Raw genomic sequence first — 57671 nt, 5'->3', positions numbered from 1 at the left:
AAGCACTGCCATCTTGTACTGGCGTGATACCCACCTGTTATACGCCGCATGCCCATAAATATCAATAAAAATATTAATGTATACTGAATACAATTAGCCGCAATCCCTACTATTAATATAGTAATTAGCAAAAACAAATTGCTTATCAGTATTTCTAAACCATAGCAATAAATATCACACTCTTCTTCTAAAATGATATGATTTGCTTGTAATGTTAAAACCAACTTATTAATTACTCGGTTTATATTTTTCAACTCCTTTGATACAGTCATTCTATCACACTATCTTTTTATTTTTGTTTTTTCTGTCTAAATGGTAAAGTTTTCTGTCTAAATGGTAAAGTTTTCTGTTTAAATGGTTAAATCTTCTTTTTTTATTACCTAGCTTTCCCTATAATCTATTAAAACATTGATTTCAAATTCATTGTTTTTACAGCTATATTCCATAAATCCAGCATATTTATCAACTACATACTTTACATTAATAAGCCCATAACCATGTTCATGCTTGTTTAGCTTTTTACGTTGCACCAATTTATTATTTTGAATAGGATTACTAGCTACAGTATTGCTCATATTAATAAGCAGTTTATTATGGTGCGGATGAATATTAACCTTAATCTTCCTCTTTTTATCCTCTACTTCTCGTACAGCTTCTATAGCATTGTCTAATAAATTTACTAGCAATGTCCCTAAATCTACTTCTTCTATACACATCTCCTCTGGGAACTTAATTTTCAAATCATAATCTATATTTTCTTCCCTCGTGGAATAAACCTTTTGATTAACAACTGCATCTCCTATCATATTGCCTGTATTATAATACATTGGTACTTTCTCGGCCTGTTCTCTTAACTCCCTAATGTATTTCAGACACTCCTCTTTCTCATTATTAGTAACCATATATTCTAGGATGCCATAATGATTGAGCACATCATGTTTAATTCTTCTAATCTCTTTATGACTCTTATTAAGCTCCATAATATGTTCTTGTATAACATCTTGATTATGTAAAATTAATTTTGTCTTAGCATTTTCCTGTACGCTTACAATAATCTTTCTAAATAAAGCATAAATCATTATATTAAATGTAAAGAATATAACAGCTAATAAAACAATATATCGCTGCATTAATGAGTCTGTATTATAAACACTCAATTTAAACATAACGATGACAGTTACCAACGATGCAACGAATGTCACAAGTGCGAAATCTCTATACCCCTTAGGCATTTCTACTCTTTTTAAATTAAAAATTCGTTTAGCAGCAACTATTAATTTCAGAATAAATAGCTTAACCATTAAAATAACGCCAACACGTGTCATATGTCCATAAGTTAATAATTCACTAATCTCTTTATTTGCTAAATAGGCCATCAAATTTACGCTGACGATTGTACATAATCCTAAACAAACATCAAATACAGTGGCTACAATAATTTTATTTTTAATTGTCCCTTTGTACATGATTATTGTATAACTGCACATTAAACTTAGACTTATCAAGGTTGAACAGCTGTTAAAAGCCTCATACCCCGTTACAAAATAAATCCCCATTGCTAACAACATAAGTCCTGGAATTTTATATTTCTTTCTCTCTTCATATTTATATTCTAATATAAATTGTACAAATTGATCCAAAAACAAAGTATCAATCATACAAAATAAAATCTCCATAAAAATATACATCTCTGTTCTCCTATTTTATGTATGCCACAAATTTACTATAAAATGCTTTTTTCTTATTTCTACTTATTAAGATGGTTTCTTGTTTCCCACTAAAGTCTGTTAAAATTTTTAAGTCTTTTGTAATTGTCCTTACATAACGCATATTAATTAGTGTGGATCTATTAGGCATTGCAAAGTTACTATTATTCTTTATAATTTCTAATATATCTTCAAATCGTGTTACCATAATACGGTAACGTCCCTTCGTCGTCTGCATATAAAACTTACGAAGCTCTATTTCAAAATATATAATCTCATTTTCTCTCAGTTTAAGTACTTCTTGTTCAGTATTAAATAAATATATATTCTTTTTTCCCTCTACATACTTAATGCATTGTCTAATTAAGCTTTTTCGTTCCTCCATCTCTAAGCCTTTACGTATAAATTTATAAATATTGTAACCAAAGGCATCATATACTCTATCTTCCATGGATGTTATGAGTACAATGGTTACTTCTTCATCTATTTGTCTTATAGCTTCAGCAACATCAATGCCATCCATTTCCGGCATATCAATATCTAGAAAGATCAAATCAATACTATCTTCCCGTTTATCATATTCTGAAACTAATTTTTTAGGAGAAGTACACGCCTCTAAATCATACTCGATATTTAACTCCTCTAATTCCTCCTTTATCATTCGTGATAGCTCTTTTACATAAATCTCTTCATCATCACATATCATGATTGATAGCATTTTTATCACCTTCTTATATCACTCTATACATTTTCTTCAATCAATTATATTATTTTTCCCTTATTTTATCAAACTTTGTCTTTTTATCCTTAATTTTCATAAAATAATTAAGGAGACATCTTTTTTAAGTTATCTCCTTAATTATTCTTATTTATGTTTTTCTTCATACTCTTTCCAATCTACAAGCCTGTCACCAATAACAATATAACTTTTTTTCGCCAAACGAGCTAAAGGTGTATCCGATAAGGAATCAGAATAAAACTCTGCCATTTCATAATCGCTCATATATTCATTGAGACGTACTACCTTTTCTTCTCCATAACAATTTTCTCCATCAAACTTTCCTGTTTTAGCGTCTACCTTAGAGGCAATTAACTTCTTTACACCAATCTCTTTACAAATAGATGTCAACAAAAATTCTGGTGATGCAGATATGATAATATCTATCTGATGATCCTTTTGCATATACCATCCTTTTAATTTTGATTTATGTATTTTCCAATAATCATTTACCCATTCCTCTATATTAGGAATGTCCCTGAGAAACATAAAGTATTTTTCTTTCATTTTTACTTTAGGCCACTTCTTTAAACCATAGTGCATAACTGTAGCATAAAGCTGAATAGGTATATATTTTAAAATACTAGGCTTTCTTTTTAAACAATACTTATAGAAATTAATAGAACTATCTCCATCATAAACTGTCTTATCAAAATCATATGCAATTATCTTCATGACTCTCCCCCTAGTCTATTTTGTCTATAATTATAGTATATATATATTTTCAATCTTCTGTAAAGTTTTAATGCATATTAAAAAGGGTGATATGACCCACCACTATCATATCACCCTTTTAAGTTTGAACTTTAGAATTATAAAATTCCTTGATCAGCCACTACTATAATTTCGCCAGCTTTAATTTTAGCATATGCTTCGTTTACTACTTTTGTAGTTTCTTCATTAAGGTTAGGATTCACTTCTGGAATACCTACCCCATCATTTTGTACACCATATGTGAGCGTTTGACCACCTTTATACGCTCCCTCAATTGCATCCGCAATCACATCATATGTTGCTGTACTAATTTTTTTCATAGCTGATGTTAATACAACTGACTGCGTATCATTGTATAACCCGTCATCATATTGATCTACATCAACACCAACGACCCAAACTTTTTCGCCGCCTTGTGCACGTTCTCTAGCTTCTTTAATAACACCTGTACCTACTGCTCCAGCTGCACTAAAGATAACATTTACTCCACGATCATAAAGTTGTGCGCTGATTTGTTGTCCAGCTGCCACATCAGTAAATGTTCCTTGATAAATGAAGTTCTCTGGTAACATTGTCATACTTGTTCCATAGTTTTCATTTGCAAATTGAATACCTTGTTGGAATCCCCAATTGTATCTGTTAACTGCATCTGTTGCCATACCACCAATAAAGCCAACATTTGCTTCTTTGAGCTCTACAGCAGTTGCAAGTCCTGCTAAAAATCCTGCTTCATGCTCATCAAATAAAACTGCTACTGTATTATTGCCTACTGTCTCTGGTACAGCATCAATAATCATGAATTTTTTATCTGGATATTTACTTTGTGCTTGTGTAATTGATTGTGTAAATTTGAAGCCAGGGGCAACTACCATATCGTATCCTGCTTCATCAAAGTTAGCAATTTCCTTAAGAATCTCTGCATCTGATTCTCCACCTGGTTGAAGATATTTAGATTTGATTCCAAATTTTTGAGCTGCTGATTGGATGCCTTCCCAAGAACCTTGATTGAATGATTTATCATCAATTGAACCAATGTTTGTTACAAGACCTACTTGTAAATCACTTTTATTAGTATTTCCTGTACTTGCACCACATCCAGCTAATACTGACATTGCTATAAATCCACATACGATATTTCTTAATAACTTTCTACTCATAGTTTTTAACCCCTGTTCCAAGTCTAATTTATGTATTCATTCTAGTTATTTTTTCTTCATTATGTCGCAAAAACAAATTTTACTTGTCACTTGCTATATTAGTATACATAAAACCCGAACGTTTTGCAAGCTTTTTACAAAAACGTTTTGCCATATTTAATTTTATTGCTTTATTCATTTCATTAATTCTTATTATGTACTTAGCTTATAAAGGTTATTCTACATTTTTAATTAAAACTTCCCTAACATAGGTGTTACTTCTATATTAAAAGACTTAGCTAATGCTTCAGTCTTAGCAATAGCTTCATCGCTTAAAAATCTAGGATCATGAGCATCTGAATTAATTAAATAAGTTAGTTTATATTCCTTAGATAGTTTAAGTGCTTCTGAAACAGGATATCTTCTGCCACCACGTAAACCATTTACATTGATTTCAACTGGAATATTTAAACGTTCACATGTACTAAAGATTTGACGCATAACCTTTTCACTGTGCATATCCCATTTGTCATCATTGTATTTCTCAAGAATTAAATCAGGATGAGCTAAGAAAGTAAATATACCTGTTTCTAATCCTTCACATACTTCATTGGCATAGATATATAAAGGCTTTTCATCTTCTTTCTTTGCAAAGCTGTCAATACGTTTATGATCACACCAGTGTTGACCAAGTATTAAAATCTCATAGCCATATTCCTTGCGGAACATTTTATAAGTCTCTATTTTTTCAGGGTAATATTCGCATTCAAACCCTTTAATGACGCGAATTTCATCTTTATATTTCTCTATTTGTTCATCTAACTCTTTATTGAAAGCAGCAAACTCTTCCCATCTCATTCTAGCCATATCATCATTTTCAATTTGTGGCACATGATCTGTAATTGCAATCTCTTTAAGTCCAGCTTCTATAGCCGCCTTAATATAATCTTCTATTTCTCCTACAGCATGGTTACACCATCTCGTATGTGTGTGATAATTTGCAATCATTTTATTCCTCCTCAAGGCTTGTACGTTCATTGTATTCATTCCACTACATGGTAGCACAAGCCTCTTTACCTGTCCACTTTTGCCACATTTTAAGACTGTTTACTATTTGAAAAATTGCTCAATTTTCTCTTGCATCTGCTGCTTTTCTGCTTCAAATTGCTTCTTACGATTCACATTGGCTCCAGAAGGATGAGGAAAACCTAATAAACATTGAGACTCCTTTAGCTTTCCTTCCTGAATACATTCTAAAACTATGTTTTCTACACATCTGCCTAAAGGTATAATGAAAGCATCCTTTAACATTTCTACTTGAGGATAAAAGAAAGCTTTTACATAATCCATTAATAATTCATTCTTCATTAAATCCGGTGTATGGCCTGTATAATTTTTACCTTTTACAAAAGTCGCAAAAGGTAGCATAGATGTCGTATGCAATAAATCATCTCTATCTCCAAAAAGCTCTGCTGTAGAACAAATGCCTAAAGCTTCTTGTACATTGAGTTCATCTAGCATCTCTATAATATTTTTTCTTAAAGTCCCACTAAACCTAGCTTCCTTCTTGCAAATATAAGGCATTTCTTCCAATGGCACACCTTCTTCAATGCACTTTCTAGCTGCTATAATAGAAGTATTCATTTGGGCAAATCCAGGTGTAATTCCTACAATAAATACCTTACCATTAGGATTCATATATTCATTATGGGTATTATAATAGATTGAAATATTCCCCTCTTCCTCTATACAAAACTCCGGCACAATAAGCTCCTCTTTTGTATAAGTCTTTTTTAAAGGGAGCTTCGCAATCTCATTATAATAATCCTTAATCTTTGGCATTTGTTTCATTCAAGTTATCCTTTCTTTATCTTATCTAGTAGCTGCCCTGAATCTTTAATTTTAATATGTCCTCTTGTTAATGTCACAAGCCCTTCTTTTTCAAATTTCTTAAGTATTCTACTCACCACTTCTCTTGAACTACCTAAATGATTTGCAATCATCTCATGGATTAATTCTAAATCGTTTGTCTCAGATATTAAACTTTGTTCATATAAAAACTGTGCAATTCTATAATCTAATGGAAAGAAAATGGCTTGTTCTAAAGTATACATGACATCTGATAATTTACTTTGCGTAATATAAAGAAGAAACTCTAAAACGGCACTATTTTTCTGCGCTAAAGCTTTAAAAGTAGTACTTTCAATAATAATAGCTTTCGCCTCCTCTATAGCACATAAATTAATATCATAAGTGATGTTACTAAAAACGCAAGCAGCCGATAACATACAAATATCTCTCTCATATAATTTAAATAACGTAATTTCTCTTCCACTAGGGGCAGCAATATAACTTCTAAATGCACCATTTATTACAATTAAAATTCCTGTACACTCTGCATTTTTAACATGTACAATCTCACCTTGATCATATTGGGCAATCGAACTATTTTGAACTAATTCTTCTTTTTCACTTTGTAATAAGCTTTTCCAAAAAGGTAAGATTTCCTCTAAATAATTAACTTTCTCCATGTTATTTTAGCTTCTCCCTAATTATTTATTGTTTAAGATTGAGCTAGGTAATAAATAAGCACCACTCATAAATAGTATACCCATTAATAATAAACCACTCCACCCATAGCACCTACACATGTTCTCGGACATATTCCTGCATAACCTCTTGCTTCTCATTTTTCCTAGATGTTCTATATGCAATAAATGCCCCTACTAGTATAGAAAAAACAAATACCATTGAATAATTAATAGAATTCATAATCTCCTCTCATCCTAAAACCTCCTTACCGCCAACGGACAGTCTAATAAATTCTTTGTTAATATATCAGCATTAAAAATTTTATTCTGTGACTTTGTCACATAAAAATTCACCTGAAAATTTCATACATCTATACAAAAATATAGAACCTTCATAGAGAAGATTCTACCTCTGTAACATTTTTTGTAGTTTTGCCATATCTAATATTAAATTCACTGTCTCAAATTTTCCTTTGTAAAACATAGCCCAGTTATTAAACACACAAGGTAATGCTTTAGCTTTCTCTAAGGTATCTACTTTAATGAATGAAACAGGTACATTATTTGTTTCACAATGTTCTTTAATAAGCTCTATATTTTGATATACATAAGGGCACTGCATATCATAATAAATAGTCAGCTCTTCATTTGCAATTTTTGAAGCCTTAGCCCCCTGTGTAAAATGAGGGGTTGTCCCATCAAAAGAAAGAGCAAGTAACTCATAGCCACTTTCTGTGGTATCCACTACCTCAAAGCCAAATCCTTTAGCAAAAGCCTGATCTGTCAGCCAAGCTTTTTGCTTTTTGGCACCTAACATACAAATGCCAGACTTTCCATTTTCCCTAGCATCTGCAATACAATATTCCATCATAGCCTTCCCATAGCCCTTACCTTTATAACCACTGCCTGAAGCCCATAAGCAATAAATATAATAATAATTGTCCCCCTCAATAGGCACCCAAGCCTTTTCTAATGGCGCATATTCAATAAAAACAGTCGCCTTAACATTTAATTTTCTAAAAACATGTCCCTCATCAAATCTCTCCCAAAGCCACTGCTTCTTAGCCTCTATCCCCGGATGCACCTTCTTACTGCGAATAATACATGATATATGTTCAGTAGGTAAATTCTCCTTCGTTAGATTTATAAAATCAACATTTAATTCTCCCATTTGATCACCCCATAAATTCTTAAACCCTAATTAATACTTATAAAATAATGATTTTCCTAATAGTAATATAACACAATTTAAGAAAATCTAAACTGTTTACAAATTGTGTGTCAATTTATATATGTAATAGTAAGCTTCTAGGCAAAAAAGAAGCCTAAGATTCTAAAATCTATAGGCTTCTCTTCATGCTTACACACGCAGTAGGATTCGAACCCACGACATTCTGATCCGAAGTCAGACGCTCTATCCAGCTGAACTATGCGTGCTTATACATTTTAAGTTTAACACTTTTATGTTGGGAGTTCAATAGAGAGATTGTTTTTGATGTATCTAATTAACATGTGTTCTCATTGGAACATCTGATTTTTTTGTGTTTACGGCATCTGATTTTTGGTCTTTTTATAAGCATAACATCTATGCTGTAACAATTCAAGGAAAGCAAAAAGAGAGAATACAAAATGTCTTCTTAAATCCATTTTTAGGTACTACAAATAGACCGATTTGCATCTGTCTCAAAATTTCTATTCAATTATAAAAATTTATGCTAACATATAAAGGAAGCTATGAAAAATCTTAATAGTTAGGTGTCGTTTCCTATGCCTATCAGGCTTATATGAAGTTTATGAAATAGGAAATCTCACTATTCGAAAACGTAATTCATAGAATTTAGCAGGTTCAGATTTCTTGTTTTTAAGTGTATTATACAATGCATTTATATGCAGAAGATTATATGGTTTTTCTTCCATCTTTTCCAGAATGAAGCTGATTAAATACTAAATCCCAACCCCTATATCTCATTGTCCATTTTTGTGTGATTTTCATTGTTGCCAGATAGAGCATTTTTGCTTTTACATTTTTTATTCTTACATGATAATTTCATATATAAAAGATATCAACAGGTTATTATAAACCTCTGATATCTTTTTTATATATTCTTTATTTATTTTTAAACTTAGGAAAACCAATTGCTATAGCAATAAGGCCACAAATACCCATAAGCACTGGATAATGTAAATATTTTAAAATTGCAATAGGTGAAATTCCTGCAAGACCTGATGCTACAATGAGCTGTGCTCCGTAAGGAATGATCCCTTGAATACATGCCCCAAAGATATCTAAGATACTAGCTGTTCTTCTAGGATCAATATCATATTCATCAGCAATATCTTTTGCAAGTGGTCCTGCCATAACGATGGCAATTGTATTATTGGCTGTACACATATCTACAAGACTTACAAGGGCAGCAATACCAAACTCTGCACCTTTCTTTGTACGTATACAACGTTTTACAAAGTTCACTAAGTAATCAATACCACCATTTTCTTTGATAAGCTCTAATGTTCCACCAATAATCATTGCAAGTAGTACCATTTCTGCCATACCAATCATTCCATTAGAAGCTGCGCCTATTGCATCAAATACTCCAAAGCTACCTGTTACAACGCCCACAATTCCTGCAAGTACTGTTCCCCCTGCAAGTAAGATAAACACATTCACGCCTAAAATTGCACCAAGTAATACTGCAAGATATGGGATTACTTTCACCCATTCATAAGCATATTCACCAGTAAGTTCTTGATGATATTGACCTGCCATTATAGTTAAAATAATGATTGTAATAATTGCAGCTGGTAAAACAATTAAAAAGTTTACTTTAAACTTATCTTTTAATTCACAGCCTTGAGTACGTACTGCTGTAATTGTGGTATCTGAAATCATAGAGAGGTTATCTCCAAACATTCCACCACCAACAATTGCTCCAATTACAAGTGGTATTGGCATACCTGTTGTTTCAGCGATACCAAGTCCGATTGGTGTAAGTGCTGTAATCGTTCCTACAGATGTTCCCATAGCAAGTGAAATAAAACAAGCAATTAGGAATAAGCCGCCTACTAAGAACTTAGATGGAATTAAATGCAGACTTAAGTTAACAGTAGATTCTACGCCGCCCATAGCTTTGGCTACAGAAGCAAAGGCACCAGCTAAAATAAAGATAATGCACATCATCATAATATCTGTATGACCAGCACCCTTACAAAACATCTCAATCTTTTCTTCAAATGATTTCTTTCTATTAAATGTTAATGCCACAGCTGTTGCAATCATAAATGCTATTAATACTGGCATTTTATAAAAGTCATTCGTTCTGATTCCTACTCCTAGGAATAATATTAAAAACACACCTAAAGGTAATAATGCTAATGCACTACCTTCATTTCCTTCTTTTCTCATATGACACCTTCCTAAATAATGTATAGTCGATTTCTATATTAACATAACTTATTTGTATTAATCTACTATTAAATTTTGTCATATAAATTCTAAGAAGGTTTAAATTGCTTTAAATCTCATTAATTTAACCAATTACTTATATAATTACCATCATGATCATTGGTATAATACACATGATTATTACCACTTTCCCAAATCACAACACCATACCCATCTTTCTTAATAAACTTAAATTCAAAACTAGAATTTGCTGGAATTCCAGTCACTATACCTTCCCAAGTTGGATAATTCGTTGGCCCTAATTTCACCGCTTGATCTGTATTCCATTTACCTAGTTCTTTGATATTTCCTACCACATACACATTTTGTCCCCAATAAGTTTCTGCTTGATTAACTCTAAATTTCACGCTAACATTTATCTGATTATTGTCCTCTTTTTCGTATCTTGCAATAAAGTCTCTATAATAATTATAAGATTGACCTTCTACTACGTCACCAACTCTTAAAATAGTAATCCCATTATATCCATGATAATTGATGGCATCAGAAATATTATTCCAATAATATTGATAGTCATCTCCACCAGATAATGCATTTTCTCCTTTAATCTCTATACCTAATCTAGCTGCACTATCACCTACATAACCTACTAATGTTTTAGGTGCAGAAGTATTATTGCCATCATGATCATTCATCTCAAGACATGTAAAATGTAAATTCACCTCATCATTGAAGCTCTCTATCATTTCTAAAATTGGATTATAACCATATCCATTATCTTGGCTAAAATCACTATCGATAACCCCTGCACAAACCTCTGCCGCACGTGGTGTATTAGTTGACTCCATTTGCCAATGAACCCCTGGAATCTTAATACCTAATTTAATATTATCAAAATCCTCATCAAATGCTTCCTGCCCATAAGTTAGCATGCGTCTACCATGCTCTACCAATGAACCATTGTACCATTCCAAAAGATCCTTACCATATTGGCTTTCATAATAATTATGTGCACCATTACTATAAAAGAAATTATCACCATCCATAGGTGGTGTCACTTGGTTAAGACTACTTAAATTGCAGCCCCAAGCATTATTAATGCTTTGTAAACTACCATATTTAGTAAGCATTGCTACTCTAAAATCTGCCTTTGCTAAATTGGAATAACATTGCATAGCACCCTTATTAGGATAACCCGTATTTGTATCATGATTGTTATAAGAAGGATATCTTAATTCTCCAGCAGGGCCACCACTAATATTAAGCTCTTGAATATCATTTTTATACGTAGCACCAAAATGATCTTCAAACGCATTCATAAAATCAATATACTCATTCTTAATAGCTTCATCAGCCCATAAAGAAATATATTCATTACAAAAGTTACCTTGAGAACTTTGATACTTTAAGTTATAGCGATTAAGATACTGACCTTCAATAGATGTATTTTCATATTTAGTCCATATCCACCTAGGCAAGTACGCAGTATAATTATCTCCCACATTCCCACCACACTGATGAAATGACATAATTGGTACAATGTCTAGGTCCGCTGCTTTAATTGCTGCAAAGACTCTATCATAATAGCTAAAATCAAATTGATTATCTGCTACGCCCTCTACATCTCCCCACCAAACATCCACACTAATCGCATCGATTCCTATCTCTTTTGCTTTTCTTAACTGATTGTTAAACTCGTTCCAATTGATTACCTTAAGTGGTGCCATGGCATTAGCTGTAAAATGAGTCGTTTCTGCAAATGTTGTTACTGGCATTAACATACCTACTGCTATTGCCAAACTAATAACTTTGCATCCCATACTCTTAAAAATTTTTAGTACCATTAAATCTCCCCCTCAATTTAAAATACTAATTTCTATTAAACAGCTACTATACTTTATTCAACTTGTTTTATTTATAGTATAATTTTTTCCATACTTTACAATATATATTGTGCCTTTTATATTTTTACGCACTAAAAAGGTGCCCCACCCCTGAAGCACCTTTTTTCACGTTCATATTTAATAGATATTGAGGCATTTATTTTTGTTTTAAAGTCTGATTCCCTGTCAAACTTTTCCTAAACTCTTGCGCTTGAAGTTAATAAGAGGATTTTGTGTTCTTACAGTATTTTTAATGCAGATTTAAATACTCTAAACTTATAATTTAGGGATTATATTTCTCTTATTTAGCAAACCTTACATATTTTCTCTATCTAATTTATTTATCTTTAACAAACTAATTTCTTATAATAAAAATAGCCACTCTATACGAATAGAGTAGCTATGTCAATCAACATCTTGATAGTTATTGCATACAAATACAAACAACCTTTTAAAAGTTGTAACCAATATATATCTACGATACATATATTGAGCAGCTGGCTGACATAGTTTTCACCTTAATCCCTATAGCTTTGCGTCATTAGATTTCTCTAATTTTGCCAAATTATTTAATTAGCTTCCTCGAACTTGTCTTTATTATATACTATAACTTTTCTTATTTAAAACACTTTTACAATTTTTTCATTTTTCAAAATACACGATATTTATTATTTGCATCTTACCTTTTATTTATACCATATTTTTTCAAATATATCCAAATGACTCTTTTCAGAGTTAACTACATCACTAAGGTAACTTCCTGCTAGTGTGCCAATTAAGATACTACTAAGTTCTTTTGAATTATCACTCAATATTATCTCTTCTTTATCTTTTGCTTTTTCACACATATCTTCAAATAACTTACCTAAAGTCAGCTCATTATAATAAGCATACTCATCTTCTGTTATGCTATTAAAGAAATAAACAAACTCGGCATCAATTAGCTTCATTTCATTTGCCTCTTCTCCTACATTAAGTACAAAATTAATATAGTTATTTAAGAACTTCACATATTGTTTATCCTGTTTAAACCATTCATAGATTTTAGCAACTTGTTCATGAAAACTGATTCCCTCAGGCCACTCTTTCATTCTAAGAGCAATACGAATAGTGAAAATTCTTAAATAGTAATGAAAGATATGTTCTTTAGTAGGAAAATAATTGAAAAATGTACCACGTGAGATTTGTGCTTTTTGACAAATTTCATCTACAGTAATATCGGCAAATTCTTCCTGCTTCAATAGGTTAACTGTAGTTTTCAAAATAGTAGTTCTTGTTTTTACATAATTAATCTTTCTGAGTGAAAATTTTTCTAAGGATTGATACATCATTATTTATAAATCTCCTTTCAACTTTTCAACTTATATTCTTCTAAAGTATGGTCTATTTTGATGTTAATATACATTTTTATAAATTTTTTTATTAATATAGAACTATATGTATATAAATTTGTTGACCACTATTATTTGTTCCTTATAGTCTTTAGTGCTATAATTAGGTTCTAAGGATAAGTATTCCTAATTAATTACAGAAAGGAACTTTTGATGTATCGTAAATTTATTTACTTCCTTTTAGGACTTTCATTTATTTGTAATTCTCTATGGGCTACACCACTTCCTGAACTCAGCTCAGATGGTGCAGTTTTAATTGAACCTACAACTAAAACTGTTTTATTTGCTAAAAATGCAAACGAGACTTTTTACCCTGCAAGTACAACTAAAATTTTAACTTCACTACTTCTAGTTGAAGATTTAGATAAAAACTTATTAATTACTAAAACCGCAGATTCACTGGCTAATGTGCCTTCTGATAGTAGTCAAATAGGTTTAAATGTAGGCAGTTCTTATTCTGCTTATGATGGTGTCCATGCCATAATGATGGCTTCTGATAATTTCGTAGCTTATGATATGGCCGTTAAAGATGCTGGTAGCATTTCGGCTTTTGCACAAAAGATGAATGAGAAGGCCTGTGCTTTAGGTGCCACTGCTTCTCACTTTATTAATCCTCATGGTTATCATGATGAAGACCACTATACCACACCTTACGACTTAGGCCTTATTGCACGTGGAGCCTTCGCTAATCAAACTTTAACCAAAATCGCTAGTACACTTAACTATACATTTACAGATCAAAGTAATGGCAATCGTATTCCACTTACCCATACTTCTGCCCTACTTAATCCAAATAGCAACTATTATAATTCTGCTGTAACAAGCTGTAAAACAGGTTATCATACACCAGCCAAACGTACACTCGTTACAAAAGCACACTATGATAATATTGACCTTATTGCAGTAACTATGCGTACAGATGCCCCAAATCAATTTATTGATATGAACAAACTTCTAGATTATGGTGCAAAGAACTTCAGTCTTATCCAAACAGATACAGGCGAACTACAAATTAAAAACACCAGTTATTCTGAATGGGCAGAACCTTATGTAAATGCTGCCTTAGAACGTGGCTGGATTAACAATTCAGTTCAAAACTATATGGCACCGATTTCACAAAGAGAATTTCTCTTAATCTTACAAAAAGCTCTTCCAGAAAAATATCAAGAAACAGTAGCTGGTCAAATTCTTTATTCTGGCCGTTCTATTTATAATGAAAGCCAACATCTTTCAAGAAAAAATGCAGCCAAACTTAACTACGATTTCTTACAATCATTAGGGTTTAGTACAGACTATTTACCAGTCATCCCAAATGTCACTGATTTAACGGAAGTCAAAGCAGCTTATGATGATGCCATTCATTTCATGGTTCAATCAGGTCTCATGATGGTAGATGACGCCCAAAACTTCTATCCAAATAGTCCCCTTACCCTCCAACAAGGGATCTACACAGCCTACAGATTTTCAGAGCTTTTAAACCGTTACGATAGTTACTCTTATACTCCAAAATAAAAAGATTGAATGCATTACTCCCCACAAGTAAACGCATTCAATCTTTTTTTCATCTCATAATATCACAATCATTTCGATTACAGTATCTTTTATCCTCTCAATTATACGCCCCTCAGTAATCGGCTTGTTGTATGTAGTAGACTAGCTTAAAGTTCATACCATTTCTTTGCTTATCGAACTTAGAGTATCACAAATTATAGAAGGTATAGTTAGCCCCCTTGGACCTTACTCGACTGTCAACTACTTCACCAACTAAGCCTTTTACATTTAATCCCTTAATGGGATTCCTCTAGCATCTGTTTGGACGCGGCCGCATAAGATGAGAATACCATCAATAAATGCCCATATATAGCCAGCACCACATAAGAAGTTAGAAAAAAGTTGTCCTAGTCCCATACCTGTATACCCCAAATAAAATCTTCCAGCGCCACAACATCCTAAGAAAATCTGAAGTAATCCTGCTACTAATCTAGATTTTTGCTTTGGCATGTTATAGTTATTATATCCATAATTATTATTTGTAAAATTACCATTTTGATAATCTTGTTTGTAATAATATTGTCCTTCCTGTGTATTATTTGTACCCACATTTTGCTGTGCACCACATTCAGGACAAAAATTACTATCATCACTTATTTGATTGCCACAATTTATACAATACATCGCTTTCCTCCATTCTCTTAAATATAGTTCTATTATATCACTCTACCTATATACATAGTACACGTTTTAAAATTCATCTGTATTTTCTAAATAAATTTTTATTTAAACATTTCTCTTTAATTGACCTACTCTATCAAACAATATAAAATACTATTAAATATTTTTCAAATCGTCTAAAACTAATTATTGTTAATTTATCAATAAAGAAATGAGGTTATTATGAAATCGTCTAACCATTTAAAATCATCTTATTTTATTGCATTTCTTCTTATTATATGTGGCTTCTGTATAATCCTTTTTTACTTGGCACCATCTCTTAAAAACTTTCTTCTTTATAAAAGCCAAGAACAACTTTGTGTAAACCTAAATAATATACCTAACTCATCTTCTTCTAATACTATAGATTTCTCTAATGATATTCCTGATATTTCCAAAGAATACCCAACGCCTACTATTCAAGATAAATTCTTACCCCTATTAGAACTTAATAAAGAAGTAATTGGATGGATTACAATCGATGGCACACCTATTGACTATCCACTAGTTCAACATAGTGACAATCAATATTATCTTACTCACAACAGTAAAGATGATGATTCGATTTATGGCAGCATTTATATTGATCATCGTAATAATAAAGATTTAAGCGATCAAAATACGCTCATCTATGGACATAATATGAATAATGGTTCCATGTTCCATGCCTTAGTTAATTACAAAAAACAAGATTTCTTTGATACACATCCTTATATCTTTGTAAGCACTCTTTCTGAAACATTTACATATGAAGTATTTAGTGTGTATATTGTAAATGCAGACACAGAAACCATAGGTGTTTATTATAAGGATAATGCAGACTTTTTAGATTATATTTCTAATTGTCACTCTCGTTCTCTCTTTAAAAAAGATATTTCTTTTAATGAAGATGATCAGATTATTTCACTTGTTACATGTAGTTATGAATTAGATAATGCACGTACCGTTGTACAAGCAAAAAAATTAAATAATTTTTTTAATGAATGTATATAATTTTTCTTAACTGACCATAATACTAACGTACCAAGTGTGAGGTACATCGCTAAATCCCCCCTCAACCTAGGTTTCTCCCCCTGAAACCTAGGTTCTTTTTATGCAATCTATCAGCTCCTTGATATTTATAGTTTTATTACATATTGAAGAATAATTAGAATTCTTCCCATTCTATAACGTTATGTTTTTAACAATTGCTCAGACTATATATTTTCAATTTTTATCCAAATTTATGTAATTTTCTTTACAATTACCTTCTCTATGTCAAGTAAAAAAAGTTATTTTTTAGTGTGTTAAATTATTGACAAGCATATAGGAGGTGTGTTATCATCATTTTGTAGTCAACTTTAAAGTTTTCAAATAACTAACTACATTTTTTTATGAAATATTTTGTTAAAAAAATAACATTATATTTTAAATAGGCATCACAAAATTTATCATATATATCATTTAATGTCCCATGAGACATTAACAACAGGTTAACACTAGGAGGTTACAAATATGTCAGAAAATAAAAAAGCAAAAGTTGAAACACCAGTTATCGATCCAGTAAAAATGGTTGATGAATTAGCACAAAAAGCATCAGTTGCATTAGACGAAATGCTTAAACTTAATCAAGAACAAGTCGATAAAATTGTAAAAGCTATGGCTCTTGCAGGTCTTTCAAATCAAATGAAACTTGCTAAAATGGCTGTTGAAGAAACAGGCCGCGGAATTTTCGAAGATAAAGTAACAAAAAACATCTTCTCTACTGAGTACATTTACCACAGTATTAAATATGATAAAACAGTTGGAATCATCGAAGACAATGATGAAGAATCATTCATGATGGTAGCTGAACCAGTTGGCGTTGTAGCAGGGGTTACACCAGTAACAAACCCAACATCAACAACAATGTTCAAAGCAATCATTTCTCTTAAAACAAGAAATCCAATCATCTTCGGTTTCCACCCATCAGCTCAACAATGTTCTGCTGAAGCAGCACGTATCGTAAGAGATGCAGCTATTGAAGCTGGTGCTCCAGAAAACTGTGTACAATGGATTGAACATCCATCAATTGAAGCAACTAACGCACTTATGAATCATCCAAAAGTAGCATTAGTACTCGCTACAGGCGGTTCTGCAATGGTTAAAGCTGCTTACTCTACAGGTAAACCTGCTCTTGGTGTTGGACCTGGTAACGTTCCAGCATTCATTGAAAAAACAGCTGTAATTGAAAGAGCTGTAAACGATATTATTTTAAGTAAAGCATTCGATAATGGTATGATTTGTGCATCTGAACAAGCTGCTATCATCGAAGCACCAGTATATGACAAAGTAGTAGCTCTTATGAAAGCTCAAGGATGCTACTTCGCTACTAAAGAAGAAATTAAAAAACTTGAACCAGTTGTAATCAACCTTGAAAAAAATATGGTTAACGCTGCAATCGTTGGTAAATATCCATATGAAATCGCTGCTATGGCTGGTATCACAATTCCTAAAGAAACAAAAATCCTTTGCTGCGAAATTGAAGGTGTAGGTCCTAACTATCCACTTTCTAGAGAAAAACTTTCTCCAGTACTTGCAGTAGTTAAAGCTAAAGATGTAGAAGATGGTATCAAAAAAGCTGAAATCATGGTTGAAATGGGTGGTCTTGGTCATACATCATCTATCCACTCTACTGATGATGAAGTTATTAAAGAATTCAGCCATCGTCTTAAAACTGGACGTATCGTAGTTAACTCTCCATCTACACACGGTGCTATTGGTGACCTTTACAATACAAATATGCCATCATTAACACTTGGTTGTGGTTCTTATGGACATAACTCAACATCTCAAAACGTAACAGCAGTAAACTTAATCAATACAAAAAGGGTGGCAAAACGTAGAGTTAATATGCAATGGTTCAAAATTCCAGAAAAAGTTTATTTCGAAGCAGGTTCAGTTCAATACTTAGCTAAAATGCCTAACATTTCTAGAGTATTAATCGTAACTGACCCAATGATGATTAAATTAGGTTATGTTGATAAATTAACATATCAATTAAGCAAAAACCCTAACAAACCAGTAGTTGATATCTTCAGCGATGTAGAACCAGATCCAGACTTAACAACAGTTCGCCGTGGTACAGAAATGATGAATGCGTTCCAACCAGATGCAATTATCGCTCTTGGTGGTGGATCAGCTCTTGATGCAGCTAAAGGTATGTGGTTATTCTACGAGCAACCAGAAGCAGACTTCATTGCTATGGCTCAAAAATTCGCTGATATTAGAAAACGTGTATACAAATTCCCAAAACTTGGCCAAAAAGCTCAAATGGTATCTATTCCTACAACATCAGGAACAGGTTCTGAAGTAACATCATTCGCAGTTATCTCAGATAAATCTAAAAACATGAAATACCCTCTTGCTGACTACGAATTAACACCAAACGTAGCTATCATTGATCCAGACTTCGTAATGAGCGTTCCTGCTGTACCAACAGCTGATACAGGACTTGACGTATTAACACATGCTATCGAAGCTTACGTATCAATCCTTGCTTCTGACTACACAGATGCCCTTGCTATGAAAGCTATCCAAATGGTATTTGAATACTTACCACGTTCTTACAAAAACGGTGCAAAAGACCCAGTTGCTAGAGAAAAAATGCACAACGCATCTACAATGGCTGGTATGGCATTCACAAATGCATTCCTTGGTATCAACCACTCTCTCGCACACAAATTAGGTGGTGAATTCCACATCGTTCACGGTCGTGCAAATGCTATTCTTTTACCACACGTAATCGAGTACAATGGTGATACTAACCCAAGTAAATTTGTAGTATTCCCTAAATACGAAAAATACATTGCACCACAAAAATTCCAAGAAATCGCTAGAACACTTGGTCTTCCAGCGTCTACTCCACAAGAAGGTGTTAAATCTCTTGCTAATGCTGTAAGAAACTTAATGAAAGAACTTAATATTCCTCTTACAATTAAAGAAATGGGAATCGATGAAAAAGTTTACAATGCAAAAATCGAAGAACTTGCTTATAAAGCATTCGAAGATCAATGTACAACAGCAAACCCAAGATTACCAAAAGTAACAGAGCTTGCTGAACTTTACAGAAAAGCTTACTACGGTAAATAATTTACTAAGTAAATAATTAAGTTTACACTTCAGTTTATACAATTATCAAAATCCATCAATCAATCAAAAAGAGAGTGTCGCAAAACATTTTGCGACACTCTCTTTAACTTACTATTTTCTTTTATTTATATAATCAAAAATAGTTGATTTTATAGTTTGGGTAAAAATTTTTTTAGCTTCTTTAATCTTCTATTATTTCTATCTTTTTGTATTCACATAGTTTTTTTAGTATTTCTCTTATATCTGCTTTAGTCTGTCCAAACATTATTTTTCTTCTAAACTTTAGAATAAATACTATATGCTATTGGCATTTTCATTTATCATTCTATATTTAAAACATATGCCAATAGCTTTAAAAGACGAACTATTTATATCATAACAACATTTTTATAATATTCAACAATAATTTATCTTATATTAAAATTATGAATAGTTTTCTCCAATATTGTTACACTCTCTGAAAGCTTCTCAGCTAAATTTCTTAGTTTATTCATCATAGCCTTTTGTTCAAGGCTTAAATTATTTACAGCTTGTGTAGCTGAAGCGTTTTCTGCTGTGGTAGTGGCAATATTCTCCATTTTTTGACTCATCTCATTTTTTAAGCTAGCCATATGCGATGTTTTTTCATTAACTACTCCTAGTTGCATATCTATTTTCTTTAGAATTTCAATAATTGTAGTAAATGCATGATATGTTTTTTCTACAGCTTGTGCTTGATTCTCAAAGATTGACTTCGCATTTTCTGCAAGTTTTACACAAGATGATGTTTTACTCTCTATATCATTTAACGTTTCTCTTACATGGCTTGTAGATTTCTGAGATTCTTCAGCCAGCTTCTTAACCTCTTTAGCAACTACTGCAAATCCCTTACCTAAATCACCAGCCCGAGCAGCCTCAATACTGGCATTTAACGCAAGTAAATTCGTTTCTTCACTAATGCCATCTACAAGGGCCATAATCTGTTCAATGCTTTTCGTCTTTTTATTAAGTATTTCTATACCTTCACGAATATTTCTTATAACTGCTGTGGAATCCGCCATCGTTTGATTTAATGATTCCATACTATCTGCAGCTTCATTGATAATATTTCTGGCACCTTGAGTATTGTTATAAATCTCTTCTGTATTTTGAATAACCTCTTGAATACTTTTTGAAAGATGCTCCATAGCCATAGTTGTATTTTGCATATTTTCTGCCTGTGCATTGGAGCCATTTGTAATGCCATCTATTGAAAACACTAATTGTCCGAATGTTTCCACAGAATGATCACTGCTTTGTCTTAATACTTCGCCAGCTTCTAATGTCTCTACCACAACCTGCTTTGTCTCTAAAATAAGTTCCCTAATGTTACATATCATATGATTAAAACTGTCACCTAACATACCTAATTCATCCTGCCTTTTTATATTAACTGCAACAGTTAAATCACCTTGTTCTGCTCTTTTCATAAGTTTCATGAGTTCCACTATACTTTTTGTAATACTATTAGCTGCAATTCCTCCTATACCAATTGCAGCTACAATAACTACAGCGATTAAGCACCATACTAATGTTGTTACTCGCTTTAAGTCGCTTGTAAGTGCAGATTTTGGAATTTCAGAAACAACTTTCCACCCATTCTCACCTATAGCATAAGCAATTAAACAATCATCTACCATTTCACTACCATTTTTTGCACCATTTGCGGATTTTATATAGTCTTTTGTTCTGTTTTGTAATATCCTTAAATTACTATCCGAACTAAGTACAATATTTCCCTCTTGATCTACAATACTGATATTAGCACCTTTAAATAGAACAACATCCCCCAGTTGTTCATTTAAACTTTTCATATTTACCTTTATGACGATTTTTCCAAATTTCTCTCCAGTAATGGTGTTTTGTATATTCTTAATATAATAAACACCATCCTTTCCAGCTATGTCTAATAACCATATACCTTTATTATCTTCACACCCTATATCTTTAACTGTAGAAAGCTCTTCATTACTTAAATTATTTAACTTTCCTATTATCTTTCCTTCTTCTGTAACAATAGCTAAGCTATCCATGCTATTTTCTAATGCACTTATACTGACGAGTTGATTTTTAATGTTAACAAAAGCTACAGTCTGTGTAATGACATCTTTTGAATGCATATATGTATTAATAAGGTTATCACTAGAGTTATTAAGATTATTGACTATACATTTATTAATATTCTTTTCAATATCTCCTGAAAAATAATCTAAATTTGCACATGTCTGCTTTACCATCTCTGTAGTAAGCTTACTACTATTTTGTTCCATAACCTTTACAGATTGAACACTGGAAATAATATTTACAATAAGTAATGGTATTATCGCAAATAATGCATTCATTAAAATCAAATGTTTTCTTATTGATCCTTTACGCTTTTGATTAGACCCTAACATTTTCGTCGCCTCCTAGTTTTAATTTTTTCATTCCTTAATATCTAAATTTAGAATGCTGCACATCCCCCCGACTCATAATTAAATCATTTAAACTAAAACAGCTTCAAAAAAATTGATAAGATTTATGTTTTTGGTAAATATTAAATATAAACTTATATCTCATTAGGAGGTTTTTATGAAAAAGCGAACTCTGATTCTTATATTAAGTACGTTTATAGCCCTTTGTCTCATAGGCTGTAGTACTACTAAGGACCCTAATCCTAGTGAAACTACAAGTTCCTTTTTGCAAGCTATGCAGCACCAGGATTATTCTTCTGTAAAAACGTACTATGCTGAAAATGTAGATAACTTTCCTAACTTCAAAAACAAAGTCGAAAGTATCTCACCTCAAGTTGCCAATGAACTCTTCAGTAAAATGTCTGACTTTACTTATACTGTTGAAAAGGCTGCTATTGATCCTAACGATTCTACTAAGGCCACAACTACTGTAAATTTTAGATGTTATGACTTAGGAAAAGCCTTTGAGAGTATTATCTTAGATTATCTAGATACGGACCTTACTATGACTTTCAATGGTGCAAAAGACGATGAAATTGTTCGAGAGGCTGAAGATGTCATCGTAAAACGTATTGATGAAAGTAAACAAGATTTTATCGTATCTATTCCTATTTCTCTTACCCTTAAAGATAATACATGGAAAGTTAATAAACTTGAAAGTAATCTAGATCTCATGAATGCCCTCTCCGGCAATATTCTATATACTATCAGAAAACTTACAAATACCCTTAATACCCCTACTGAAAATTCAAGTCTAACTACAAATTCAACTAATAATTCAGCTACTTCAAGTAACACTTCTCAGTAATTTCTAATTTTCTCCTAAAACGGGGCTAACTATGCCCCTTATTTTTAACTCTTCCCCTTATTTTTATATTATCACAACATTTGTGTTTTTTTAATTTATTTTTTATTTATTTTATTTATTTTATTTATATTTTTCTATAGGTATCTTATAAACTGCCTTTGTCCATAGTAAATATATGCTATAATACTATTATCTAGTCCTATTTTTTTAGGAAATATTTACGATACAAAGGAGATTGTATATGAGACTAATTAACTCTTTTACCAAAAATTGGCTAAATTTTTCTATAACTTTTACAGTACTTACCATTTCTTGCTTTGCAAATCCAAATCAAACACAAATTAAACTAAATAACAAGTTATTAAGTACACCTGTTGCACCTATTCAAGAAAATGGAACAACCCTTGTACCACTTCGCGTAATCAGTGAAAATTTAGGAGCTACTGTTAACTTTAATTCCAGAAATAAAGAAATTACGATTACAAAAAGTAGTCAGAAAATCGTCCTTACACTTGGAAAAACTGCAGCACTTGTAAACAATACAAAACAAATACTTACTAAAGCACCAACTACTTTAAACAATACAACAATGGTACCATTACGTTTTGTAAGTGAGCAATTAAACTGCACTGTTAATTGGGATAATGCAACTAAACTTATTAGCATCACTTCAAAAAATGCAACTGATGCTTCTCAAAAAACAGAACTTCCTGTAGCAACTTTAAAAATCAAAGACTATGGCATTGTTACATTAGAACTCTATCCTGAAATGGCACCAAATACAGTAAACAACTTTATTGCTCTCGCTAACAGTGGTTTTTATGATGGACTTACTTTCCATCGCATCATTTCAGACTTCATGATTCAAGGTGGTGATCCAGAAGGCACTGGTATGGGAGGCCCTGGTTATAGCATTGCCGGCGAATTTGAAATAAATGGTTTTACTCAAAATACACTTTCACATGAAGTAGGTGTCATCTCTATGGCTAGAAATTATATGCCAAATAGTGCTGGCAGCCAATTCTTCATCGTCTCAGGAGAAGCCACTTACCTTGATGGCCAATATGCTGCATTCGGTAAAGTCACTTCAGGGCTCGATATCATTAATAAAGTTCAAAACGTTCCAACAGGACCTTCTGACAAACCAAAAACCCCAGTAGTTATCGAAACTCTTCGCGTAAATACCCAAGGCATCACTTACCCTGCACCAACTAAGGTTGAAAAATAAATAAAAAGAATGCAAAATTATAATTTTGCATTCTTTTTATTTATTCTGCGGTTCTTCGATTAAACTGATCTTGACCACTTGATGTTTGGTCTGTATTTGTTGATGTACCAGCTTTAACTGCTAATGGATCTTGCTCTGGTGAAGTGATATTTTGGGCTGCTTCAATTTTTGCCTTAGCTTCTGCTTCTTTTTGTGTTTTTATAGCTTTATTGAGCTTCATAAGTACTTGAACCATTTCGCCTTTTGTAACTGCTTTAGCAGGTGAAATATTTTCACCATCTAATTCCATAAGTCCAGCTTGTACAGCATATATTAATGCTGGTTCATAACTATTATCTTGTATATCTCCAATATGTACATCATCATGGTTTAAGACTAATTTATTTTCTGTCACTTCATAAATTATCTGTGCCAACTCTTGTCGTGTTAAAGTCTCTCCTAATTGCTTATCTGCTAGATTTTTCAGTGTTTTAATTTGAAGTTTAGATGCTATTGAGCCTACATATGGATGCTCTGCCATATTTACATTTTTGAAATAAAGATTTATTGTAGAACGACCTAATTTCATCGTCTCTATCTGATGAATAAGGAGTAATTTATCCATAATCTTTAAAGCTTCTTCGTACTTAATATTACTATTTGGATAAAAGCTACCATCTTTAGATGCCTCTAATATTCCTAAACCAATAGCCTCGTCAATGGCTGTTTTATATCTTCATTTTCTTCAATGTCACTATATACTACACCGCCAGTAGTTTGTAATCTAACAGTTGTAACAAGTTCATTGATGTTAATCCCTAACTGTGCCATCATTTCTGAAGAAGCTATTAATTCTTTAATCTGATCATCTGTAAACATATTTTGTGTAGCTATCTTCATGTCATCTACTTTTACAGTATAACCTAATGAAGTATATGGTACCTTTTGTATGAATCGTTCTAAAATCTGTTCCTTCTGTTGTTCACTAAGCAATGGTATGATTTCTTGAGTTTTCATACCTGAATTAGCAATCATACTGCCATCCATAGATACTTTCGTCGCCACATGTGTTACTTTACTAAATCTACTTAAATCACGGTCTGTATTATAACGTCCTGATGAACTTACTTTGGCACTTTCTTTTTCCAGCTTATCCTTTTCTTCTTCTAATCTTTTATCTTCTTCAGTTCCACGCATAATATCAATATAATATTGACGCTGCTTAGTATTCTCAGCAGTTACTGTAATCGTAATGTGATTTTTGCCCAATGATAGCGGTGTAACTATTTCTTCGTCTACCTCTGCTTTAGGATCTTCTGCTTTAGGATAAATTGCTAAGTACTTTGTATCTTTATTTACCTGTAATGTATACTGTGTATTCTCTTTTGTGAATTCTGGTTCTAATTTACCTTCACCTAAAGTTATTGACTGTAAATAATTATTTTTGCTGCCACCTATTTCTTCTGCACTAACATTCTTTAAAATATGTATTTCAAAAGCATCTGTATTATCACGCTCTATTTTTAAATTAGTCCAGTTGTCCGTACTATTGTTTATACCCTTTCTATTCAGTTCAACTTCCATTTCTCTAAGTTCTGTGACATTAAACCACTGTCCATCTATACCGCCGTCCCACTGTGCTAATCTATAGCTTATTTTTAACCTTTTTGTAGTTGGTTCTATTGTATAAGCTACAAAAGTAGGAATATACCATTCAAAAGACCTGATTTCTTGAAGTGGTAATCCTGTATCTGCATCCACTACTTTAAAGTAAACCATATGCTGTACGTCGCTTATAGGTATTCCTCCTGGTATATGTATGCCTACTTTTGGTAATTCAAACTCTTCAGTATCCTGAATTGTTACTGATAATTGATTTTGTTCTTCTATATTATTTGCATTTACAAGACTTCCACTTAAAATAACTCCCGCACATAATGTGAGTGCACCTATCTCCCTGAGTCTTTTCATTTTACCCACTCCTTAAATCTTATGTCTATTCTATTATGATACTTGATTTTATGCCTTATCTTCATCTTATCATATCTTAAGTTCTAAAAAACATTTTTGCATAAATTTGTATATTTTTTTGTATTAAATTGAAGTATTTTTAGACAAAATTGAAGCATTACAGAATAAAATTCTGTAATGCTTCCTGCTATCTAATATACTATTTAAGATATTTACTTAATTCACCTGTGTAACAAAGTGATAAACGGTGTAATGCTCTTGTACATGCAATATAAAGTAACTGTTGATCTTCTTTTTCATAATAATTTTCTTCATTTACTTCATATACAATAACAGCATCATACTCTAATCCTTTTGCCATATATACTGGCATGATGAGTACACCTTTTTCAAATCCATCTTCTTCTGGATTGAGTTTGCGAAGCTCGATTTTTTAGCAAGCTTACTATACACATGATTTACTTCTTTTTGTGATTTACAAATGATTGCGATTGTTTCATAACCATTTTTCTCATATTCTTTCACCTTATCTTCAATCCAGTCAAACATTTGTCCCATATTTTCCTGCTGGGCTACAATAGGTACTTCATCATGACGTTCAAAAGCAATACTCATATTTTGTGTATCACGTAATTTCTTTGTAAATTGACTGATTTCATAAGATGAACGGTAGCTTTTATTTAAACTTAATTTAAGTGCCTTTTTAGGTGCTAAAATACGAATCACTTCATCATATAAATCTTCTGTTTCTGACTTTTCAATAGTTTGTCCAATATCTCCAAGTACAGTGTATTGTGCGTTTTTAAAGATTTCACCTAATACTTTGTATTGTAATGGATAGTAATCTTGTGCTTCATCAATGAGAAGCTGTCTGATTTGTGGATAATGATGTTGATCTTCTATTCTAAGTTTTAAGTATAAAAGGGCCATACCATCTTCATAATTGGCTAAGTCTGGACGTAAGCTTTTAGCTGTGAAACTACGGATATTTTCCATGTTTTTAGGCATATTCAATCCTTCTACAAAGCGGTTCCATAATGTCTTATCTTTAAATAACTGTTCATATAACTTAAATACATTTACTTTTGTGAAACTACGCATGGCTTCTAATGTTTCTTGGCGATAATTACTGAGTGTATTATTAAGCTGTTCTTCCTCTTTGTAATCATAGCCCCCTTTTTTACGTAGCTCATTCATCATCTCTTTGCGTTTTGCTTTTTCAAGCTCATTTAACTTCTTTATTAAACCATGTTCAATACGTCCAAGACGTTTACCAATAGCCATTTGAATCGGATTATCTAAGAAGTTTTTGCGAAGGTCTTCCCCTTTTGCAATAAGTTCACCAGCATATTTTACATCTCTAAATGTAATTAACTCATTTTCATAAGCATCTACTAAACGATCTAATAAGCTGATAAATGTGCTTGAACCTTTGAAACTAATGTTTTTACGAATATGATAACGATTTTTATGTGTAATCATAAATTCTAATTGGCTGCTTCTAGAACGTAATCTTATACTATTTTTAAAGTACATATCGAAGAAATCTTCCATTGTACTATAGCATACATTATTTTCACCAAGCTCTGGTAATACAGTAGACACATATTCTCCAAATAAATGGTTCGGTGAAATAATCATAACGTTTTCACTTGTTAACCCTTCATTCATACGTTCATAAAGTAAGAAAGCAATACGGTGCATGGCAATAGAAGTTTTCCCACTTCCTGCTACCCCTTGTACAATGAGAAGGTCATTATCTACATCCCTGATAATAAGGTCCTGCTCTTTTTGAATTGTCTCAACGATATTTTTCATATGACTAGAAGCATTATTTCCTAATGCTTGTTGTAACATTTCATCTGTAATTGTAAGGGCACAATCAAAGAAATATTTTAATTCCCCTTTTTCAATTTCATACTGGCGTTTAAGGCTTACTTCTCCATTAATGTCTCCGCAAGGTGCTTTATAGCTGGCTGCACCTAATTCACTACGATAAAACATACTCGCAATAGGGGCACGCCAGTCATAAACCATTACTTCATAAGTATTATCATTCATTACATTTTGATAGCCAATATAAACTTTCTCTGTATCCTCGTCTTCTTCTTTGAAATCAAAACGTCCAAAATAAGGTTTATCTAAAATTCTTTTATATTTTTCAACTTTACTAAGTTTATGTTCATAATGAGATGTCTCAATACGTTCCATTGTGTGATATTGGCTCAGCTCAATATTTCTATCATAATCATCTACAGCTGGCATGCCACCTTCGAACATTTCTTTACGAAGAGCTACTAAATTCTCTTTTTGCTCTGCTGCTGCTTTGCCACCAATATGGATTTGCTCATTTAAAAAGTGTGTTACAGACTTTAAGTACTGCTGCTCTTGTTCTAGTTGTTTATTGTAATCGCTCATTTATTTTCCTCCATTAAGTCCCTTAAAGGCTATCTTACTATAATAGCATGAGGCACTTTTTTAGGCTAGGATTATCGCCTAAATTTATCTTAGCATAAGTTAATCACAATTCTATAAATATTATTCAAGCTTATCCACAGCTTATATAACAATTAACAGAATTTTTGTTAATAAACTTCACATTAAAAGACGATACCTTAAGATACCGTCTTCTACATCTAATTTATTAATACTTTTTAATGAGCTCATCTATTCTTAGAAATACTTCATCCAAATATTTTTCCGGTTCTTCTTCATATTGGATAACGCCTTCTACTAAGATTTTTTCAAATTTGGCAATGCCTAAGCCTTTAAATAAATCCTTACAATAATTTACGCCATGATTTAACTTCCATTCTAAGAAGAAAGGAAAGTCACCACCAGCTGTTTGTAAATAAAACATATTGCGTTCTTTATCATTTAAAAGAGGTTCTGATCGCTTCTTCTCATCTTTAAAATTGATAACTTTACCACCTAAACAAATACAATCAATATACATCTTAAGCCTTGCTGGGAAAGTTAAATCCCACATAGGTGTAGCAATGACATACATATCCGCTTTAATGAATTGATCCCCAAGCTCATCGATTCTATCTACTGCCTTCTTATCTTCACTGCTTAACTTATCATAAGCTTCCCCACTCACTAATTTCAGTTCATCACCTAAGTAAATAGGCCATACTTCTGGAATATGACTCTGATATAAATTCAGTTCTTCTAGCTGATACTCTGGATGCCTCTTTAAAAAATTGGTCACAAAATAACGCCCTAGCTTCTTACTAATAGAATCATCTTCTTTAGAAGGGCTGGCTGTAATATATAAAAGTGTCTTCATAAGGATGCCTCTTTCTTGCATTTTCCCCTTATTATCTACAGGCATATTGTTTTTTATGCCTATTTTATAAATCTATTTCTCATTTTATGTCTAGCCTCTTCTACTGAAATGCACTGGGCATATCTTCTAGGCCACATATGTTCATTATGATATTTATAGCTTTGCTTTCCAGTCATAAAGGCATTATCTACTGTGGTATTTGCAAAAGATGGTACAATCATCTTAAAGCCATGTTCAAAGCCGCATTTCACTGTGGTATCTATACAATAATCCGTTTGAAGTCCTACAAGGATAATCTCCTGTTCATGCTTATCCTTTAAGTATTCTAAAAGCCCCGTATCTCTAAAAGCACTATTTACACACTTATCAAAGACTTTTTCACCTTTATTAGGTGCAAAGCCTTCATATATTTCAAAGCTTGGATTACCTATAGTTAATGCTTCATTTGGCCCATCATCATGCTGCTGTGTGTCTACTACTAATTAAATCTCCTCCAAGTTTCTATAGTGTTATATTTCTTGCCTCTTATAAGTCAAATCACAAAACCTAAATAACTTACTGTATAGCTTCTGCTTATTTTATATGTCCGGCTTATTTTAGCCTCTTAGTTAAGTTATTAAATTTATTATAGCCCTAATCCTTAAGAAATGTCGTTAAACGTGTTTGTTATTTTTCAAATTAGAGTATTATTAGTTAAATCTTTTTAAGAATTCTATTTCTTTATATTTATGCTATATTGTTAATAACTAAATATTAAAGTATGCAATACCGGATAAATCTTCTACTGCTTGTTTTTTCTCTAAATCATATATGACAACGTTATCTCCTCTCCACTCAAATTCTTTTCTTTCCCTACAAGTAACCAAGTTTTACTATAAAAAAGCCTCTATATCTAGTTGAATGCTGTACTACTAAATGTAACTAGCATCCCTAGATACAGGGGCAATTCTTTGAGTTATCCCAACTCTTAATTACTCAAGCTCGAAAGCTCCAGTGTATAGTTGATAATATTTACCATGTTTTGCGAGAAGTTCCTCATGGTTACCTTTTTCGATAATTCTACCTTGTTCAAGTACCATGATATCATCTGAGTTTTTAACTGTTGAAAGTCTGTGTGCAATTACAAATACTGTACGTCCGTGCATTAAAGCATCCATACCTCTTTGAACGATTGCTTCTGTACGTGTATCAATACTTGATGTTGCTTCGTCGAGGATCATTACTGGTGGGTTGGCAACTGCTGCTCTAGCGATAGAGATAAGTTGTCTTTGACCTTGTGATAATCCTGAACCATCTCCAGAAAGTACTGTGTTGTAGCCTTCTGGAAGTCTAGTGATAAAGTCATGTGCATTAGCAAGTTTTGCTGCATTAATACATTCTTCATCTGTTGCATCCATTTTACCGTAACGGATGTTTTCCATAACTGTTCCTGTGAAGAGGTTAACTTCTTGAAGTACTACCCCTAATGAACGACGTAAATCGTCTTTTTTGATTTTGTTGATATTGATACCATCGTAACGGATTTTACCATCAGCAATATCATAGAAACGGTTAATAAGGTTAGTAATAGTTGTTTTACCAGCTCCTGTAGAACCTACGAAAGCAACCTTTTCGCCTGGAAGTGCTTCAAGAGAAATATCGTGAAGTACAATTTTATTTTCTACATATCCGAAGTCTACTTCATTAAGTGTTACATCCCCTTCAAGCTTTGTATAAGTTACTGTGCCATCACTGTGTGGATGTTTCCAAGCCCAGATGCCTGTTTGCTGCGGTGTTTCTACTAAGTTTTCGCCTTCGTATTTTGCGTTAACTAATGTTACATATCCTTCATCTGTTTCTGGTGCTTCGTCCATTACTTTGAAGATACGTTTTGCCCCTGCAAGCGCCATAACAATCGCATTAGTTTGTTGTGCTACTTGTCCGATAGGCATTGCGAAACTTCTACTAAGTTGTAAGAAGGCAACAAGTCCACCAATTGTAAGTCCACCTACACCTTTAAGTGTAAGGAATCCTCCTAATGTAGCAATTAAAACAAATTGTAAGTTTCCGAGGTTAGCCATAATAGGCATAAGAATATTCGCAAAGGTATTTGCCTGTGTTGCATTTTCACAAAGCCCTTCGTTTAATTTATCGAAGTCTGCCTTTGCTTTTTCTTCATGGCAAAATACTTTTACAACCTTTTGACCATGAATCATTTCTTCAATGAAACCATTTAATTGACCAATTGCTTGTTGTTGTTGCATAAAATATTTAGCACTGTTTCCACCAACTTTTTTAGTCACTTGTAGCATTAAGAATATAGTAACAATAACAAAAATTGTTAAGTAGACACTTGTGTATACCATCGCACAGAACACTGATACGATTGTAATAACAGATGAGAATACTTGTGGAATACTTTGTGAAAGCATTTGTCTTAATGTATCTGTATCATTTGTATAATGACTCATGATATCCCCATGTGTATGTGTATCAAAGTAACGAATAGGGAGTTTTTGCATATGTGCAAACATTGTATCACGAATTTCTTTTAAAATACCTTGTGCAATAAATACCATTAAATAATTATAAACGTAAGTTGCTATAATACCTACTATATAAATACCTGCCATTATTAAGATTGCTCTTAATAAACCATCAAATACAGGATTTGCTTCTAAAAGTAATGGTGCAATATAGCTATCAATAAGTGTCTTTAAGAACATTGAACTTGCTACACCTACTAAGGCACTAATTAAGATACATACGAGTACCGTAATAAATTGTAATTTATAATTACCAAGGTAACCTAATAAACGCTTCGTAGTTGCTTTATCTGGTTTTTGTTCTGGACCACCTTTACTCATGATCTTCACCTCCCTTAGTTTGAGAAGTATAAACTTCTTGATAGATTGCATTAGATTTAAGTAATTCTTCATGTGTACCTACTGCATCTATTTTACCATTATCAAGAACGATAATCTTATCTGCATGTTCAATAGAAGAAATACGTTGTGCAATAATAATTTTAGTTGTATTTGGAATTTCCTCTGCAAATGCCTTACGAATAAGTGCATCTGTTTTTGTATCTACCGCACTTGTAGAGTCATCTAAAATAAGGATTTTAGGTTTTTTAAGAAGTGCTCTTGCAATACAAAGTCTTTGTTTTTGACCACCTGATACGTTCGTTCCACCTTGTTCAATATGTGTATCATAACCTTCTGGGAAAGTAGTCACGAAATCATGAGCTTGCGCAAGTTTACATACGTGGATTAATTCTTCGTCAGTTGCGTTTTCATTACCCCAACGTAAATTTTCTTTAATAGTTCCTGAGAATAGTACATTCTTTTGTAGTACCATTGCTACTTCATTACGAAGTGATTCAATATCATAATTTCTAACGTCTACGCCGCCAACTGTTACTTTACCTTCTGTAACATCATATAAACGTGGAATAAGTTGTACAAAGCTTGACTTTGAGCTACCTGTACCACCGATAACACCAACTGTTTCACCAGATTTGATATCAATATTTACATTACTAAGACATAATTTATCTTTACGTTTTGCATAACTAAAGTTAACATCTTCAAATTTAATGCTACCATCTTTTATTTCTTTAATAGGGTTTGCACCATTTGTTAAGTCACTTTGTTCATCTAAAATTTCTACAATTCTTTTAGCTGATGCTTCAGAAATAATAATCATAACGAATACTATAGAAAGCATCATAAGTCCCATTAAGATTTGCATTGCATAAGTAATAAGACTCATAAGCTCGCCAGTTGTAAGCTCACCACCTACGATTAATCTTGCACCAAACCAAGAAATTAAAATCATACATAAGTATATTGAAAATTGCATAAGCGGACCATTGAAAGCAATAGTTTTCTCTGCTCTTGTAAAGTCAGAATAAATCTCATTTGAGATATCTGTGAATTTCTTTTCTTCTACATCTTCTCTAACGAAAGATTTAACAACGCGAATTCCGTGTAAGTTCTCTTGTACAACGTTATTTAGCTTATCATATGTGCGGAATATTTTTTCAAAGATTGGGTAAACCTTGTGAATAATAAAGAATAAACCGCTACCTAAAATTGGAATTGTGATTAAGAAGATAAACGCAAGTTTTGCACTAATTGTAAATGCCATTGCTAATGAAAAGATTAAAATCATTGGTGCACGTACTGCTATTCTTATAATCATCTGATATGAATTTTGTACATTTGTAACATCCGTTGTTAAACGTGTTACAATACTTGCGCTTGAAAACTTATCAATATTTGAGAATGAGAAGTTTTGTACATTATAGTACATGTCATGTCTTAGATTCTTTGCAAAACCTGCCGACGCAATCGCCGCAAATTTCCCAGAAAGGGCACCGAAGCTTAATGACATCACACATGATACTACTAAAATAATACCCATTTTAGCAATATAGCCCATATCGCCTTGATCAATACCCATATCAATAAGCTTTGCCATTAATATAGGAATGATTACTTCCATGGTAACTTCTAAGACCATGAATAGCGGCGTTAAAAGCGATGCTTTTTTGTACTCTCTGATACAGCCTGCTAATTTTTTAATCATAGCGACCTCCTTATATAATATTTCATTATTTGTTAGCCTTCTAAATTATGTTTAAGTTTATCCATAATCTCATGGAATATTTGTCTCTCTCCTTCGTTAAGGCCTGCTACTAACCTTTCTTCAAAAGCTTCTATTTCAAGATTGATTTGTTCTTGAAGCTTAATAGCTTTCTCTGTAAGTTCCAACTTCTTAAGTCTCGCATCATGAGCTACTGGGCAGCGAACAATAAGACCATTTTTTTCCATGCGTTGTAATATGGTGGTTGCAGTAGAACGTCTAATAGAAAATCGCTCTTCTATATCCTTTTGGTACACATCTTCTCCTTGGCGTTCGTAAATATAACCAATCATCCAGCAGTGTATACCTGTTATACTCTCTGCTGCCTTTAAAGCTGGTAAATTACCTACATTCCTTTTAATTAAGTTAGCTAATACACGGATTTCAAATCCTATGCCCCCTTTCACTTTGCCCTCACCTCCTATGCGAAAACATTTGACTGTAACTTAATTGTTAGCATGCTAACATATTATATTAGAAAATGGAAATGGCGTCAATCTTAAAAAGTGCTAAATTTTTGACTAACTCTTCCACTTGATATAGGAAAATAACCTATCGAGCTCGTGGGCTACTGGTTAAGATTTGCACTTTTTATGACTGGAACTGGGTGTTGAAAAAATAAGGTTTGTATAAAAAAGAGGCTTGATTGGTGGCAATCTTGGCTCTTTGGGTCACTTATAACAGCCTTCTTCCTGCCACTCATAAAGGCCTCTCCAAAAAAGCTCTTTAAAAAACACAGTAAGACTGCTGCTTACTTTTGCCTGTATCATATCTTTACTTTAGAATAATCTAAGCCATATGCTAACCTATTAACATATATCTATTAAAAAACTGCCGATGAAAATTACAATTTTCTCAGCAGTTTTTACAATTAATTCTATTTATCTAAAATTCACCCTACAACTTCCGTAATTTTTACATTTTTTTATTTTTCCATTTATGATAGAATTATAATTGTATATATTTTATAAACATTCATAACTAAATAGGAGGTTTTCATGAAAAACATTAGCATCATACAAAAAATTATCTCATTTTTCATTTTAAGTCTTGTTGTTTCAGCCTCTATTATAGGTCTACTTACTTATCACACGTCTAAAACACTTCTGCAAAACACTACACAACTTGCTAGTGTGCAAACTTTACAAGAAAGTAAAAATGGCTTTGAAATTTATTTAAACTCTCTTTATCAGCAAGTTAATCTATTAGCTGAAAAAAGTGAAATACAACATTTAGAAAATCCTGATTTAGTAGAATCTAATTTAATTATTGCAGGAGATTCTTTAGTCGCTGCCCTTAAAGCACTCCCTAGTGCTGTCCGCTGTGCTTATATTACTGAAAACGGCAGACTCTTAGCAGTAGATGCTTCTAAAAGTGGCGATACTACAAAATATAAAAGTTCATTGAAAGAAAATGTCAATAGTGCTTATGAACCTTGGTATGTTTCAGCACTCAATAATAAGGATAATGATACAAATGCTGCAATCTGTACAGATCCTTATCTTTCAACAACTTATGGTAAGCAGGTCATTACTGTAAGCCGCTGCGTAAAATCAGCTGGCAAAGTTGTTGGAGTCATTGCTATTGATATCGATTTCGATGAATTCAGTACCCTTTTTAATAATATTAAATTACTCAATACTGGCTACGTATATCTTGTAAATAATTCTGGTAGCATATTGGTTACCCCACCTAATAAAGATGTAGATTTTGCTGGATTTAGTATGCTAGATTTCTGGCCAAGATTAAGTGCTGATGAAGCCGTAAGTTTAACAACCAATATCAATGGAAATAACTACTATATTACAAGTCTTACAGAACCTATTACAGGTTGGAAACTTATTGGTATGCTCAATGAGAAAGAAATCACATCAAGTTTAACAAAACTTTCTATTAGAACACTTATTGTAAGTGTCTTTGCGGTCATTATTAGCTTCCTTGTAATCATTCCAGTTATTAAATCTATTAAAAAGAAATTTAATCGTTTAGGTAATATGATTAATCAAGTGGCAAAAGGTAATTTCACACCACAGCCTGTGATTGGTGGTCACGATGAATTTCATACTTTAAGCGTACATATTAACGATATGATTACAAATATCTCTAGTTTAATTTACAACGTAGATCATACAGCACAAACTATTTTTAACACCTGTAACGAACTTGGCACTATCATGACCCATACACATGAGGTTTCAAATAATGTAAAAGTAGCTATCGAAGAAATCTCTATTGGTACGACACAACAAGCTGAAAGCTTACAAGACATAAATATCCAAGTTGAAAACTTAGCTCAGCAATTAGATGCAACAAAAAATCATACTTCAGATGTAAGAGCTATGTCTACCGATACACAAAAACTTAGCAACACTGGTTTAGACATGCTTAAAACTTTAAATGCCACTTCAGCTCATGCACAGAAAATCTCACTTACAGCTTATAACTTCTTTAAAGAAATGACAGAAAGCATCCATAAAATCAGCTATATGTCTGATGCAATCATTAGCATTACCAATCAGACAAACCTCCTTTCCCTTAACGCTAGCATCGAAGCAGCCCGTGCTGGAGAAAGCGGTAAAGGTTTCGCCGTAGTTGCCGAAGAAATTCGCAAACTCTCTGAGGCTTCTAAAAAATCAACTGATGAAATCAAAGCCATCGTAGATGAAATCTACCGCAAAGCCGAACAAGCCAATACTTCTCTTGAAGAAAGCAATGCACTCCAAGAAGAACAGGCACACGCTATCACAGAAACAGAAAATGTCTTCCACAACATTCTCGCTTCTATAGCAAACCTTATTACAAAGATTTACGAAATCGATAATCTTAATAGCCAAATGATTACAAGTAAAAATATCGTAATCGAAAACATGGATGAAATTGCTGCTATCTCAGAAGAAACAGCTTCTTCCTCACAAGAAGTAGATACTTCTTCTGAAGAAGTATCTACTTCTATGGATAGCCTAGCAAGCCAAATCCAAGACCTCACAGGAGCTGCCGAAACACTCAAACAAAGCCTCACCTATTTCAATCTAGAGGCGCAAGACAACCTATCCGATTTAGCCGCCCATGACAACTTAGAAATGCAAGAAACTCAAGCAACACAAGAAAGCCTAGCAGAACAAGAAAGTCTAATAGAACAAGAAAGTCTAATAGAGCAAGAATCTATGACGTCAAAAGATAACGCTCCAGAAGAAACTTTAAAAGAAAACCATTCTGCCTAAGCTGTTAAGATATATAATTTAGTTATATTACGATAGCTTAAGAAGATATATTGCAAAACCCCCAAGGAACTTACTTATACTTGTAGTTCCTTGAGGGTTTTTATTTATATTATGATTTTAATCTATTACTTTTACCTTTTATTTATGAGTAATAATCTCATCAATTAGTCCATATTCCTTTGCTTCTTGGGCTGTCATAAAGTTATCACGATCTGTATCTCTTAAAACTTCCTCTACTGTTTTGCCACAGTTCTCTGCTAAAATACGTGTTAAACGTTCTTTAGTTTTCATCATATTTCTAGCTGAAATCTCAATGTCTGTAGCTTGCCCTTGAATACCACTTGATAATGGCTGGTGAATCATAATCTCTGCATTAGGCAGTGCATAACGTTTGCCCTTAGCACCTCCAGCTAATAAGAAAGCTCCAAAGCTAGCAGCCATCCCCATACAAATCGTTGATACATCACACTTAATGAGCTGCATTGTATCATAAATGGCATACCCAGCCGTTACAGACCCACCAGGACTATTAATATATAAACAAATATCCTTATCCGGATCCTCAGCCTCCAAAAATAATAACTGACTCACAACAGACTGAGCAGTCTCATCATTTACCTCATCACCCAAAATAATAATTCTATCCGCAAGCAATCTAGAATAAATATCATAACTTCTCTCACCCTTAGAAGTTTGCTGCACTACATATGGTACATACGCCATTGCCGTCCCTCCTTATAAATATGATAAATTAATTTTATTATAGATTTTGAGGGAAAGATTTTCAATGTGCAATATGAACAATATAAAAAGAAAAAAGCCCTAAATAATAAAGCAGATAAAATGCTTATATTATTTAGGGGCTTTACTCCTTTTAGGTACGCAATAAACAGGGTTAGTTGTAACAACTAAAAATTTAAAAGATACTAGGTTTCAATTCCTTTTAGGTACGCAATAAACTGAGTTCCCTAGAGTATTTACTAATTTCGAGAATGCTATGTTTCAATTCCTTTTAGGTACGCAATAAACCAGATTTAGAAAATGCAGATTTAGAAGAAACAGTTTTATGTTTCAATTCCTTTTAGGTACGCAATAAACATTATTAGCTTCAGCTTATAGATATGGATTTGAAGGACGTTTCAATTCCTTTTAGGTACGCAATAAACTAGAAGCAAACATTTACTAAAAGTCATAGAATGGCTCAAGTTTCAATTCCTTTTAGGTACGCAATAAACCTGATTTAGCAAGACTTACAAAATAAAAGCGAGAATAGGTTTCAATTCCTTTTAGGTACGCAATAAACTATTAATAGATCATGCGTAACTGATAAGGACAAGCAAGAGTTTCAATTCCTTTTAGGTACGCAATAAACGCATATCAAATGCTCGATACTCAAGAAATGGTTAATCAGTTTCAATTCCTTTTAGGTACGCAATAAACTTTAATGATACGGGGTTAGAAGATACAAAAGAAGAGTTGTTTCAATTCCTTTTAGGTACGCAATAAACTAAACACGAGTATACTTACATCAAATGGCATTTATGCGTTTCAATTCCTTTTAGGTACGCAATAAACCATATTTTATGTCTTGCTTAAATCTGCCTTTAAAGTTTGAGTTTCAATTCCTTTTAGGTACGCAATAAACGAATTTGGGAGCGTGAGAGTATGAGATGCAAGGATAGATGGTTTCAATTCCTTTTAGGTACGCAATAAACATGATGTAGTATATGCTTCTGATGGAGAAAGAGCATTCAGTTTCAATTCCTTTTAGGTACGCAATAAACGATTTTAACATTTTGTTGTTTAGCCAAATCTTTTACGGTTTCAATTCCTTTTAGGTACGCAATAAACATCTGAATAGACCTAACCCATTGTTTATTGTTAAAAGCGTTTCAATTCCTTTTAGGTACGCAATAAACAAAAAAATACCTATGATGACCATTTTGCCGATGTCAGTTTCAATTCCTTTTAGGTACGCAATAAACCCTAGAAATACATTGATATTACTAGGTTCCTAGTTTTTTAAACTATCCTCTAACTAATTGTATCATTTTGCATAAACCTTGTAAATACGTTATTCTGCCTTCTGTCGATGTCCTGGGATTTTGACGCTATTGGAGGTCGACAGATTTTGTATTACTATCCATATTTCTTATATAGACAGTCTTTTTATGATATTTTACACAAACCCTGTGAATACGTTATTTTCCTTAAGTCGATACCCTAGAATTTTTTTGCGCTATCGGGCATCGACAGATTTTATACTACTATATATTTTATATGAAATCCTATTTTTTAGAACAAATCAATTGTCGTTTTTGCATACTCTCTAATATCTATAGCTGGCACTGTTCCCATTTTATGTAATTCATCTAAAATCATATAGAAGAAACTTAATATAATCTCCTCATTAGTTTTTTTAATAAACTTGCCATCACTATTTCTTTTTACAAAGGAATAGTCTTTAATAGCACATCCTAAATTTATATCTTCATATTCTTCCAAGTGTTTCTGTACTCTATTTATCCCTATCCCCTCAATAGCTAAAATGCCTCCTAGAATTTTAGGTGGTTCTTTAGGTTTCTGCTCTTGATTGCCATTCATATATCCTCTTGAAGTACGATACAGGCTTGTTATACTCTTTATTTTTTTATTTGTATATTCTAAAGTCTTTTTATTTATTGATGGTTTAGAATCAAATACAGCATATACACTTTCTGCTGTAATAAACTTTTCTCCTGCCTCAGTTCCAAAGATTAATGGTGTATATAAAGCATCATAAATAATAATATCAATCTGTTCACTTACTCCGCCTTTTGAATCAAACACAAAACCTTTATCTACTTTATATCTACCTGCCAAAAAACTTCTAAAAAAATCAATCCATGCTGCTTCACAATGTTCTCCTTTGGTAACAGGATGTGATAATAAAATATCTAAATTACTCTTTAATATAGTTTCTTTCGTCTTTAGTAGTGACTGAATGTTCATTGTATCAATCTCCATATTAAGCAAATTTTATTTTCTAACCACTTTATTAATTATAGCAAACGGATTATCTTCTATCTCTTTATCTAATCCTTTGCTTTTACTTACATAATTTTTATTATATGACTCTTTCTTATTACTTTGTTTAAGCCCATTCTCATCTTTTTTATTAGATGAAAGTCTTCTAAGCCATCCAAATATATAAGCTATTTCATCCATTGTTAATCCATTAAATACCTTATCACCTATTTTTATTACTTGACCTTGTTTGGAACACTTAAGCTGCTCTTTAATAAATTTCTTATATGTTGCTTTATTTTCTCCTATTACATTACTTCCTTGTAACATAGCAAGGTACATCATTTGATGATATTCATTGAGTGGCTTTTTTTGTGATGCATAATGTTTGGCCGTATTTGCTAGAAATCCAAAGAAGCTGAGTGAGTCATATTCTTTTAAGTCTTTCATAAGACTTTCACAATACTTTAGTAATTGTTTTTTTCTCTCTATCTCCATATTGCCTCCTTAGTAAGTATCATCTATCCAATCACTTTTTACTTTTGCAAAATCATAATTTAATATTTGAGTAAGGTCAGTAATAGCTCTTTGAATCTCTTGATCTGGATGTTCCTTGTACTTAGCTGCCCACTGAGCATATTCTTCTACTTCACTGCTTATTTTAACACTGCCATAATATCCTGGCTTGCCATATCCTAATTTAGGTTGGATATCTCCCGAAAGTCCTAAAGAAAAGCATAATAACATAAGCTCTTCTTCAGTTAAGTTCATATAACTTATTTTTCCTTTAAATATTGTTTTTTCTTTCATAACCTCATGAGGCATATTACCTACTTTAACATGTTTTCCATGATGATAAAACTTATATGCCCATAGTTTTCCACCCTCTAGCATAGTAGTTTCTTTTAAATTAGGTAAGTTACTAATATGTTGCTCTCCTTGTACATAAAGAAGTTGTCCAAAATTCACCTTACCCTTTATCTTCATTGAACCAAATACATCACATACTATACAAGTTCCATTACGTTCTTCCTTATTAACACTTGTCATTAAGGGCTTTTTAGTCTTTTCATCCTTATGCTGTACACGTAAACAAGAGTGGGAAATGCTTTCTGCAATACTTCTGATACATCCTTTGATTGTACTTCCCGGAATAGCATATGTATCATTCCACTTATAAAAAGCATTGTAAATAAGTCCTTCTGGAGCTAGTTCTTTATGTCCCGAACCAACATGTAGGGGGGTGATTACTTCTAATGTAATAGGAATAACACCTGATAATTTTTCTTCTGATTTTTCTTTTCGATAAGGACGATATTCTATAAATTCTACAAAACTATAAGGCTTTGCCATTAATATTCACATCCTTATTCGTTACCTTTATCAGATAACTATCTATATTTTCCTTGCCTTCTAAGTGCTTCTCTATGTAATATCCCTTATCCTCATATCCTTCTGCTTTTTGATTATAATAACGCATGGTCAGTTTAATATTCTCAACATTAACCTCTCCAAAGCCTTTTGTTGTATAAGAACCTAATCTAATCTGTCCTATATTTAATGCTTCTAGACAATTCATTAATAACTTAATTTGATAAGGCGCAAAGTTTTTAATAATCATTTTTTCTTTAAATACACCATAACTTACATATTCTATTTCTCTTAATGACGTATTTTTGGCACCACCATTTACACGGTCAATAGCAGTCATTCTAGCTGTATCGATACGATATTCTTCATCAGTATAGGCATTTCCAAAATTTACACGTCCCTTTAATACATCTGAACCAAATAACTTACAGACCAAGCAACTTTTTTCATATCGTTGTTCCCCATTTAAACTTATATATATTTTGTTACCATTATAATCTTTCTGTTTTGTATTGAGGCAACTTCTACTCTTTTTATCATTATTGTTTCCTACTATATCACAAGCTTCTTCTAAAATACTTTCTGCATAACTTCTAAATACACCTTTTAATGAACTACCTGGTATAAAAGGTTGGTACTCATTATTTCTAAAAGCTCTAATATAAGTTGCATCTACATCTACTGGATTTAATGTTTGTTGTCCTTGCCCTGCTTGTATCAGAAGAGGTGATGCAGTTTTAATATCACATTCGATGATAGCTTCATTAATTAACTTTTTAAGCATGCTTCATCCCTCATTTCATCTTTTAATCCTTCTCTAGCATATTGTCTTAAGTTTTCTTTAGTAATTTGATAACACTCTACATTCTTAAGTTGTATTGCACCTAATCCAATAGATTTTCTGCCACCTATTTTAACTTCGCCGCTCTTTAAGTAATTAAGGCAAATCTCTACTACCTCTTTATAATCATCTTCTATATTATTAATCGTCATACAAAAGTCAAATTCAGCCCCTGCACTTATACATTCAAAATTATAATTTTTAGTAAATGCTGCTGTTCCACTATCTCTATCAATAGCTACACCATATCTTTTTTCAATAATGTATTTCCCTTTTATAGGTGCATCATTAATTTGAATTTTAGATGCCATAGCTTGTGAACCAAAAACACGACAAATAGGACATACATTATCGTATAATACTTCTCCTAATCTTTTAGGATTATCCTTAAACTTATCCTTTATCTGTCTAACTGTTTGCTCTACAATCTTGTCTTTATCCTCAGTATATCTCGCTTTGTCATCGCGTTTTTCTAAGCAAGGATTTTCTGTAACAATACAACAATTCTCATATTTTCTATCTATACTAGGTAATAAGCTTTCACAATATGTACGTAACATTCCCTTTAACGAACTCCCTGGAATGAAAGGTTCTCCTGTAATACCATTTCTAATAATGCCATTGTCTACATCTTGTGGTGAATAGCCTTCTTGGCCTGTTCCAATATGTATCGCACTTAATCCCACTAAAGTTCCTTTAATAATAATCTTATTATAAAACTTATCGAGTAAATATCTCATGCTTCTACCTCCTATCATAATTAGATGCATTATTATACTGTCCTTTTTTGCTATGTTCTTTGTTATAATTGTTTCTCTGATAAATTTACTGTTACTGCTACACGCTTCCAATATAAGTAACCAAAATATTGACTAACCCACTTTAAAGTCTCTTTATCATTACTACATCTTTCATTAATTTGATCAAGATGTTCGATTACTTTATCTGCTAAAGTTTCTTTTCCCTGTGTATTAGGTAATGGTGTTCCCCATCCTTTGCCTTGCCCTTTTACTTTTTTATAAGCCATAAATAACTTAAATTCTTCATAGCAGTCACTATTTTGTGCTATATTAGCCATATTTCTAATATTACTTGCACCCAATTCCTTAGCTCTTACTAATACTTTTGTTTGAGCTATTTCATCAATTTGTTTTAAAAGGAAATTTTTCATTTCTGTTATATCTATTTCTTTAGTTACTTCTTTTGCACTTTCTTTTGCTTCATTTAACATAGCTACACTTCCTCTCCACAATAAATTTCACATTTTCCATACCCATTTATCGTATCTAATCCAAGTGTTATACCTTTTTTATAAGCTTCGTAACATGCTTTAAAGTCTCCACTTACTTCTAAAACAATGATTCCACCCTTTGAGATTTGATAATACATTTCAGCACGATAATCATCACCATTTTTTGATGTATCATATCCTCTGTAGATTCTTGTATCAAAATATACATCCTTTATCTTGACATCTTGTTTCATTGGTAAATCTAAAGCTTCATACCACATTGCTTTATAGTCTTGCTGTGGATTTAATTGCTTTTCTGGTAAATGTACCCTTAAATCAGCTGTTAATAATAATACTATATATTTCTTATTTAAATGTTCCTTTTCAAACTGCTTTCTTAATACTTGTTCTTGCTCTTTAGAAGCTAATTGATCTTGAATATACAGTTTTAATAAATTCTGCTTATAACTTTTTGAATACGCACTGACCTTATCAAATGTTTTTTCTACTTCTATGTTTTCACCACTTATCTCTAATATACATTTGCCATATCCTGTAGAGGTATATGCACCTACACGTAAATTTCTAAACATCTTAATTTCTTCAGGCGTAATATTTTCTATCTCTCCTTCAAAGCTAAGATCTACTATACTTTCCAAGTTGAAAAGTTGCCCATCACGAGCTGTTTGTGTATATGGATTAATAGCCGTCTTGGTTTGTACTAATCTAGTTGCTTTAAATCTTCCTTCTTTAGTTCTTAAGCCTTCTACAAACTCTACACGTTTTCCACATTTAGCACAAACATCATCTTGAGTTAATAAATCAATAAATCCATGTGATTTATCCATTTTACAAATCTTACTTGTAAGAGGTGTTACCCACGTTTCTACTGGATAAAAGAATGAAAACTTAATATCTGAGAATTTCTCACATATTGTCTTGTAACAACAATCTTTACATGCTTCTTGCTCTAATGGTTCGATCCAGTTTCTTTTTTCTTTTTGCAGCCTCTTTCGGTCTACAGGACACATATCTAAAATCTTTCTTGCAAAAGCAGCTCTTATCACACTACCCTGTATGTAGTCTTTACTACTAATATAATTATTTGCTAACTTACTCCCACCAACAATTAATGAAGAGTTTTCATCTAACTTAAGCGTTACCTTTAGCTTTTCCATACCATTCTTCCTCTCCATCTAAAGTTTTTCCATTTCTACTTTTACTTCAACTTGTCCCAAACCTTTGCTTTTGCCGCTACCTATTTGGGTGATTAATTGTAAAGCGTCTATTATATCTTCCTTTTCCTGTTCATCTTTTACATAAGCAATGATTTCACCTTTGTACCTGCCACTTACAACTTCTTTACTAAATAAAGCACCATCTACACATACCCCACGTCTTCTGTCTATACGATTACACTGTCTAATTTCTATACCATGTTCCTCTTCTGCATAGAAATTATCTATATATATACTTCCTGGTGCAAATCCTTCTTTTCCAAATAACCGATTTATTTGTTCCTGACATTTATCAGCTTCTTCATTTTCCTGAAGCAACTTAAAATTATGTTTAAGTTTTCCTTTAATAGTTGTCCCTGGTATAAAACTTTTGTTTTGATGATTCCTAATAGTAAAGTTCGTCATTGTTGTTCTACTTTCATTACCCGAACTTATATTAATCGGTGATAATGTTTTAATGCATACTTTTAAGACTACTTCTTGCATAATTGTTTCCTCCTATATTTCATCAAAAGCAACAAGTCTGACCAAGGCTTATAGTTTTGTAAATATATATTAGCTGTCGTCTCTTTATTAACAATAAATTTTAAATACTCTCTTACCCCTTTATCCTTATGTTTATTTCGTTGTGCTTGTGCCTCCTTATACTCAAAATATAGATTAAACTCTTCTTTTGGCATAATCTCACTAGCATAATCATAATCATATAAACGCATTTTACTATCTTTCATTTCATCAATCTGCTTAAGTGCTTCTGCAAACTCAGTATAACTTAAAGGAAATAGTCCTTGATATGCCTCATCATTTAATACAGTTTGTCCACCTCGTATTTCTGAAATATCTATAGATCCTTCTTTAATTTTATTACCATTAGTCTTATTCTTATCATTTACACGAGTAATAACCTTTGCCTTATCTAAATTATCATGTGCAATGTTAAACAAAGCTGCCACTGGTGTTGTATGCTTACCTAAACAAATTCCTACTGACATAGTAATTTGTTTTTCAAAAGCAGTGTCAAACTTACTAATAATCTTCTCTCCTATTAAAGGTGCACAATCCGCAGGTACGATAATAAATATATCATCTCCACCTACTGCTATAATTTCAAAATAGTCCTTTTCCTCTAATACTTCAAAAACAGATTCATACACACTTTGTTTAGTAATGGCATCCGTCTTATAGCTAAAATACATCATTTCATAAATATTACTAATCTCACTTACTGCACTACCCATATTATTGCCATCTCCATAAATAACAGCTATCATACCATTTTTATCTTGAATTTGGTCTATGGTTTGAGCAATTTTAGGCTCTAATAATCGGTTTTCCTTATTAGATAATGTAGTTACTAGTGGTTCTATCGTTTTACGATATTCATCAAAATACTCTTCTTTAATCTCTTCACCTATTTGATGTTTCATACTACATGATGGACATCCTGATTCTCCTTCTATTTTAGCAATTTCATATGCCCCATCTCGTACATGACATAAATTACAATTTCCTCCCATTTTTGTTTTCATTTTTAATTCTATTAACCCACCATTTTTTCTCTTGATTGATTTTACATTTATCTGTTTAGGATTTAAATTATGTATTTTCCCTTTACTATATTTTTGTAACTTTCTATCTAAGACTTGTCTTACATCTCGATATCTATAAAGTAAGTTATATACTGATGTTTCCAAATAAGTAAATGCACACATAATAGTAAGTCCAATTTCCTCAAACTTACTTTCTAATTCTTCACAAACTTCTTTACCCTTACCCTTTGGTGCCATTATTAAGATATTTCCGCCACCACTATAAATAAGACATTCCTTAATTAAACCATTTTTCTCCGTATCTTCTAAGAACATCTCAACATATTCATTATTTAGGTAATTTACAATCCAGCTCCCGCCACGAATATCCTTTATCTTATTGTTCTCCATAAAGTAACGCTTAATTTTGTAGATGCTTCCTTTAATAATATCTACTTCTGACGCTAACCCATGCTTTTGTAATATTGCCTCAACTTCTTGAGAAGTATACTTTTCTTCTTTATTAACTGTATTTACCATAATATCTTTTATAGGAGTTGATCTTTGATTTAGCATGATATTTAATATATCTGTCTTATATATTTCTTCTCTTTTCTTATTAGAATCTAAACAAAAATTTAGACCTAGATAGATTGAAGTACATACACCTAATGAAGGATATTCTTCCTCACTTTTTTGTAATTTACTATCAAAATCCCATGGTATTTCATAATAATCCTTTAGGCTATTAACAATGTCCTTTGGATTCTTACTTTTAATTTGAGCTATCTTTTCTACATAGTTTTCCTTTTTAGGATATAGTACTCTTTTAAATTCACTCATGTAACACCTCGCTACATTATACTTTATTTAAAGTATATACATTATTTTACTTAATGTAAATATTTTAAATCTTATACGCAAATAAAGGCGAATTACTGCATTACCATATACTTACTTAAAAAGCATAGATATCAAACTAGCCAAAAAACTAATCAAACCGTTCAAGAAATTAAAAATTGCATGTTGGAATTACACTCATCATACTATACACCTAGTCCTCCTAGTACTACTGCCCCTGACACTACTAACCTCCTGATTCATTCTTCCCTAAATATCTCAAGCTTCATTGCTGATTCTTGTCTTTCGAAATTAGATTTACAAGATCAAGTCAATGCTGCTATATCTACTCACGATCTATCATTCAATAGTATTACTAGTTCCACTTGTAAATACGTATTCTAGTTTACTTTTTATATTTCTTATTATGTATTCTACTTGCTAGTATATAAAAATATATACTCCTAATAAAGGCCACTCCTTTTTGCCTTACTCTAACCTCCAGCAAAATCTCATAGTATATCATAATACAATATAACACCCCCATTCTGATAAGCAAGATATTTACAATACAGTTGATCGCTACCTTAAGGATAACAAATACTGGAAGGCTCTTGACTATATAAAAGAGGAAATACCAGGTATAACAGAAGAAAATATTCAATATTGTATTAAAAAGATAATAACTAGCCAAATAATGCCCTCAAAAAACTACTAGTTTTCGAGGTACGAACTATTTACCACTTACATACATTTGAACAGACGGTAGGTTATTCATCGCTTACAATTATACATTTAGATAGAGTTTAAGCTATAAAAAAGGTCATCTACCAATATTTAACTATTCGTAGATGACCTTTTTATATAATATCACTTAACTAAATGACATTGGGATTATGCCAGTCTTTTTTACTATTATTGTCTTTATTCCTTTTACTCTTGTTGTTAATTTCAATCCCCTGTACTAATAAGAATTAAATCAACAAAGTTTCAATTCCTTATAGGTACGCAACAAACGAGTACAGTCAGGGAGATATGGCAGACAAGATGGAAATAGTTTCAATTCCTTATAGGTACGCAACAAACGGGTAAAGACCTTTCTAAAATGAACACTTTGAAAAATAGTTTCAATTCCTTATAGGTACGCAACAAACTGGGAAATTAAAAATATTGACCACCACAAATATGAAAAGTTTCAATTCCTTATAGGTACGCAACAAACCAGATAGAACAGATATTAAAGGTAGAATGTTAGATGTTTCAATTCCTTATAGGTACGCAACAAACAATGGCAGATGATTTGTATTGCGTTAATATCAATAGGTTTCAATTCCTTATAGGTACGCAACAAACGAATAGCACAGGAACTTAGAGAAGTAAGATGGTGGTGTTTCAATTCCTTATAGGTACGCAACAAACCCTATCAACGCATTGATATTACTGGGTTTCTAGTTTTTTAAACTATCATCTAATTAATTGTATCATTTCCTACAACCCCTGTAAATGCGTTATTTTGTTTTCTGTCGATGTCCCGGTATTTTTGCATGATTGGACATCGACAGATTTTGTATTATCATCCATATTTCTTATATAAAAAGTTTTTGTCCGCCTTTTTCTTGTCCTAGTATTTCTTTCTTGGTATATGCTTTACTTCTTAAAATATAAAAGATTACGGAATCCTCTTTTGGATTAATCTTCTTTTTTATTTTATCCTTCAAAATCTTAAAGCTAGCTTCTGATATTTCACCTTCAAACACAGAATTTTGAATCCACGTAAGATATTCTCTAGCTATTTTGAGTACCTTCGCTACTCGTTTTTCGTTAATATCGTATACTAATATAACAAACATATCGTCCTCCTACCATGCACTTATAAATGGTTTATATTCTTGTTCTTCCATAAAGTGTTTCTGCAATTTATATAACTCTAATCTAATAAGTGTGCGATATGAAACTTGCCTATTTAACTTTTTATGCATAATTGTTACTTGTAAACGTTCTTCCCATTTTTGTATAAATATCTTTTTCCCCTCTTCATTTAACAACACACCTTCTACTGTATGACTAAAATGCTTAGGTTTTAACATTTGTTAGATATTAAACTAAATATAACACGATCTACTAATACAGGCTTAAATATTTCTGCTACATCTAAATTAAGCGTAAAACGTCTATTATTTGTACTATGTAAATACCCAATTCTAGGATCAAGATGCGTATTATAAATCTCACTTAATACACAATTATACATTAATGTATTTCCAAAGCTTATTAAACTATTAAGCCGATTTTGAGGTAATCTTTTTGTACGCTTATCAAAGCTAAAATCTTTATTTTCTAAGATAATATCAAATGCACTATAATATGTTTCACGAATCTTGCCTTCTATTGCCATCATTTGTTCTATTTCTAATCTAGGTTCTAGTGTTTCTAATAATACTTCTATCTTTTCCTTTATCTTCAATACATCCTTACCTCTTGAATAATAATACTGCAATACTTTAAGTATATTTTTAGCACTCCCCTCAATAAATTTCTGAGCAAGTACCTTTCTTTTATTTTCATCTAAATAATGTGCCGCTTGATTTAAAATCATATAACCAGAATTATAATGTTCTCTCGGATAATAGCTCCCTGTATAATACTCGTAAAAATTATAGAAATGCACTATCACTTGATGCTTTGTACATAATTCTAACGCCTTTTTTGTTATATTTACCTCTCCTATTATGTATAACTCTTTTATATCATTAATAGGTATATAACGACTCTCCTCTTCCCCTTCTAAATAAAGCGTATTAGCCTTACGTTTTAATTCTCCCTTACTCATAATATAAACTATTTGTTTCATATTTTCCCCCTTATGCATAACAACATTCACAATAAGAACACTTCATACAACACCCTGTCCATCTAGGCTGAGGTGGTCTTTCTTGAGATATAATAGCTTTACATTCTAACAAAGTTTGCTCAACCTTATGCATTTCTTCTTCATCTAAAATAACTGACTCGACCCTTTTTTCTTCTGGAAACTGTAATTTTCCCTCTGCTTCTATTCCCTGTTGCTTTAAATCATATAAATAATACAAAAGCTGCATTTTAGCACTTTCTATACATTTAGAACTTTTCTTAACTTCCCCAATAATCAATTTCCCTTCTTTATTTTGAACTGTATCAATTACATTATCTCCAAAGGCTTTTTCCTTATCATGCTTCTTTGATAAGCCTGCTCATGAATATATAACCCTTCTCGCAGCAAGTCATTATCCTTATCACCACTAATGCCATGTGCCCCCATCCAAGCTTGTCTAGGACACACCATATAACTATTTAATATACTCCCCGTAATATTCACCTTAGCATCTCCTTTAACTTCAAATTCTAGTTAAGTTATTTCCTAAGTTGAATATTTTTATACATGAGTTTAATAAATATTTCAAAAAATAAAGCCACTAAGTATATTACTTAAAAGTCTAATATACTTAGTGGCTTTCCATTTTAATTCCTTATAGGTACGCAATAAACGGTTGACTTAGTACTTAAGGAGATTAGCAAACTTAATAGGGTTTCAATTCCTTATAGGTACGCAATAAACAGGTAACGCATATGGAATGGGTTTTTTATACAAAAGCAGAGTTTCAATTCCTTATAGGTACGCAATAAACCTGTATCAGTTAAAGTACTTGCTGTATTACCATTTGGTTTCAATTCCTTATAGGTACGCAATAAACACGAAGATGATGAGGATGATGAAGACGACGAGGACGAGTTTCAATTCCTTATAGGTACGCAATAAACAAAGTGTAAAAGGAGAGATTTAAATGGGTATGGTCACGTTTCAATTCCTTATAGGTACGCAATAAACTCAAAATGTGCTACAGTCACAGATAGACTATATGCGTTTCAATTCCTTATAGGTACGCAATAAACTTTGAAAATGGATGTTTTGGTGTAGCAGTAGAAGATGTTTCAATTCCTTATAGGTACGCAATAAACTGTTAGACATTTCGGTGGCTATGCTGGTGAAAGATATTCGTTTCAATTCCTTATAGGTACGCAATAAACAGAATTTGTTGAAGAGGGAACTAAATCAGATGAGAGAGTTTCAATTCCTTATAGGTACGCAATAAACAGAAGAGGATATAATTTATGGGTGTAAATCATCACACCTGTTTCAATTCCTTATAGGTACGCAATAAACTTCTATGATGGTGTTACTCTACACAATGGAAGAAAAGTTTCAATTCCTTATAGGTACGCAATAAACTGCAAGTATATATAATATAGAGTATATTAGTGCTATACTTGTTTCAATTCCTTATAGGTACGCAATAAACAGAAATTGAGATTGAGTCAACTTCTCATAAACCATTAAGGTTTCAATTCCTTATAGGTACGCAATAAACTAAAAATGCAGTAGTGTGGGCATTATCGCAAAGACCCTTGTTTCAATTCCTTATAGGTACGCAATAAACGGTACATAAAAAATAAGAATTTGTGAGGAGTGAGAGAAGTTTCAATTCCTTATAGGTACGCAATAAACGGAGAAATTCAAATGATTGTTACAGAGGCGCTAATAAGAGTTTCAATTCCTTATAGGTACGCAATAAACCCTATCAACACATTGATATTACTGGGTTTCTAGTTTTTTAAACTATTATCTAATTAATTCTATCATTTTCTATAAACCTTGTAAATACGTTATTTTGCCTTCTGTCGATGTCCCGGCATTTTAACACTACTGGAGGTCGACAGATTTTATACATTAGTACATATTTATTATTTCTCACATAAAAAAGCAGTTCCAGTTTGCTTATTCTTACTGGAACTGCTTTTATTTGCCCGCTTTAATCAGCCCTGAGAGCTTAAACTTTTATAAGTTACTTAAGTGCTTAGGAAATTTGCCTTCCAGCCTTACTTACCTTACCCCTCAACTTTTGGTAGGTATGGCTGGAAGGCAAATTCTTTGTGCTGTGTAACTTTTCCTAAAATTTTACTTTCTAAGATATTATCACTTCATATACCACTTATAACTTAGGTTCTCACATACATTGGTTCATAAACTACACCTTCAATAGAAGCTAGTGCTGCTTTTCTTACCTTTTAAATGGAATGACCTTATTATTTGTTCCAAATAAATTTCTAGCCTTATAATTATTAATCATGACTTCTTTGCTATCTTCTACTGCTTTTATAAGGGCCTTGCTCTTTGTTAATCTGGCCTGTTGGTCTATTAGTTTTAAGTAGTCTATCAAATCTTGTGGTAGTTGTTCTAATGCTTTTAGTCCTTCTTCATGGCCTAAAGGAATTACTTGTGTAAGGATTTGTTTCATGCCTTCTGGTGTCCACATCCCTGGTCCTTCACCAGCTACTTGCCATAGTGCACTTATTACTTCTGCTAGGGTATTACCACATCGGTCTTTTTCTTCATTTGTCCACTTATATCTAGGTGCTCTTCCTAAAAAATCATTTATACTAGTTACTATAAAGCCTTCAATCATTTGATCCATAAATTCTTCATCACTTTCAATATCTTCATAGTCCTCTAGATATTCATTAAATTCATCCAAACTCATTTCATCATTTCCATTGAAGTCATTGAATTCACTAATTTCCATAATCATCTCTTCTACTATTTCACTAATGATTGATTCTACCTCACCTTTTCTAAGTATAATACCTGTTTTTTTACAGAAGTCAGCAAATAGTTGATACGTAGCTTCTTCATCTACAACAATTTCTTTTGGTCTTTCCCCTATACTTATCATATGCTCTGCATATTGTTTTAAAAGATGTGGTCCTCTTCTACTAAACTGACCTTCTGTTTCCACATCTCCAACGATACTCATATGTTCTATTTTTTCTAGTTTATGATCATAAAACAGCATATTTGAAGGGTAATATATATCATCCTCTCCTTTTACTCTTACAGGTAATACGAATTGTTTACAGCTTATTACTGCGTTACTTTTCTTAAGCCTTTTAATGCCTTTAATAAGCATGTCATTGCTAAATATATAAGGTCTGATGCAGTTCATTTCCTTTTCGAAATCAAACGGACGCCAACTTCTACGAGTTATTGCTTCTCCATCAATGGTTTCTGTATAAATATACAAAATTTGTTTTGCTTCTGTAATTGGTTCAATAACTAATCTACCTGCTTTTACATCTTTCGCTACTTGTGTAGCTTGTGTTAAAGCATAACTTAAAAATCTGCTGTTCCAACCATCTTTTATTTGTCTTTCTTTCTTACCTGGCCTAAATTCTCGACATACTGGCCAAGCATTTTTACCACGAAATCTTAAATCTAATAATCTTAATACAGCTAGGTCTCTTTCTTCAAGGAAGTCCTTATCCTCAAAGCTACATGCTAAAGCAGCTTGAGAAAATATATGCTTTATTGCCATAAGCCTTGAATGTATTTCATTGGCTTTAATTGTGTGAAAATCAAAAATTGCTTGCTTTCCTGCCTCTCCTAAATAGACGTTTAAACTTATATGCTCCCCCATTTCTCCTATGATTGAGCACCAGCCTACTTCATGTGTTTCAGGGTCTTCTACTGCAAATACTTGTTCCTCTGACATCTTTTCCCAAGGTTTTGCCTTTTTATAGGCTACAACATTTTCAAATAGTTTTTTTAATTCTTCCACGTTTATTTCATTTTTTACTGTTCTTCTTGGCATTCTTCTCTCCAATCTTTACTTTATATTAATCAATTTATTGAGTTCATTAAATACCTTTTTAAAATTCTTTTTTAACACATTTTATATATACTATACACCTTATAATATCTTATTTTATTGTATTTTTAAATATTTTATTTGTTTTTATATTATAATCTATCCTTTTTCTTCTTATACCTTCTTATATTTTTTCTTTTATATGTTATACTACCTTTATATTATTTATAAAGAGGTAGAAATATGGAAAGTTTACGTGGTGTAGTAGAGCGTATTACCTATGCGAATGAAGATACAGGATATAGCGTAATTAAAGTAAAATCAAAGGGGTTTATGGATTTAGTAACAGTTGTAGGCAGTATGGCTTCTGTCAATGTGGGGTCTGTGTTATATATGAAGGGTTTTTGGACGCATAATGCTAAATATGGAAGACAATTCGAAGTTAGGGAATGGGAAGAAACTTTACCTGCTAGTATTTATGGGATTGAAAAATATTTAAGTAGTGGACTTATTAAAGGTATTGGTCCTGTTTATGCTAAAAAAATTGTTAATTTATTTAAGGAGCAAACCTTAGAGGTTATAGAAGAAACGCCTGACCGCATATTAGAAGTTCCTGGCATTGGGAAGAAACGTGTAGAAATGATTAAAAAGGCTTGGCAAGACCAAAAGGAAATAAAAAACATTATGATTTTCCTCCAATCTTATGGTGTCTCTACTTCTTTTGGCAGCCGCATTTATAAATATTATGGTAATGAAAGTATTGATATTGTTCGTGAAAATCCCTATCAGCTAGCAGATGATATTTATGCATTGGTTTTAAACCGCCGATGGGTTAGCCAGTAAGTTAGGCATTGAAAAGGATTCCTTTAAACGTTGTCGTGCAGGAATATTTTTCACTTTAAGTGCCCTTTCTGAAGAAGGTCATTGTTATGCAAGCAGTGAGCAGCTTATTACTAAATGTATTGAAATATTAGAAGTTGAAGAAAGCAAAATTGTAATGACTTTAGATCATCTTATTGCCGAAAAGGAACTGATTAAAGAAGCACCTGATATGATTTACTTACCACCTTTTTATTTTAGTGAACAAGGCGTGGCGAAGCGTCTTAAACAAATTATGCAGTGTAAATCTCATAAACAAGTAAAGTCTAGTACCGAAGTCATTGCTGAGTTAGAAAAAAAGATGGCATCACTTATGATGACATTCAGCGCCAAGCTATTATGCAGGCAGAATTTTCTAAGGTCATGGTCTTAACGGGAGGGCCTGGTACAGGAAAAACGACCACGACTCACGGTATTATTAGCTTATTTAAAGCCTCTCATATGGATGTCCTCTTGCTGCGCCTACTGGTCGTGCTGCTAAACGAATGAGTGAAGCTACTGGCCTAGAAGCTAAAACGATTCATCGCCTCTTAGAATGTAAACCACCAGAAGGTTATAAACGGAATGAAGATCATCCTCTTGAAGGAGATGTGCTTATTATAGATGAGGCTTCTATGATTGATATTATCTTAATGTATAACTTACTTAAGGCAATTCCTGATCATATGATTTTAATCATCGTAGGTGATATTGACCAACTGCCTTCTGTAGGTGCGGGCAATGTGCTTCAGGACATTATTGCTTCTAATGTTATTCCAACGATTAAATTAGAGCGCATCTTCAGACAGGCTATGGGGAGCCAAATTATTACAAATGCCCATAAGATTAATAAAGGAGAATACCCTGTACTTAAAAGTGGTAAGACAAGCAATTTCTTTTTTATAGAACAAGAAACCAATGAAGATGTCTTACGTACTATTATCAGTCTATGTACAGAACGTCTACCTAAATATTATCAGGTGAACCCTATTAAAGATATTCAAGTGCTCACCCCTATGCAACGTTCTGAAACAGGTGCCGCACATTTAAACACTGTTTTACAATCTGCACTAAATCCTACATCGTTATGCCTTAAACGTGGTGCCACCGAATATCGCTTATATGATAAGGTCATGCAGCTTCGCAATAACTATGATAAAGAAGTATTTAATGGGGATGTGGGCTTTATTTGTGCAATTGACTTGGATGTTAAAACATTAAAAGTTAATTTTGATGGACGTGAAATAGAATATGAAATTCTGGAACTAGATGAACTGGTTCTAGCTTATGCTACAACTATTCACAAAGCACAAGGTAGTGAATATCCTATCGTCATCATGCCATTTACCTTTAGTCATTATGTGATGCTCCAACGCAATCTACTTTATACTGGTATTACTCGTGCCAAAAAAGTAGTCGTTTTAGTTGGCAACCGTAATGCCATTTATATGGCAGTTAAAAATATGAGCGTCAAAAACCGTAATACGCTTCTATGGCAGCGTTTATTAAGCTAAAAAGGCACCAATACATTACATTAAATGCATGATGTATTGGTGCCTTTTATTTATATCCTAAAGATGCGAATTGATTGGCTTGGCAGTCATATCTTCTAAGGTTGTAACGATTTCTTCGGAGCTGGCTGCTTGTTGTTCTGAGATGGCTACTAGGTTCATTTTTTGAAAGCCAAAATATTCCACTAGCGACTTTTATTTAATATATTGCATGCAGCCGAAACCTTGCGCATTTTTTCCACCTAATCCTGCTTCTAATGCTAGTTGTAATAATATAGGATGTCCCTGTAATTTAAATTTCCCATTAAAGCCTACAATCACAAAACCTTTATAATACACTATGGCTTTACTAAGCATTTTAGGTTTCACTACTGTAATTCTAAAATCATCTTCTTTAAATTCCACCACCTTTAAACTTGGATTCATTTCCACAATAGAATTATATTTTTTAATCAAATTTTGACGTAAAATCCTCTCAAATTCCATATCCTCCGGTCCATAATATTTTGTCTTTTTCTTTTCTTCTTCTAAAACGGTGTTATAAGCTACAATAGGTGATAAACTTCTTACTACAATCTCCTCGCCTACTAACGGTTCTTCTTCTTTACTAATACTAATGATTCTCACTTCATTATGTCCTAGTCGCCATACTTTGCTTGGATTTCTTAAGCCTTTTTCTATACATTCTATAAACTTTACCTGACTACTAGAAATCACAATTTTAACCTTACTTTCAAAAATCATTTCTTTCTTATTAGCCGTTAATGTATATTCTCCTATAAGCTTTGAGAAAGTAAAGAGCTTAAAGTTTCTCCCCTCATATACATACCCAATATCATGAATAAATTTCTGATATGCTTCATCTTCAATCCAATTTAAAATAGCTGCTTGTATAATATGATTGTAATGTGTGGGTAAACTAATCTTTTCTTGACTTCCAAATGTTAAATATAGTTTCATAATATTTCCTCCTTTTGTTCTTCAATCTAACCTTCTTTTAATTTACGAATTTATTTTGCTTAAATCTACAAATTTGCAGCTTAATTATTGTCAGAATTTTTGATATTTTTTTTCGTTTTATTATACCAATAATTAATATAATAT

The 57671-nt window shown here is 32.4% G+C and carries 49 protein-coding genes, 1 tRNA gene, 2 pseudogenes, 3 CRISPR repeat arrays and 1 riboswitch (1 of these 56 running past the window's edge); of the genes and pseudogenes, 9 read left to right on the top strand and 43 right to left on the bottom strand.

Annotation, left to right across the window (positions count from 1 at the left end; genetic code table 11):
- From JCM14822_RS07365 to JCM14822_RS07305, 14 genes are all read right to left on the bottom strand, one after another.
- Window positions 1-272: the start of an accessory gene regulator ArgB-like protein gene (locus JCM14822_RS07365; RefSeq protein WP_083461318.1), read on the bottom strand. Its footprint begins 331 nt before the window's first position; the window shows 272 of its 603 coding nt (coding positions 1-272); it begins with the start codon at window positions 270-272; its stop codon lies beyond the left edge, outside the window.
- A gap of 108 nt (window positions 273-380) precedes the next feature.
- The gene (locus JCM14822_RS07360) at window positions 381-1688 is read right to left on the bottom strand and encodes an ATP-binding protein (protein WP_054741052.1); all 1308 of its coding nucleotides are present in this window, start codon (window positions 1686-1688) and stop codon (window positions 381-383) included.
- 10 nt (window positions 1689-1698) lie between these two features.
- The gene (locus JCM14822_RS07355) at window positions 1699-2424 is read right to left on the bottom strand and encodes a LytR/AlgR family response regulator transcription factor (protein WP_054741050.1); all 726 of its coding nucleotides are present in this window, start codon (window positions 2422-2424) and stop codon (window positions 1699-1701) included.
- Between the two features lie 147 nt (window positions 2425-2571).
- A complete protein-coding gene (locus JCM14822_RS07350; protein WP_054741048.1) occupies window positions 2572-3159 on the bottom strand; it encodes an HAD-IB family phosphatase in 588 nt (195 codons plus the stop codon).
- 137 nt (window positions 3160-3296) lie between these two features.
- Window positions 3297-4355 (bottom strand): BMP family lipoprotein, encoded by a 1059-nt coding sequence (locus JCM14822_RS07345; protein WP_054741046.1) that lies wholly within the window; start codon window positions 4353-4355, stop codon window positions 3297-3299.
- Between the two features lie 231 nt (window positions 4356-4586).
- Entirely contained in the window at window positions 4587-5342 is a 756-nt protein-coding gene (locus JCM14822_RS07340; protein ID WP_054741044.1) for a PHP domain-containing protein, read from the bottom strand.
- Window positions 5343-5444: 102 nt separating this feature from the next.
- Window positions 5445-6185, bottom strand: coding sequence for a uracil-DNA glycosylase family protein (locus JCM14822_RS07335; protein ID WP_054741042.1), 741 nt, complete (start codon window positions 6183-6185; stop codon window positions 5445-5447).
- Window positions 6186-6190: 5 nt separating this feature from the next.
- Window positions 6191-6865: a Crp/Fnr family transcriptional regulator gene (locus tag JCM14822_RS07330; RefSeq protein ID WP_054741039.1), complete on the bottom strand. Its 675-nt coding sequence runs from the start codon at window positions 6863-6865 to the stop codon at window positions 6191-6193.
- 112 nt (window positions 6866-6977) lie between these two features.
- Window positions 6978-7106, bottom strand: a complete 129-nt coding sequence (locus JCM14822_RS22500) for a hypothetical protein (RefSeq protein ID WP_278287188.1) — start codon at window positions 7104-7106, stop codon at window positions 6978-6980.
- Window positions 7107-7271: 165 nt separating this feature from the next.
- Window positions 7272-8036 (bottom strand): GNAT family N-acetyltransferase, encoded by a 765-nt coding sequence (locus JCM14822_RS07325; RefSeq protein ID WP_054741036.1) that lies wholly within the window; start codon window positions 8034-8036, stop codon window positions 7272-7274.
- Between the two features lie 192 nt (window positions 8037-8228).
- Window positions 8229-8302 (bottom strand) — tRNA-Arg (locus JCM14822_RS07320).
- A gap of 670 nt (window positions 8303-8972) precedes the next feature.
- Window positions 8973-10268 (bottom strand): Na+/H+ antiporter NhaC family protein, encoded by a 1296-nt coding sequence (locus tag JCM14822_RS07315; RefSeq protein ID WP_054741034.1) that lies wholly within the window; start codon window positions 10266-10268, stop codon window positions 8973-8975.
- Window positions 10269-10387: 119 nt separating this feature from the next.
- Window positions 10388-12112: a family 14 glycosylhydrolase gene (locus JCM14822_RS07310; protein ID WP_054741032.1), complete on the bottom strand. Its 1725-nt coding sequence runs from the start codon at window positions 12110-12112 to the stop codon at window positions 10388-10390.
- Between the two features lie 528 nt (window positions 12113-12640).
- Window positions 12641-12723, bottom strand: a riboswitch (cyclic di-GMP riboswitch).
- A 114-nt stretch (window positions 12724-12837) separates the two neighbouring features.
- On the bottom strand, window positions 12838-13482 hold the full coding sequence (locus JCM14822_RS07305; protein WP_054741030.1) for a TetR/AcrR family transcriptional regulator: 645 nt from the start codon (window positions 13480-13482) through the stop codon (window positions 12838-12840).
- A 213-nt stretch (window positions 13483-13695) separates the two neighbouring features.
- Here JCM14822_RS07305 and JCM14822_RS07300 point away from each other — a divergent pair, with 213 nt between their 5' ends.
- Window positions 13696-15054, top strand: coding sequence for a D-alanyl-D-alanine carboxypeptidase family protein (locus JCM14822_RS07300; protein ID WP_054741028.1), 1359 nt, complete (start codon window positions 13696-13698; stop codon window positions 15052-15054).
- Between the two features lie 267 nt (window positions 15055-15321).
- Here JCM14822_RS07300 and JCM14822_RS19225 read toward each other — a convergent pair whose 3' ends face one another.
- The gene (locus JCM14822_RS19225; RefSeq protein WP_083461316.1) at window positions 15322-15717 is read right to left on the bottom strand and encodes a zinc-ribbon domain and TM2 domain-containing protein; all 396 of its coding nucleotides are present in this window, start codon (window positions 15715-15717) and stop codon (window positions 15322-15324) included.
- 219 nt (window positions 15718-15936) lie between these two features.
- Between JCM14822_RS19225 and srtB the strand changes: the two genes are divergently transcribed.
- Window positions 15937-16746 (top strand): class B sortase, encoded by an 810-nt coding sequence (gene srtB / locus JCM14822_RS07290; protein ID WP_054741026.1) that lies wholly within the window; start codon window positions 15937-15939, stop codon window positions 16744-16746.
- Between the two features lie 501 nt (window positions 16747-17247).
- The gene (gene adhE / locus JCM14822_RS07285; RefSeq protein ID WP_054741024.1) at window positions 17248-19863 is read left to right on the top strand and encodes a bifunctional acetaldehyde-CoA/alcohol dehydrogenase; all 2616 of its coding nucleotides are present in this window, start codon (window positions 17248-17250) and stop codon (window positions 19861-19863) included.
- A 181-nt stretch (window positions 19864-20044) separates the two neighbouring features.
- On the opposite strand, the gene JCM14822_RS24475 is transcribed toward adhE, so the two are convergent.
- On the bottom strand, window positions 20045-20152 hold the full coding sequence (locus tag JCM14822_RS24475) for a hypothetical protein (RefSeq protein ID WP_304502431.1): 108 nt from the start codon (window positions 20150-20152) through the stop codon (window positions 20045-20047).
- 118 nt (window positions 20153-20270) lie between these two features.
- Entirely contained in the window at window positions 20271-22277 is a 2007-nt protein-coding gene (locus JCM14822_RS07280) for a methyl-accepting chemotaxis protein (protein ID WP_054741022.1), read from the bottom strand.
- A gap of 175 nt (window positions 22278-22452) precedes the next feature.
- On the opposite strand from JCM14822_RS07280, the gene JCM14822_RS07275 reads away from it, so the two are divergent.
- Entirely contained in the window at window positions 22453-23142 is a 690-nt protein-coding gene (locus JCM14822_RS07275; RefSeq protein WP_054741020.1) for an outer membrane protein assembly factor BamD, read from the top strand.
- Window positions 23143-23383: 241 nt separating this feature from the next.
- Window positions 23384-24370 carry a peptidylprolyl isomerase gene (locus JCM14822_RS21725; RefSeq protein ID WP_083461315.1) on the top strand — a complete coding sequence of 329 codons (987 nt, stop codon included), beginning with the start codon at window positions 23384-23386 and terminating at the stop codon, window positions 24368-24370.
- 40 nt (window positions 24371-24410) lie between these two features.
- Here JCM14822_RS21725 and JCM14822_RS07265 read toward each other — a convergent pair whose 3' ends face one another.
- The 9 genes and pseudogenes from JCM14822_RS07265 to JCM14822_RS07230 all read right to left on the bottom strand — a co-directional run bounded on the left by JCM14822_RS07265 (window position 24411) and on the right by JCM14822_RS07230 (window position 34648).
- A complete protein-coding gene (locus JCM14822_RS07265) occupies window positions 24411-24974 on the bottom strand; it encodes an S-layer homology domain-containing protein (RefSeq protein WP_054741018.1) in 564 nt (187 codons plus the stop codon).
- 74 nt (window positions 24975-25048) lie between these two features.
- Window positions 25049-26320, bottom strand: a complete 1272-nt coding sequence (locus JCM14822_RS07260) for a cadherin-like beta sandwich domain-containing protein (RefSeq protein WP_054741017.1) — start codon at window positions 26318-26320, stop codon at window positions 25049-25051.
- A gap of 199 nt (window positions 26321-26519) precedes the next feature.
- On the bottom strand, window positions 26520-26693 hold the full coding sequence (locus JCM14822_RS19210) for an ATP-binding domain-containing protein (protein WP_083461314.1): 174 nt from the start codon (window positions 26691-26693) through the stop codon (window positions 26520-26522).
- Window positions 26666-28738: an RNA polymerase recycling motor HelD gene (gene helD / locus JCM14822_RS07255; protein WP_054741015.1), complete on the bottom strand. Its 2073-nt coding sequence runs from the start codon at window positions 28736-28738 to the stop codon at window positions 26666-26668. The genes JCM14822_RS19210 and helD overlap by 28 nt, the downstream gene beginning before the upstream one ends.
- 226 nt (window positions 28739-28964) lie before the next feature.
- On the bottom strand, window positions 28965-29612 hold the full coding sequence (locus JCM14822_RS07250) for an FMN-dependent NADH-azoreductase (protein WP_054741084.1): 648 nt from the start codon (window positions 29610-29612) through the stop codon (window positions 28965-28967).
- Window positions 29613-29671: 59 nt separating this feature from the next.
- Window positions 29672-30058 (bottom strand): annotated as a pseudogene (locus JCM14822_RS07245) (isochorismatase family protein); the annotation flags it as partial.
- 525 nt (window positions 30059-30583) lie between these two features.
- Window positions 30584-32458, bottom strand: a complete 1875-nt coding sequence (locus JCM14822_RS07240) for an ABC transporter ATP-binding protein (protein WP_054741011.1) — start codon at window positions 32456-32458, stop codon at window positions 30584-30586.
- Window positions 32451-34184, bottom strand: coding sequence for an ABC transporter ATP-binding protein (locus tag JCM14822_RS07235; protein WP_054741009.1), 1734 nt, complete (start codon window positions 34182-34184; stop codon window positions 32451-32453). Before JCM14822_RS07235 ends, JCM14822_RS07240 begins: the two co-directional genes overlap by 8 nt.
- Window positions 34185-34216: 32 nt before the next feature.
- Window positions 34217-34648 carry a MarR family winged helix-turn-helix transcriptional regulator gene (locus JCM14822_RS07230; protein WP_054741007.1) on the bottom strand — a complete coding sequence of 144 codons (432 nt, stop codon included), beginning with the start codon at window positions 34646-34648 and terminating at the stop codon, window positions 34217-34219.
- Window positions 34649-35239: 591 nt separating this feature from the next.
- On the opposite strand from JCM14822_RS07230, the gene JCM14822_RS07225 reads away from it, so the two are divergent.
- Window positions 35240-37462 (top strand): methyl-accepting chemotaxis protein, encoded by a 2223-nt coding sequence (locus tag JCM14822_RS07225; RefSeq protein WP_054741004.1) that lies wholly within the window; start codon window positions 35240-35242, stop codon window positions 37460-37462.
- A gap of 138 nt (window positions 37463-37600) precedes the next feature.
- Here the strand turns inward: JCM14822_RS07225 and clpP are convergent, their stop codons facing one another.
- The 16 genes from clpP to JCM14822_RS07155 form a co-directional block, all read right to left on the bottom strand.
- Window positions 37601-38185, bottom strand: coding sequence for an ATP-dependent Clp endopeptidase proteolytic subunit ClpP (clpP, locus tag JCM14822_RS07220; protein ID WP_054741002.1), 585 nt, complete (start codon window positions 38183-38185; stop codon window positions 37601-37603).
- A gap of 138 nt (window positions 38186-38323) precedes the next feature.
- Window positions 38324-39447: direct repeats of the CRISPR family, unit length 30 nt; unit sequence GTTTCAATTCCTTTTAGGTACGCAATAAAC.
- Window positions 39448-39757: 310 nt separating this feature from the next.
- The gene (locus tag JCM14822_RS07215) at window positions 39758-40453 is read right to left on the bottom strand and encodes a DUF6602 domain-containing protein (RefSeq protein WP_054741000.1); all 696 of its coding nucleotides are present in this window, start codon (window positions 40451-40453) and stop codon (window positions 39758-39760) included.
- Window positions 40454-40480: 27 nt separating this feature from the next.
- On the bottom strand, window positions 40481-40966 hold the full coding sequence (locus JCM14822_RS07210; protein ID WP_054740998.1) for a hypothetical protein: 486 nt from the start codon (window positions 40964-40966) through the stop codon (window positions 40481-40483).
- Window positions 40967-40975: 9 nt separating this feature from the next.
- Window positions 40976-41821 (bottom strand): RAMP superfamily CRISPR-associated protein, encoded by an 846-nt coding sequence (locus JCM14822_RS07205; RefSeq protein ID WP_054740995.1) that lies wholly within the window; start codon window positions 41819-41821, stop codon window positions 40976-40978.
- Entirely contained in the window at window positions 41805-42623 is an 819-nt protein-coding gene (csx7, locus tag JCM14822_RS07200; RefSeq protein ID WP_054740992.1) for a type III CRISPR-associated RAMP protein Csx7, read from the bottom strand. Before csx7 (JCM14822_RS07200) ends, JCM14822_RS07205 begins: the two co-directional genes overlap by 17 nt.
- Window positions 42608-43420: a type III CRISPR-associated RAMP protein Csx7 gene (csx7, locus tag JCM14822_RS07195; RefSeq protein WP_054740990.1), complete on the bottom strand. Its 813-nt coding sequence runs from the start codon at window positions 43418-43420 to the stop codon at window positions 42608-42610. Before csx7 (JCM14822_RS07195) ends, csx7 (JCM14822_RS07200) begins: the two co-directional genes overlap by 16 nt.
- Before the next feature lie 62 nt (window positions 43421-43482).
- Entirely contained in the window at window positions 43483-43911 is a 429-nt protein-coding gene (locus tag JCM14822_RS07190) for a hypothetical protein (RefSeq protein WP_054740989.1), read from the bottom strand.
- 2 nt (window positions 43912-43913) lie between these two features.
- The gene (locus JCM14822_RS07185; RefSeq protein WP_054740987.1) at window positions 43914-45089 is read right to left on the bottom strand and encodes a hypothetical protein; all 1176 of its coding nucleotides are present in this window, start codon (window positions 45087-45089) and stop codon (window positions 43914-43916) included.
- Window positions 45090-45107: 18 nt separating this feature from the next.
- Window positions 45108-45635 carry an RAMP superfamily CRISPR-associated protein gene (locus tag JCM14822_RS07180; protein WP_054740985.1) on the bottom strand — a complete coding sequence of 176 codons (528 nt, stop codon included), beginning with the start codon at window positions 45633-45635 and terminating at the stop codon, window positions 45108-45110.
- On the bottom strand, window positions 45623-47521 hold the full coding sequence (locus JCM14822_RS07175) for a Cas10/Cmr2 second palm domain-containing protein (RefSeq protein ID WP_054740984.1): 1899 nt from the start codon (window positions 47519-47521) through the stop codon (window positions 45623-45625). Before JCM14822_RS07175 ends, JCM14822_RS07180 begins: the two co-directional genes overlap by 13 nt.
- A 984-nt stretch (window positions 47522-48505) precedes the next feature.
- Window positions 48506-48937: direct repeats of the CRISPR family, unit length 30 nt; unit sequence GTTTCAATTCCTTATAGGTACGCAACAAAC.
- A 167-nt stretch (window positions 48938-49104) separates the two neighbouring features.
- Window positions 49105-49368: a CRISPR-associated endonuclease Cas2 gene (cas2, locus tag JCM14822_RS07170; RefSeq protein WP_054740981.1), complete on the bottom strand. Its 264-nt coding sequence runs from the start codon at window positions 49366-49368 to the stop codon at window positions 49105-49107.
- Between the two features lie 9 nt (window positions 49369-49377).
- Window positions 49378-49563 carry a hypothetical protein gene (locus JCM14822_RS23100; protein WP_306307310.1) on the bottom strand — a complete coding sequence of 62 codons (186 nt, stop codon included), beginning with the start codon at window positions 49561-49563 and terminating at the stop codon, window positions 49378-49380.
- Between the two features lie 35 nt (window positions 49564-49598).
- Window positions 49599-50369 carry a type I-B CRISPR-associated endonuclease Cas1b gene (cas1b, locus tag JCM14822_RS07165; RefSeq protein WP_306307309.1) on the bottom strand — a complete coding sequence of 257 codons (771 nt, stop codon included), beginning with the start codon at window positions 50367-50369 and terminating at the stop codon, window positions 49599-49601.
- Between the two features lie 10 nt (window positions 50370-50379).
- Window positions 50380-50697 (bottom strand): Dna2/Cas4 domain-containing protein, encoded by a 318-nt coding sequence (locus JCM14822_RS07160; protein WP_083461312.1) that lies wholly within the window; start codon window positions 50695-50697, stop codon window positions 50380-50382.
- The gene (locus tag JCM14822_RS24900; protein WP_083461311.1) at window positions 50697-50873 is read right to left on the bottom strand and encodes a Dna2/Cas4 domain-containing protein; all 177 of its coding nucleotides are present in this window, start codon (window positions 50871-50873) and stop codon (window positions 50697-50699) included. The genes JCM14822_RS07160 and JCM14822_RS24900 overlap by 1 nt, the downstream gene beginning before the upstream one ends.
- Window positions 50874-51013: 140 nt before the next feature.
- Window positions 51014-52130: a CRISPR direct-repeat array (repeat unit 30 nt; unit sequence GTTTCAATTCCTTATAGGTACGCAATAAAC).
- Between the two features lie 484 nt (window positions 52131-52614).
- On the bottom strand, window positions 52615-54201 hold the full coding sequence (locus tag JCM14822_RS07155; RefSeq protein ID WP_054740977.1) for a DUF7309 domain-containing protein: 1587 nt from the start codon (window positions 54199-54201) through the stop codon (window positions 52615-52617).
- Window positions 54202-54441: 240 nt separating this feature from the next.
- Between JCM14822_RS07155 and JCM14822_RS23095 the strand changes: the two genes are divergently transcribed.
- The 3 genes and pseudogenes from JCM14822_RS23095 to recD2 all read left to right on the top strand — a co-directional run bounded on the left by JCM14822_RS23095 (window position 54442) and on the right by recD2 (window position 56570).
- Window positions 54442-55041, top strand: coding sequence for an ATP-dependent DNA helicase (locus JCM14822_RS23095; RefSeq protein WP_306307308.1), 600 nt, complete (start codon window positions 54442-54444; stop codon window positions 55039-55041).
- Window positions 55042-55195: 154 nt separating this feature from the next.
- A complete protein-coding gene (locus JCM14822_RS23090; protein ID WP_306307307.1) occupies window positions 55196-55450 on the top strand; it encodes a hypothetical protein in 255 nt (84 codons plus the stop codon).
- Window positions 55417-56570 (top strand): annotated as a pseudogene (gene recD2 / locus JCM14822_RS25385) (SF1B family DNA helicase RecD2). The gene JCM14822_RS23090 and the pseudogene recD2 overlap by 34 nt, the downstream one beginning before the upstream one ends.
- Before the next feature lie 192 nt (window positions 56571-56762).
- Here recD2 and cas6 read toward each other — a convergent pair.
- A complete protein-coding gene (cas6, locus tag JCM14822_RS07145; RefSeq protein WP_054740975.1) occupies window positions 56763-57527 on the bottom strand; it encodes a CRISPR-associated endoribonuclease Cas6 in 765 nt (254 codons plus the stop codon).
- Between the last annotated feature and the right edge of the window lie 144 nt (window positions 57528-57671).

This window comes from Cellulosilyticum ruminicola JCM 14822 (assembly GCF_001311925.1).
Classification (GTDB): domain Bacteria; phylum Bacillota; class Clostridia; order Lachnospirales; family Cellulosilyticaceae; genus Cellulosilyticum; species Cellulosilyticum ruminicola.
This window is presented reverse-complemented; position numbering and strand designations above follow the sequence as displayed.

Coding starts and splice junctions, on each gene's coding strand:
- JCM14822_RS07250 (WP_054741084.1), bottom strand. CDS start 29,612: ATGAAGACACTTTTATATATTACAGCCAGCCCTTCTAAAGAAGATGAT.
- JCM14822_RS23095 (WP_306307308.1), top strand. CDS start 54,442: ATGGAAAGTTTACGTGGTGTAGTAGAGCGTATTACCTATGCGAATGAA.
- cas1b (WP_306307309.1), bottom strand. CDS start 50,369: ATGAAACAAATAGTTTATATTATGAGTAAGGGAGAATTAAAACGTAAG.
- JCM14822_RS19225 (WP_083461316.1), bottom strand. CDS start 15,717: ATGTATTGTATAAATTGTGGCAATCAAATAAGTGATGATAGTAATTTT.
- JCM14822_RS07315 (WP_054741034.1), bottom strand. CDS start 10,268: ATGAGAAAAGAAGGAAATGAAGGTAGTGCATTAGCATTATTACCTTTA.
- JCM14822_RS07360 (WP_054741052.1), bottom strand. CDS start 1,688: ATGTATATTTTTATGGAGATTTTATTTTGTATGATTGATACTTTGTTT.
- JCM14822_RS07305 (WP_054741030.1), bottom strand. CDS start 13,482: ATGATGTATCAATCCTTAGAAAAATTTTCACTCAGAAAGATTAATTAT.
- JCM14822_RS07155 (WP_054740977.1), bottom strand. CDS start 54,201: ATGCCAAGAAGAACAGTAAAAAATGAAATAAACGTGGAAGAATTAAAA.
- JCM14822_RS07340 (WP_054741044.1), bottom strand. CDS start 5,342: ATGATTGCAAATTATCACACACATACGAGATGGTGTAACCATGCTGTA.
- JCM14822_RS07205 (WP_054740995.1), bottom strand. CDS start 41,821: ATGGCAAAGCCTTATAGTTTTGTAGAATTTATAGAATATCGTCCTTAT.
- JCM14822_RS21725 (WP_083461315.1), top strand. CDS start 23,384: ATGAGACTAATTAACTCTTTTACCAAAAATTGGCTAAATTTTTCTATA.
- JCM14822_RS07350 (WP_054741048.1), bottom strand. CDS start 3,159: ATGAAGATAATTGCATATGATTTTGATAAGACAGTTTATGATGGAGAT.
- JCM14822_RS07335 (WP_054741042.1), bottom strand. CDS start 6,185: ATGAAACAAATGCCAAAGATTAAGGATTATTATAATGAGATTGCGAAG.
- JCM14822_RS07175 (WP_054740984.1), bottom strand. CDS start 47,521: ATGAGTGAATTTAAAAGAGTACTATATCCTAAAAAGGAAAACTATGTA.
- JCM14822_RS19210 (WP_083461314.1), bottom strand. CDS start 26,693: ATGCCAGTATATATGGCAAAAGGATTAGAGTATGATGCTGTTATTGTA.
- JCM14822_RS07275 (WP_054741020.1), top strand. CDS start 22,453: ATGAAAAAGCGAACTCTGATTCTTATATTAAGTACGTTTATAGCCCTT.
- JCM14822_RS07210 (WP_054740998.1), bottom strand. CDS start 40,966: ATGGAGATAGAGAGAAAAAAACAATTACTAAAGTATTGTGAAAGTCTT.
- JCM14822_RS07280 (WP_054741022.1), bottom strand. CDS start 22,277: ATGTTAGGGTCTAATCAAAAGCGTAAAGGATCAATAAGAAAACATTTG.
- JCM14822_RS07240 (WP_054741011.1), bottom strand. CDS start 32,458: ATGAGTAAAGGTGGTCCAGAACAAAAACCAGATAAAGCAACTACGAAG.
- JCM14822_RS07310 (WP_054741032.1), bottom strand. CDS start 12,112: ATGGTACTAAAAATTTTTAAGAGTATGGGATGCAAAGTTATTAGTTTG.
- JCM14822_RS07300 (WP_054741028.1), top strand. CDS start 13,696: ATGTATCGTAAATTTATTTACTTCCTTTTAGGACTTTCATTTATTTGT.
- JCM14822_RS07330 (WP_054741039.1), bottom strand. CDS start 6,865: ATGGAGAAAGTTAATTATTTAGAGGAAATCTTACCTTTTTGGAAAAGC.
- clpP (WP_054741002.1), bottom strand. CDS start 38,185: ATGGCGTATGTACCATATGTAGTGCAGCAAACTTCTAAGGGTGAGAGA.
- JCM14822_RS07265 (WP_054741018.1), bottom strand. CDS start 24,974: ATGGATAAATTACTCCTTATTCATCAGATAGAGACGATGAAATTAGGT.
- JCM14822_RS07190 (WP_054740989.1), bottom strand. CDS start 43,911: ATGTTAAATGAAGCAAAAGAAAGTGCAAAAGAAGTAACTAAAGAAATA.
- helD (WP_054741015.1), bottom strand. CDS start 28,738: ATGAGCGATTACAATAAACAACTAGAACAAGAGCAGCAGTACTTAAAG.
- JCM14822_RS22500 (WP_278287188.1), bottom strand. CDS start 7,106: ATGAATTCTATTAATTATTCAATGGTATTTGTTTTTTCTATACTAGTA.
- JCM14822_RS07345 (WP_054741046.1), bottom strand. CDS start 4,355: ATGAGTAGAAAGTTATTAAGAAATATCGTATGTGGATTTATAGCAATG.
- srtB (WP_054741026.1), top strand. CDS start 15,937: ATGAAATCGTCTAACCATTTAAAATCATCTTATTTTATTGCATTTCTT.
- cas2 (WP_054740981.1), bottom strand. CDS start 49,368: ATGTTTGTTATATTAGTATACGATATTAACGAAAAACGAGTAGCGAAG.
- JCM14822_RS07355 (WP_054741050.1), bottom strand. CDS start 2,424: ATGCTATCAATCATGATATGTGATGATGAAGAGATTTATGTAAAAGAG.
- csx7 (WP_054740992.1), bottom strand. CDS start 42,623: ATGCTTAAAAAGTTAATTAATGAAGCTATCATCGAATGTGATATTAAA.
- adhE (WP_054741024.1), top strand. CDS start 17,248: ATGTCAGAAAATAAAAAAGCAAAAGTTGAAACACCAGTTATCGATCCA.
- csx7 (WP_054740990.1), bottom strand. CDS start 43,420: ATGAGATATTTACTCGATAAGTTTTATAATAAGATTATTATTAAAGGA.
- cas6 (WP_054740975.1), bottom strand. CDS start 57,527: ATGAAACTATATTTAACATTTGGAAGTCAAGAAAAGATTAGTTTACCC.
- JCM14822_RS07185 (WP_054740987.1), bottom strand. CDS start 45,089: ATGGAAAAGCTAAAGGTAACGCTTAAGTTAGATGAAAACTCTTCATTA.
- JCM14822_RS07325 (WP_054741036.1), bottom strand. CDS start 8,036: ATGGGAGAATTAAATGTTGATTTTATAAATCTAACGAAGGAGAATTTA.
- JCM14822_RS07260 (WP_054741017.1), bottom strand. CDS start 26,320: ATGAAAAGACTCAGGGAGATAGGTGCACTCACATTATGTGCGGGAGTT.
- JCM14822_RS07225 (WP_054741004.1), top strand. CDS start 35,240: ATGAAAAACATTAGCATCATACAAAAAATTATCTCATTTTTCATTTTA.
- JCM14822_RS07215 (WP_054741000.1), bottom strand. CDS start 40,453: ATGAACATTCAGTCACTACTAAAGACGAAAGAAACTATATTAAAGAGT.
- JCM14822_RS07180 (WP_054740985.1), bottom strand. CDS start 45,635: ATGCAAGAAGTAGTCTTAAAAGTATGCATTAAAACATTATCACCGATT.
- JCM14822_RS23090 (WP_306307307.1), top strand. CDS start 55,196: ATGACTTTAGATCATCTTATTGCCGAAAAGGAACTGATTAAAGAAGCA.
- JCM14822_RS07235 (WP_054741009.1), bottom strand. CDS start 34,184: ATGATTAAAAAATTAGCAGGCTGTATCAGAGAGTACAAAAAAGCATCG.